The sequence below is a fragment of the Inquilinus ginsengisoli genome, from assembly GCF_050434925.1.
Taxonomy (GTDB): domain Bacteria; phylum Pseudomonadota; class Alphaproteobacteria; order DSM-16000; family Inquilinaceae; genus Inquilinus; species Inquilinus ginsengisoli_B.
In genome coordinates this window covers 3,080,105-3,134,569 of the sequence record NZ_JBNDJK010000001.1, presented here as the reverse complement: position 1 = coordinate 3,134,569, position 54,465 = coordinate 3,080,105, and the positions used below count along the sequence as shown (strand labels likewise).

The following is a 54,465-nucleotide window of genomic DNA, read 5'->3' as shown; positions in this document are numbered from 1 at the left end:
CGCTGGCCGCCGAACTGGGCCTTGCCGCCCAGCGGCTGCTGGGTGACCAGGCTGTACGGGCCGATTGACCGGGCGTGGATCTTGTCGTCCACCAGGTGATGCAGCTTCAGCATGTAGATGTAGCCGACGGTCACCTTGCGGGCGAACTGCTCGCCGGTGCGGCCGTCCTGCAGCGTCACCTGGCCCGAGGAGGCCAGGCCGGCCTTCTCCAGCATGTGGACGATGTCGTCCTCGCGGGCGCCGTCGAACACCGGCGTCGCCATCGGCACGCCCTTGCGGAGATTGCCGGCCATCTCGACCATCTCGTCCGTGGACATATCCTTGATGTCCTCGTCGTACTGGCCGCTGCCGTAGACGTCCTGCAGCTTGTCCTGCAGCACCTTCACCGTCTTGCCGGTGTCCTCGCCGCGCCTGGCCTGGGCCTGGTACTGGTCGACGACCTCGCCGATCTGGCGGCCGATGCCGGCCGCAGCCCAACCGAGATGGGTCTCCAGGATCTGGCCGACATTCATGCGGCTGGGCACGCCGAGCGGGTTGAGCACCAGGTCGACATGGGTGCCGTCCTCAAGATACGGCATGTCCTCGATCGGCATGATCTTGGACACGACGCCCTTGTTGCCGTGGCGGCCGGCCATCTTGTCGCCGGGCTGCAGCTTGCGCTTCACCGCGACGAAGATCTTGACCATCTTCATCACGCCGGGCGGCAGCTCGTCGCCGCGCTGCAGCTTCTCGACCTTGTTGTCGAACCGGGCCTCCAGCGCCTTCACCTGGTCGTCGAAGTGACGACCCATGGCCTCGATATCGGCCATGCGCGCCTCGTCGGCGATGGTGATCTGGCGCCACTGGCCGCGGCTGAAGTCCTTCAGATGCGCCTCGCCGATCTCGCCGCCGGTGGCGAAGCCCTTCGGACCGGAGACCGAGGTCTGCCCCAGCAGCAGCTCCTTCAGGCGGGCGAAGAAGCTGCGCTCCAGGATCGCGCGCTCGCTGTCGCGGTCCTTGGCCAGCCGCTCGATCTCGGCCCGCTCGATCGCCAACGCGCGCTCGTCCTTGTCAACGCCGCGGCGCGAGAACACCCGCACCTCGACGATCGTGCCGGTGACGCCCGGCGGCAGGCGCAGCGAGGTGTCGCGGACGTCGGACGCCTTCTCGCCGAAGATGGCGCGAAGCAGCTTCTCCTCCGGCGTCATCGGGCTCTCGCCCTTCGGCGTGACCTTGCCGACCAGGATGTCGCCCGGCTTCACCTCGGCGCCGATGTAGACGATGCCCGCCTCGTCGAGATGGCGCAGCGCCTCTTCACCGACATTCGGGATGTCGCGGGTGATCTCCTCCTGGCCGAGCTTGGTGTCGCGCGCCATCACCTCGAATTCCTCGATGTGGATCGAGGTGAAGACGTCGTCCTTGACGATGCGCTCGGAGATGAGGATCGAGTCCTCGAAGTTGTAGCCGTTCCAGGGCATGAAGGCGACGAGCACGTTGCGGCCGAGCGCGAGCTCGCCGAGCTCGGTCGACGGGCCGTCGGCGATGATGTCGCCCTTGGCCACGCGGTCGCCGACCTTCACCAGCGGCCGCTGGGTGATGCAGGTGCTCTGGTTCGAGCGCTGGAACTTCAGCAGGTTGTAGATGTCGACGGTCGAGACCGCGCCCTCGGTGTCGGTCACCCGCACCACGACGCGGGTGGCGTCGACCGTGTCGATCACGCCGGCGCGGCGGGCGACGATGGTGACGCCCGAGTCACGGGCGACCGTGCCCTCCATGCCGGTGCCGACCAAAGGCGCGTCGGCACGCACCAGCGGCACCGCCTGGCGCTGCATGTTCGAGCCCATCAGCGCGCGGTTGGCGTCGTCGTTCTCGAGGAACGGGATCAGCGCCGCGGCCACCGAGACGATCTGCTTCGGCGAGACGTCGACCAGGTCGATCGATTCCGGCTTCGACATGATGTAGTCGCCGCCCTGGCGGCACGACACGAGGTCGCCGACGAAGCGGCCTTCCGCGTCCAGCTCGGCATTCGCCTGAGCAATGGTGTAGCGGCTCTCCTCCATCGCCGAGAGGTAGATGACCTCGTTGGTGACGCGGCCGTCCGCCATCTTGCGGTAGGGGCTCTCGATGAAGCCGTACTTGTTCACCCGGGCATAGGTGGCGAGCGAGTTGATCAGGCCGATGTTCGGGCCTTCCGGCGTCTCGATCGGGCAGATCCGGCCGTAATGGGTCGGATGCACGTCGCGCACCTCGAAGCCCGCGCGCTCACGGGTCAGACCGCCCGGCCCGAGGGCCGAGAGGCGCCGCTTGTGCGTGATCTCGGACAGCGGGTTGGTCTGGTCCATGAACTGGCTGAGCTGCGAGGAGCCGAAGAACTCCCGCACCGCCGCCGCCGCCGGCTTCGCGTTGATCAGGTCGTGCGGCATGATCGTGTCGATGTCGACCGACGACATGCGCTCGCGGATCGCGCGCTCCATGCGCAGCAGACCGACGCGGTACTGGTTCTCCATCAGCTCGCCGACCGAGCGGACGCGGCGGTTGCCGAGGTTGTCGATGTCGTCGATCTCGCCGCGGCCGTCCTTCAGCCCGACCAGGATCTTGAGGATCTCGAGGACGTCGGTCTTGCGCAGGACGCGGAGCTGGTCGTCGGTCTCGAAGCCCAGGCGCGCGTTCATCTTCACCCGGCCGACGGCCGAGAGGTCGTAGCGCTCCTGGTCGAAGAACAGGCCGTTGAACAGCGCCTCGGCGCTCTCCAGCGTCGGCGGCTCGCCCGGGCGCATGACCCGGTAGATGTCGATCAGCGCATCCTCGCGGGAAGCATTGCGGTCGATCGCCAGGGTGCTGCGGACATACGGGCCGACATTGACGTGGTCGATGGCGAGCACGGTCAGGGTGTCGAAGCCCTTCTCCTCGAACAGGTCGAGAACGGCCTGGGTGACCTCGTCGCCGGCCTCGAAGAAGACCTCGCCGGTCTTCTCGTCGATCACGTCGCCGGCCAGGTAGCGGCCGGCCACGTCCTCGGCCGGAACCAGGATCTCGGTGACGCCCTGCTCAACCAGCTTCTTGATGACGCGCGGCGTCATCTTGGTGTCGACCGGGGCCACCACCTCGCCCGAGGCGGCGTCGACCAGGTCGGCCGTCAGCTTGACGCCCTTCAGCCGCTCCGCGTCGAAGGCGGTCTTCCAGCCGTCCTTGGCACGCGTGTAGGCGACGTCGTCGTAGAAGAAGCCGAGGATCTCCTCCCGGCTCATGCCCTGCGCCTCGTATGGCTGCAGGCCGCGGCCTTCCTTCGCCCGCGCCTGGCGCAGCGCGGCGGTCTCGGCCGAATCCAGCGCCATCAGCAGCGTCGTGGTCGGCAGCTTGCGACGGCGGTCGATGCGGACATACATGTGGTCCTTGGCATCGAACTCGAAGTCGAGCCAGGAGCCGCGATAGGGGATGACGCGGGCGGCGAACAGGTACTTGCCCGAGGAATGGGTCTTGCCGCGGTCATGGTCGAAGAACACGCCCGGGCTGCGGTGCATCTGGCTGACGATGACGCGCTCGGTGCCGTTGATGATGAAGGTGCCGTTCGCCGTCATGAGCGGCATGTCGCCCATGTAGACGTCCTGCTCCTTGATGTCGCGGATCGAGCGCAGGCCCGTATCCTCCTCGACATCGAACACGGTCAGGCGCAGCGTCACCTTGAGCGGCGCGGCGAAGGTCATGCCCCGCTGCTGGCACTCCTCGACGTCGTATTTCGGCTCTTCCAGCTCATACGAAACAAAATCGAGCTCGGCGCGTTCAGAGAAGTCCTTGATCGGGAACACCGACCGGAACACCTCCTGCAGGCCGACCACGGCCCGGGCCGCCGGCTTGATATTCATCTGCAGGAACTGATCGTAGGAGCTGCGCTGCACCTCGATCAGGTTTGGCATTTGGGCGACCTCGGGAATCCGCCCGAAACTCTTGCGGACGCGCTTACGGCCGGTGAAGGTCTGAGCCATGTGAGCCCCTCGTTTCCAACAAATGCCGAACAGGTACGGAACACAAACGCCCGTTCGCGGCCGACCCCGAGGGATCGGCCGCGCCCGGACTACAACGACAAAACAGCCTGAAGTGCCACGCGGGTCTTACTTGACGTCGACCTTGGCGCCGGCTTCTTCGAGCTGCTTCCTGATCTTGGCGGCCTCGTCCTTCGACACGCCTTCCTTGACAGGCTTGGGCGCGCCCTCGACGAGGTCCTTGGCCTCCTTGAGGCCGAGGCCGGTGATCGCACGGACCTCCTTGATCACATTGATCTTCTTTTCGCCGGCTTCCGTCAGGATGACGTTGAACTCGGTCTGCTCTTCCGCCGGAGCGGCAGCAGCAGCGGCCGGAGCAGCCGCAGCCGCAACGGGAGCAGCGGCGGACACGCCCCACTTCTCCTCGAGCAGCTTCGACAGCTCGGCGGCCTCGAGGACCGTCAGGCTCGACAGATCGTCGACCAGCTTTGCAAGATCAGCCATTTCGTTCTCCTAAAACTTGGGTCTTCTGGGTACGGATTCAACAGGTGCGGCTCTATGCCGCCTCGTCCTTCTTGGCATAGGCCCCGAAGACGCGGGCGAGCTGCCCGGCCGGAGCCTGCAGAACACCGGCGATACGGGTCGCCGGAGTCTGGATCATGCCCACCAGCTTCGCGCGCAGCTCGTCGAGCGACGGCAGCGCAGCGAGAGCCTCGACACCCTTCTGATCGAGCAGCTGAGGACCGAGACCGCCGCCGATGATCTGCAGCTTCTCGTTCTTCTTGGCGTATTCGACCGCCACCTTCGCCGCCGCGACCGCGTCCTGGGAGAACGCGATGGCGGTCGGGCCGGTGAACAGATCGGCCAGATGCTCGAACTGGGTGCCCTGAAGGGCGATGCGGGCGAGCCGGTTCTTGGTCACGCGGAACGAGGCCCCCGCCGCGAGCATCTGCCGCCGGAGATCGGTCGACTCGGCCACCGTCATCCCGCCTTGGCGGGTGACGACGACCGTGTACGCCGTCCGGAACGACTCCTGCAGCGCGGCGATCTTCTCGGTCTTTTGTGTTCGGTTCACGGATCGCCTCCGTTGTCGGGATCCCGCCCCAGCCATTGCCGGAAGGGGACCCCAGTCCACACTGGACCGGTCCTTGGGCCCGCCCTCGAGATGAGGTTGGGTCCGGTGCCGATCCGCTCTCCTGTCCCAGAAGTCCAAGCCCCGCGCGGCGCCCGGGCCGAAGCCCGGCCGCCGCCGTTGATTGGGTTCGACTCCCGTCTATGCAGGTGGGTTTTAAGCGCCTCGCGACGCCCCTGCAGTCTCGGACAGGTTCGGGCAGGGCCGAGGCCCCACCCTGGCGTCGCCCGTCACCGGGCGACGTATCCCTAAAGCAGCGCCCTTCGGGCGCGCCGCCACCCTTACGGGCAGCGTATTCCTCAGGCGCCGGCGCCCTCGTGCAGCTTCGGCAGGTCCAGCTTGTAGCCCGGGCCCATGGTCGAGGTGACGGTCACCTTCTTCAGGTAGGTGCCCTTCGCCCCGCTGGGCTTGGCGCGCTGGATCGCCTCGACGAAGGCGCGGATGTTGCCGACCAGCGCCTCTTCCGTGAAGCTGGCCTTGCCGACGCCGGCATGGATGATGCCCGCCTTCTCGGCCCGGAACTCCACGGCGCCGCCCTTGGCGGCCTTGACCGCGCCGGCGACGTCCGGGGTGACTGTGCCGAGCTTGGGGTTCGGCATCAGGCCGCGCGGGCCCAGCACCTTACCGAGGCGACCGACCACACCCATCATGTCCGGGGTGGCGATGCAGCGGTCGAAATCCATCCGGCCTTCGAGGATCTCCTTGGCGAGATCGTCGGCGCCGACGATGTCGGCCCCGGCGGCCAGGGCCTGCTCGGCCTTGTCGGCGCGGGCGAACACCAGGACGCGGACGGTCTTGCCGGTGCCGTTCGGCAGCTGGACGACGCCGCGGACCATCTGGTCGGCGTGGCGCGGATCGACGCCGAGGTTCATCGCGATCTCGACGGTCTCGTCGAACTTCGCCGTGGCCGACGCCTTCAGCATCTTGACCGCCTGGGCCAGCTCGTAGGTCGCCTCGGGGTTCAGGCCCTTGGTGACGGCGCGCATGCGCTTGGAAATCTTGGCCATGCCGATTACTCCACCACCTCGATGCCCATCGATCGGGCGGAGCCCTTGATCATCTGGGCAGCCGCGTCGACGTCGTTCGCGTTGAGATCCTTCATCTTGATCTCGGCGATGTCGCGGATCTGCTTCATCGTGATCTTGCCGACCGTGGCGCCCTTGCCGGGCGTCTGGCTGCCCTTGTCGAGCCCCGCGGCCTTCTTGATGAAATAGGTGTTCGGCGGCGTCTTGGTGACGAAGGTGAACGTCCGATCGCCATAGGCCGTGATCACGACCGGGATCGGCATCCCCTTCTCGAGATTCTGGGTCAGCGCGTTGAACGCCTTGCAGAACTCCATGATGTTCAGACCGCGCTGGCCCAGCGCCGGACCGATCGGCGGCGATGGGTTGGCGGCGCCCGCGGGCACCTGCAGCTTGATCTGTCCTACGACCTTCTTTGCCATCTCATATCCCTCAACAACTGATCCCTCCGGCGGAACCGGAGGGATTGGGAAGCGCGGTCACGACCCCCGGAGGACTTCCCGGGAGGGTCTCCCGCACCGTTTCCCCGCGCCCTGGAGCGCGGGGTATCCGACGACGATCAGCGGACCGTCACGAAACTTTCTCGACCTGCGTGTACTCTAGCTCCACCGGAGTCGCACGGCCGAAGATCGAGACCGCGACCTTGAGCCGCGACCGCTCCTCGTCCACCTCTTCCACCACGCCGTTGAAGCTGGTGAAGGGACCGTCGGCCACGCGCACCGTCTCGCCGATCTCGAAGGTGATGGACGGCTTCGGCCGCTCCACGCCTTCCTGGACCTGCTGCATGATCCGCATCGCCTCGGTCTCGCTGATCGGGATCGGCTTGTTGCCGGACCCGAGGAAGCCGGTGACCTTCGGCGTGTTCTTGACCAGATGCCAGGCCCGGTCGGACAGCTCCATCTTGAGCAGCACATAGCCCGGGAAGAACTTGCGCTCGGTGTTGACCTTCTGGCCGCGGCGGATCTCGACGACCTCCTCGGTCGGCACCACGATCTGCTCGAAATGGTCGGACAGGCCCTTCTGGTCGGCCTGCTCGCGGATCGACTCCGCGACCTTCTTCTCGAAATTCGAATAGACGTGCAGCACGTACCAGCGCATCGCCATGGGTCAGCTCCCCATGCCGATGACGGAGGTCACCGCCCAGCCGGCGACCCAGTCGACCAGCAGGAAGAAGATCGACATGAGGGTGACGAACACGAACACCATGCCGGTGGTGATCGCGGTCTCCTTCCGTGTCGGCCAGGTGACCTTCGCGGTCTCCTGCCGGACCTGCCTGAAGAACTGGACGGGGCTGGTCTTGGCCATGTCTACCAATCAAATCGCCGGTCAGGCGGGCGTGGCAGGAGTGGAGGGTCTCGAACCCCCAGCCTTCGGTTTTGGAGACCGACGCTCTACCAATTGAGCTACACTCCTCCGGGGACCGCCCTGCCTTCAGGAACACGACGAGGCACGCTCGCCGCCCTGACCGCGGAGCGAACGGCCTTGTAGCGGAAGCGCCCGGCAGAATCAACACCCTGTTCGGAGGCGCCGTCGGATTTCTCGCAGGCCGCCCGCTCCGCCCCGCTTCCGGCGCCGGCCACGATGTCCAGGAACAGCCGGTGCACCCGCCGGTCGGCGGAGAGCTCGGGGTGGAAGGTCGCAGCCAAGAGCCGGCCCTGGCGCACCAGCACCGGGTCGCCGCCCCGCTCCGCCAGCACCTCGACGCCGGGGCCGATCGCGGCGATGCGCGGCGCCCGGATATAGACCGTCTCCAGCGGCCCGCCGGGCAGCGTGGTCGGGCTCTCCAGGATCGCCGAGTCGATCTGCCTTCCATAGGCGTTGCGCTCGACCGTGGCGTCGAGCGCGCCGAGGCTCGCCTGCTCCGGCCGCAGCACCCGGCGGGCCAGCAGGATGCAGCCGGCGCAGGTGCCGAACACCGGCATCGTCCGGGCGAAGCGGCCGAGCGCCTCGAACATCCCGTCGCGCGCCGCCAGCTTGAGCAGCGTGCTCGACTCGCCGCCCGGGATCACCAGCCCGGCGAGGGCGGCGAGATGGGCCGGCAGGCGCACCGGGACGGCCTCCGCCCCGGCCTCGCGCAGCGCCCTGGCATGGGCCTCGAAGTCGCCCTGCAGCGCCAGCACGCCGATGCGTGGCGTGCCGGCAGCGTCCGTCCACGCCATGGCCTCCCCGCTCACCATCCGCGGGTCTGCAGCATCTGGGCGGGGTCGAGCGCCGCCGCCGCCAGGCCCTTCATGGCGCCCTGGCACTCGGCGCTGGCCTCGGCCAGGATCGCCGCATCCTCGTAGTGGGTGGTGGCACGGACGATGGCGCGGGCGCGGCGTTCGGCCTCCTGCGGCTCGGCGAAGGACCGCGAATCCTGCATGAAGATGCCGGAGCCGACGAACACCGCCTCCGCCCCCAGCTGCCGCACCAGCGCGGCGTCGGCCGGGGTGGCGATGCCGCCGGCCGAGAAGTTCGGCACCGGCAGCCGGCCGGTCTCGGCCACCAGCCGCACCAGCTCGTACGGCGCGCCCAGCTCCTTGGCGGTGGCGTACAGCTCCTCCGGCCGCAGCACGGTCAGGCCGCGGATGTCCCGGCTGATCTGGCGCAGATGCTGCACCGCATGGACCACGTCGCCGGTGCCGGCCTCGCCCTTGGTGCGGATCATCGCCGCGCCCTCGGCGATCCGGCGCAGCGCCTCGCCCAGGTTGCGGGCGCCGCAGACGAAGGGGGTGGCGAAAGCCTGCTTGTCGACGTGGTGCGCCTCATCCGCCGGGGTCAGCACCTCGGATTCATCAATGAAGTCGACGCCGAGCGACTGCAGCACCTGGGCCTCGGCAAAGTGGCCGATGCGGCACTTGGCCATCACCGGGATCGACACCGTGCCCATGATCTCGCGGATCTTGACCGGCGAGGCCATGCGGGCGACGCCGCCCTCGGCCCGGATCTGCGCCGGCACCCGCTCCAGCGCCATCACCGCGACGGCACCGGCGCGCTCGGCGATCTCGGCCTGGCGCGCATCGGTGACATCCATGATGACGCCGCCCTTGAGCATCTCGGCCAGGCCGGTCTTCAGGCGCAGGGCCTGCGGGGAATGGGTTCCGTTGGTACCGTTGGCGGTCATGGGCTGTCTCCGAAGGAAGTGGCCTGAACGCTAGGCCGCCGGCACTGGTCGGAGAAGATCCACCAAACCGGCAATTTCATGGGGCCAGTTCGTCCACGGCTAGAACCAGCCTCCCGGTCGGTGGATTCAGATTTCTCCGGAAACAATGGGTCCAGTCAGGCTGCGCCGCCGCGGCGGAAGGACTGCACCACCTCGTGCAGCAGGGCGACGCCCCGGCGGATGTCCGGCTCCTCCAGCGCGGCGTAGCCCATCAGGAAGCCGGCGCCCGCATCCCGTTTCCCGGCGCCGGTCTCCGTCGGGACGATGCCGACCGAGCGCAGTGCCGCCGCCTCGGCGACGCTGCCGGCGAGGGCGGCCGGGATGTCGCGGAAGCGGACCACCAGATGCAGCCCGACCCTCGCCCCCTCGATCAGCACCGCGGCGCCGAAAGCCGACTGCAGCGCCGCCACCAGCGCATCGCGGCGGCGCTGGTTGCGGCGGCGGGTGCGGCGGATGTGGCGTTCGAAATGGCCGTCGCGGATGAGATGGGCGAACACCGCCTGGTCGAGCGAAGCGGTGTGCCGGTCGGTCAGCTGCTTGGCCCGCAGGAACGGCTCCACCAGCTCCGGCGGCAGCACCATGTAGCCGAGGCGCAGCCCGGGCGAGAGCACCTTGGACACGGTGCCGGAATAGATCACCAGCCCGGCACGGTCGAGCGCCTGCAGCGATTCGACCGGCCGGCCCTCGTAGCGGTACTCGCTGTCGTAATCGTCCTCGAACACATAGGTGCCGCCACGCTCGGCCCAGTCCAGGAGGGCCAGGCGGCGCGCCGCCGGCATCACCCCGCCGGTCGGGAACTGGTGGCCGGGGGTGACGTGGGCCAGCCGGGCCCCGGCCTCGGGCGGCGGCAGTTGGACGGTGTCGAGCCCGTCGGCATCGACCGGCACCGGTAGCAGCCGGGCGCCGATCGCCTCCACCGCCAGCCGGGCGCCGCTGTAGCCGGGATCCTCGACCACCACGGTGTCGCCGGGGTCGACCAGCACCCGCAGGGCCAGGTCCACCGCCTGCTGCGAGCCGTTGACGACCAGGATCTGCTCCGGCAGCGCCCGCACCGCCCGGGCCCGGGCGAGATAGTCGGACAGCGCGGCCCGCAGCTCCGGCAGGCCTTGCGGGTTCTCGTAGAGATAGGGCTTGCCGGCGCGGCGGCGGATCTCGCGCAGCAGCAGCCGGCGCCAGATGTCGGCCGGGAAGTCGGCGGCGCTGACGGTGCCGTAGTGGAAGCTGTAGCGCAGGCCGCCGCGGCGGGTCAGGCTGTCGATGTCGAGGCCACGCAGCCGCTCGCTGTAGCGCGACAGCCGGGGTGCGCGATGCGCCTCGGCCGGAATCGCGGCGGCCATGGGGCGTGGCGCGGGCCCGGCCGGCAGCGCCGCGCCGACGAAGGTGCCGGCGCCCGGCCGGCTTTCGAGATAGCCCTCGGCCAGCAGCTGCTCATAGGCCTGCAGCACGGTGTTTCGCGCGATCGCGAACTGATCGGCCAGAGCGCGGGAGGACGGCAGCCGGGTGCCCGGCGCCGCGTCGCCGCTCAGAATCGACGCCTTGAGCTGGTCGTAGAGCTGGGTCTGCAGCGGCGCGTCGCGGTCGAGACGGATCACCATGGGCCCATCTTAGACGACGAAAGGGCGGGGAGATCCCCGCCCTTCCGCATTGTCGCAATCGGATGCCGCATGCGCGACACCCGACTTACTTGATGCCGACTTACTTGATGATGGAGGCGACGACGCCGGCGCCGACGGTGCGGCCGCCTTCGCGGATGGCGAAGCGCAGGCCCTCATCCATGGCGATCGGCGCGATCAGCGTGACCTTCATCGAGATGTTGTCGCCCGGCATCACCATCTCGGTGCCTTCCGGCAGCTCCACCACTCCGGTCACATCCGTCGTCCGGAAGTAGAACTGCGGACGGTAGTTGGTGAAGAACGGCGTGTGACGGCCGCCCTCTTCCTTCGTCAGGATGTACGCCTCGGCCTTGAACTCGGTGTGCGGCGTGATCGAGCCCGGCTTGGCCAGAACCTGGCCGCGCTCGACCTCCTCGCGCTTGGTGCCGCGCAGCAGCGCGCCGACATTGTCGCCCGCCTCGCCCTGGTCCAAGAGCTTGCGGAACATCTCGACGCCGGTGCAGGTCGTCTTCACCGTCGGCTTCAGACCGACGATCTCGATTTCCTCACCCACCTTCACGATGCCGCGCTCGATCCGCCCCGTCACCACCGTGCCGCGGCCCGAGATCGAGAACACGTCCTCGATCGGCATCAGGAACGGCTTGTCCTTCGGACGCTCCGGCTGCGGGATGTACGCGTCCACCCGGGCCATCAGCTCCAGGATCGCGTCGTGGCCCAGCTTCTTGTCGCCGTCCTCCAGCGCCACCAGCGCCGAGCCCGGCACGATCGGAATGTCGTCGCCAGGGAAGTCGTACGAGCTCAGCAGCTCGCGCACCTCGAGCTCGACCAGCTCCAAGAGCTCCGGATCGTCGACCATGTCGACCTTGTTCAGGAACACCACCAGCGCCGGCACGCCGACCTGGCGGGCCAAGAGGATGTGCTCGCGGGTCTGCGGCATCGGGCCGTCGGCCGCCGACACCACCAGGATCGCGCCGTCCATCTGCGCCGCGCCCGTGATCATGTTCTTCACGTAGTCGGCGTGGCCCGGGCAGTCCACATGCGCGTAGTGACGGTTCGCCGTCTCGTACTCCACATGCGCCGTCGAGATCGTGATCCCGCGCGCCTTCTCTTCCGGCGCCTTGTCGATCTGGTCGTACGCCGTGAACGTCGCCCCGCCCGTCTCCGCAAGCACCTTCGTGATCGCCGCCGTCAGCGACGTCTTGCCATGGTCCACGTGACCGATCGTGCCGATGTTGCAGTGCGGCTTCGTCCGCTCAAACTTCGCCTTCGCCATTCTCTGGAAACCCTAATTCGTTCGCGGTTGGGACCTGTGGATCCTCGGACTGGAGCGGGTGAAGGGAATCGAACCCTCGTATTCAGCTTGGAAGGCTGCTGCTCTACCATTGAGCTACACCCGCCCGGTGGTCCGGGACGCGCCATGTCCTCGACCGTGACATCGAAGCCAAGCGGGCTTTGGTGGAGGGGGCTGGATTCGAACCAGCGTACGCTATGCGGGCAGATTTACAGTCTGCTGCCTTTAACCACTCGGCCACCCCTCCAAAGGGCTTCGCCGCACGGCTCGGCGAATGGCGGGGCGGAATATCGACATCCCTGCGCGGAAGTCAAGCATGCGTGATGCGAAAATCGTAAACTTGACCCCGCCCGCCTCACAGCGCACAGGACGGCGATGACCCGCACACCCCAGAACCGCCCGCCCCACCCCGCCGCGTCCCACGCCCCGCGGCCCAGCCCACACCAGGGCCAGCGCCCGGATCAGCGCGGCCCCGGCGGCCGCGCCCCCGACGGACGGCCGCCGGCGCGCGAGCCCGACCGCTACCTCTATGGCGTCCACGCCGCCGTCGCCGCGATCCTGAATCCGGAGCGGGAGATCACCCGGGTGCAATGCACCGAGGCCGGGTTGGCGAATCTGTCCGACGCGCTGGCACAGGCGGCCGAGGCCGGCATCGACCGCCCGGCGCCGGAGATCGTCGATCGCGCCCTGATGGACCGCTTCCTCAAAGGCGCCGTGCACCAGGGCATCGCGATCGAGGTCAAGCCGCTGGACGCGCCGGACATCGACGATCTCGGCCGCGAGGCGGAGCTGCGCGACGCGACGCAGGGGCGCAGCGTGGTGGTGGTGCTGGACCAGGTGACCGACCCGCACAACATCGGCGCCATCCTGCGCTCCGCCGCGGCGTTCGGCGCGCTGGCGGTGATCGTCACCGACCGCAACACGCCCGAGGTCACCGGGGTGATGGCCAAGGCGGCGTCGGGCGCGGTCGAGCACGTGGCCCTGACCCGGGTGAAGAACCTGGCCCGGGCCCTCGAATCGCTCGGCGAATGGGGCTTCCGCCGGATCGGCCTGGCCGAGGAGGGCGAGACGACCCTGGCCGAGGCGATGCAGGGCGACCGGGTGGCGCTGGTGCTGGGTGCCGAGGGCGAGGGTCTGCGCCACCTGACGCGCGAGACCTGCGACGTGCTGGCCAAATTGTCGACCCAGGGCCCGATCGGCAGCCTGAACGTCTCTAACGCCGCCGCCATCGCACTGTATGAGGCGGCACGGGGGAGTTGAGCGCAATGGAAGCGCAGAGGACGCCACACGCTGTCCGTCTTCGCTTTCGCCTCGCTGCCGCTACGCCGGACACTGCTTCGCTCTAACGGCCTCCGCGTGGCTGCGCCACGCGAAGCCCGAAGGGCGAAGCGTGGTGGGCCCGGCAGGATTCGAACCTGCGACAACACCGTTATGAGCGGCGGGTTCTAACCGCTGAACTACAGGCCCGTCCGGCGCCCTTCTAGCAAGCGGCGCCGGCGCGGGGAAGCCGATTGCGACGCCCGGCCGGGTGGGGATGGGCCGGGCGCCGCAGACCGGGCTACTGCGCCTTCTGCCCGCCGGCCATCATCTGCTTGATGATGCCGACGATCACCATCAGGACGCCGCCACCGACACCGCCGCCGACGATCTGGCCGATGATCGCGCCGATATCGAGACTGCCACCGGCCGCCGCAGCGCCGAGGCTGGGGACGATCGCCGTCAGGATCTGGCCGCCGATGCCGCCGCCGACGATGCCGGCAATGGAGTTGCCGACCGTGCCGAGGCTGTATTGCTTGACCGCGGCGCCGGCCACGTTGCCGCCGACCGCACCTGCTACGAGCTGGATGATCAACGTCACGATGTCCATCGGATCTCCTTCCGATCGATGGAGCGCCGTCGGGCGGTGCGGCGCAGAGGCAACCGACTGCCGAATCATCGGCACCGCACAAATAACGATGCGCCTCGACCCGCCTCGCCTCAAGAGATATTTGGGAATGGACAGAGACATCTTCCCCGCATTTGAAGAAGCCACCACATTACCGGCGAGCGATTTCGGCGATTCTATTGCCGGATATAAGCTTCGTTACAGAGTCGAACGGGATCGGTTCAGGATCGAGACGGGAGTCGAGGGCTGAGCCGGACGAGAATATTAACATTAATATAATGTTATATAACATATAACACAATCGAATTGGATTGATATTTTTGGCTTTCACCCAAATCTTCGTTCTATTGCCGCCCAGCCAGAGATCGCCGCCATGCGCCCCAGCCTGTCCCTCCTCGTCGTAGCCGCGACGCTGCTCGCCTTGGCCGCCCCGGCGCAGGCCGAGACCGAGACGCTGCGGATCGCGCAGCAATTCGGCATCTCCTACCTGCCGATGATCGTGGCCAAGCAGCAGAAGCTGATCGAGGCGGCGGTCACCGAGGCCGGGCTGCCGGCGCCGGAGATCGAGTGGATCCAGGTCAGCGGCGGCGCGGCGATGAACGAGGCGCTGCTGTCCGGCAGCCTGGACGTTGCCGCGGCCGGGGCGCCGCCGGCGATCACGCTGTGGGCCAAGACCCGCGGCTCGATCGACGTCAAGGGCATCGCCGCGCTGGGGTCGATGCCGATCTACCTGACCACCAGCAACCCGCAGGTGAAGACGCTGGCCGACTTCACCGACCAGGACCGGATCGCGTTGCCGGCGGTGAAGGTCGGGTTCCAGGCGGTGCTGCTGCAGATGGCGGCGGCCCAGGCCTTCGGCGAGGACCAGGCGACCAGGCTGGACGACCTGACCGTCAGCATGGCGCATCCGGACGCGACCGCGGCACTGTTGTCCGGCAGCTCGGAGGTCACCGCGAATTTCGGCGCGCCGCCGTTCCAGAACCAGCAGCTGCAGGATTCGAAGATCCATCGGGTGCTGAGCAGCTTCGACGTGCTGGGCGGGCCGCACACCTTCAACGTGATCTACGCGACCGGCGCATTCTATGCCGAGAACCCGAAGACGGTGGCGGCGATCGTCACCGCGCTGGACCGCGCCGACCAGTTCATCCAGGCCCATCCGGCCGAGGCCGCCAAGCTGTACATCGCGGCGGAATCCTCGAAGCTGCCGGAGCCCTTCGTCGAGGCGCTGATCACCGCCGCCGACACGCGCTACACCGTGGCGCCCGAGAACATCCTGAAGTTCGTCGAGTTCCAGCACCGCATCGGCCAGATCAAGACCACCACGACCGACTGGCGCGACCTGTTCTTCCCGCCGCTGCACGACCGCCAGGGCAGCTGAGATGGCGGCCCCTGCCCTCGCCCAGAACATCGATACCGCGACTGAGGCCCCTGCCCTGCAGGTGGAGGGCGTCACCCTGTCCTATGCCGTCGAGGGCCGCACGGTGACGGCGGTCGAGGATGTCAGCCTGGAGATCCGCCGCGGCGAGCGGCTGGTGCTGCTGGGCCCGTCCGGCTGCGGCAAGTCGAGCTTGCTGAAGAGCATCGGCGGCTTCCTGCCGCCCGCATCCGGCCGGGTGCTGCTGGACGGGCGGCCGGTGTCGCGCCCCGGGCCCGACCGGATGATGGTGCTGCAGGATTTCGAGCAGTTGCTGCCCTGGCTGACGGTGCGGCGCAACCTGGTCGCGGCCCTGTCCTGGGCGAAGCGCACCCGCCGGGCCGAGGCCGAGGCGATCGCCGACGACATGCTGCAGCGCGTCGGCCTGGCGCGGGTTGCCGACCAATATCCGAGCACCCTGTCGGGCGGCATGAAGCAGCGCGTGGCCATCGCCCGCGCATTAGCGCTGCGGCCCGAAGTGCTGCTGATGGACGAGCCCTTCGCCGCGCTGGACGCCATGACCCGGCGCCGGATGCAGGAAGAGCTGCTGGCGCTGTGCGACGACACCGGCGTCACCACCATCTTCGTCACCCATGCGATCGACGAGGCGATCGTGGTCGGCAGCCGGATCGTGGTGATGACCGCGCATCCCGGCCGGATCCGCGCCGTCATCGACCTGCCGGGCGGCCGCGGCCCGGACCGGGGCGACCCGGCCTTCGCGGCGCTGGAGGCCCGGATCGGCGGGCTGATCGCCGACCAGATCGGCCACTCGGAGACGGCCGATGGTTGACTATCAGGGCCTGCTGCAGGCCGGATCGCCGCTGCGCCAGGCCAAGGCCGAGGCGGCGCCCGTGCGGCGTTGGATCGGCACCGGTGCCTGGCGCCGCCTGCTGATCCTGGCGGCGCTGGCGGCGCTGTGGGAGGCCACGGCGCGGATCGTCGGCAGCCCGCTGCTGCTGCCCGGCTTCCTGACCACCCTGGCGGCCTTCGGCGAGGGCGTGGCCAGCGGCGAGCTGCCGCTGCGCACCCTGGCCTCGCTGCAGGTGCTGGTGGCGGGCTATGCCATCGGCGTGGCCGCGGCGGCGATCCTGGCCGGGCTGGCCACCGCCAGCCGCCTGGGCGCCGAGCTGCTGTCGACGCTGACCGCGATGTTCAACCCGCTGCCGGCCATCGCCCTGCTGCCGATCGCGCTGCTGTGGTTCGGCCTGGGCACGCCCAGCCTGCTGTTCGTGATCGTCCATTCGGTGCTGTGGCCACTGGCGCTGGCCGCCCATTCCGGCTTCCGCGCCGTGCCGCGGCCGCTGGCCATGGTCGGGCAGAATCTCGGCCTCGGCGGCACCGCCTATGTCGCCCGGATCCTGGTGCCGGCCGCCTTCCCGGCGATCCTGGCCGGGCTGAAGATCGGCTGGGCCTTCGCCTGGCGCACCCTGATCGCCGCCGAGCTGGTCTTCGGCGTCTCCTCCCGCTCCGGCGGGCTGGGCTGGTTCATCTACGTCAACCGCAACCAGCTGGAGACGGCCAACGTCTTCGCCGGCCTCCTGGCCATCATCCTGATCGGCCTGCTGGTCGAAAGCCTCTTGTTCCGCACCCTGTCCCGGCTCACCGTCGAGCGCTGGGGCACGCAGAACCCCTGAGTTCGACGGAAACGGAAACGCCGCCATGTCCTTCACCACCCGTCCCCTGTCCGGGCTGCTGGGCCTCGAGATCTCCGGGCTCGACCTCGCCACCCCGCCGGACGACACCACCTTCACCCAGGTCAAGTCGCTGTTCGAGGCGAACTCGGTCGTGGTGTTCCGCGACCAGCGGATCACGCCGGAGCAGCACATCGCTTTCAGCCGCCGCTTCGGCGAGCTGGAGATCCATGTGCAGCACCATTTCCACTTGGCCGGGCATCCGGAGATCCTGATCGTCTCGAACGAGACGCGGGAGGACGGTAAGCCGCTGGGCCTGGCCGATGCCGGGCGCTACTGGCATTCCGACCTGTCTTACAAGGCCGAGCCGAGCCTGGGATCGCTGCTGCACGCCCAGACGCTGCCGCCGGTCGAGGGCGACACGCTGTTCGTCAGCATGGCCGCGGCCTATGACGCGCTGGACGACGCCACCAAGGCGCAGATCGAAGGCCTCACGGCCGTGCACGACTACAGCGCCCGCAACGTGGCGCAGCAGGCCAAGAGCTCGCTGCGGCCCGGCCTGACCGCGGACCAGGCCAAGACGGTGCCGCCGGTGACCCATCCGGTGGTGCGGGTCCACCCCGCCACCGGCCGCAAGGCGCTGTTCGTCAATGAGGGCTTCACCACCCACATCACCGAGCTGGAGCGGCCGCAGAGCGACGCGCTGCTGCGCCGGCTGTTCGCACACATGATCCAGCCGCAATTCCAGTACCGGCACCGCTGGCAGGCGCATGACCTGGTGTTCTGGGACAACCGCGCCACCATCCACCTGGCCACCGGCTGCCCGCCGCATCTGGCCCGCACCCTGTACCGCACCACGGTGAAGGGCGACCGCCCGATCGGCCCGCGCGACCGGGCGGCGGCCTGAAGATGGCTGCGCCGTCCCCATGCAGGATGGGGACGGCGCGTCCGACGCTTACGCCGGCTGGAGCTGCCGGCTTTGCCGCGACGGCAGGGGCGGGAAGGCCAGCGCGATGACGACGGCCGCGAGCCCGATGCCGAACGATCCGATGAACAGCCAGTTGTAGACGCTGAAGGTGTCGAACACCCAGCCACCGGCCAGGGGCCCCAGCGCCATGCCGATGCTGGAGGCCATGGTCACCGCGCCGAACACGGTGCCCATCGCGGCCTGGCCGAAATACTCGCGTGCCAGCACGGCGTAGAGTGGCATCACGCCGCCATAGGCGGTGCCGAAGATCGCGGCCAGAAGGTAGAACTCGCCGAGATTGGCGACGAACAGATAGGCGCCGATGACGACAGCCTGCACCAGCAGCCCGGCCACCAGCACGCGCTTGACGCCGAGGCGGTCGGCGAGGATGCCGAGCAGCAGTCGCCCGCCGAGGCCGGCCAGCCCTTCGACGCTGTAGATGGTGACGGCGGCCAGCGGCGCGACGCCGCAGGTGATGGCGTAGCTGACCATGTGGAAGATCGGCCCGGAATGGGCGGCGCAGCACAGGAAGAAGGTCGCCGCCAGGACCGCGAATTGCGGCGTGCGGAAGGCGCTGCCCGCCGACATGTTGCCGATCTCGCCGGACGGCGCCGGGGCCACGGCACCGCCAGCCGCGACCGGTGGCCGGCGCACCAGCAGCCCGGCCGGCAGCAGCAGGACCCAGGCGGCGATGCCGATGACCATCATCGCCGTGCGCCAGTCATAGGCCGCCACCAGCCAGGCGGCGAAAGGCGAGACCGTCATCGGCGCCACGCCGATGCCCGCCGAGACCAGCGATACCGCCAGGGCGCGATGGGTGTGGAACCAGCCGGTGGCGGCGGCCACCATCGGCGCGAAGAAGGCCCCGGCCGCGAGCCCGACCAGCGTGCCGTAGGTCAACTGGAACGCGGCGAGCGTGGTGGCCTGGCTGGCCAGGACCAGGGCCAGCCCCAGCAGCGCCGCGCCGCTGAGCACCACGATCCGGGGGCCGATGCGGTCGCTGATCGCGCCCCAGGCGAAGCCGGCCGCGCCCATGACCAGGAAGTTGAGGGTCATGGCGCTGGAGATGCCGGCGCGGCTCCAGCCGGTGTCGGCCGCCATCGGCTGCAGAAAGATCGCCAGTGAGAACATCGCGCCGATGCCGACGCAGGTCATGAGCGCGCCGACACCGATGATGACCCAGCGATAGGGATTGTCCGTCCGCGGTTGCGACATAGGGGCCTCTTCCGCATGGCGCCGGATCGCTTCCGGAGGGGCCCATCCCGCTCCGGAACGCCGGCTCTCATGCTGAAGACGAACGGGCCGACCGGGAATCGACATCCCGGCCAAAAATATTTTACCTCCCGGTAAGGTATTCGACGCGAGAGACCTCCCCAGGCCGGTTGTCAGCCCTCCAGCAGGGCATAGGAAGCGGCCGTCGCCTTGGCGCCCTGATGATACAGAGCGTCGAGGGCACGGGTCACCGCGGCGCGGAACTGCGGCTGGCCCGGCAGGTCGTCGCCGAACACGGCGCGGACGCCGAGCAGCGCCGGCGCCAAGCGCTCCGCCACCGGCCCGGCCTGGCGCGCGATCGCGGCGAGATCGGCGGCCAGCGGGTCGCGGACGTCGATCGGCTTGCCCGCCTCGTCGATGCCGGCGACATAGCGCATCCAGGCGGCGACGCCGAGGGCGTGGCGGTCGACCGGCAGTCCCCGCGCCAGCCGGTCGCGGACGGTGCCGAGCAGCCGCTGCGGCAGCTTCTGCGTCCCGTCCATGGCGATCTGCCAGGTGCGGTGCTTCAGCGCCGTGTTGCGGAAGCGGTCGATCAGCGAGCGCTTGTAGCCCGCCACATCGGCGCCGGGCGGCAGGGTCAGCGTCGGGGTGGAATCTTCCATCAGCGCCGCGACGAAGGCGGCGATCCCCGGCTCCGCCATCGCCGCCGCCACCGTCTCGCAGCCGGAGAGGTAGCCGAGATAGGCCAGCGAGGAGTGGCTGCCGTTGAGCAGCCGCAGCTTCATCGTCTCATAAGGCGCGACCTCGGACACCAGCGTCGCCCCAGCCGCCTCCCAGGCCGGGCGGCCGGACAGGAAGCGGTCCTCGATCACCCATTGCAGGAAGGGCTCGGTGACGATCGGCCAGGCATCCTCGACCCCGAGGGCCGCGGCGATCCGGCCGCGATCCTCGTCGGTGGTGGCCGGCACGATGCGGTCGACCATGGTCTCGGGGCAGGCGATCTCGCCCTCGACATAGGCGCCAAGATCGGGCGAGACCAGCGCGGCGAAGCGCGACAGGATGCGGTGCAGGGTGCGGCCATTGGCCGGCAGGTTGTCGCAGCACAGCGGGGTGAAGGGCGCCAGCCCCTCCGCCCGGCGGCGGGCGATCGCCCGCGCCAGGATGCCGATGGCCGAGCGCGGCGCCCCGGGATGGGCCAGGTCGTGGACGATGTCGGGGTGGCTCTCGTCCAGCCGGCCGGTGGCCGGGTCGTGGCAGTAGCCCTTCTCGGTCACGGTCAGGCTGGCAATGGCCACCGAAGGCCGGCACAGCGCGTCGATCAGCGCGGCCGGATTCTCCGGCGCCACCAGCACGTCGCGGACCGCGCCGATCACGCGCAGCGCCTCGCCGTCGCTGTCGCGCACCGACAGGGTGTAGAGCCCGTCCTGGGGCACCAGCGCGTCGCGCGTGTCGGGGCTGCGCAGGCTGGCGCCGAGGATGCCCCAGCGCCGGTCGCCCGCCGCCAGCACGTCGTCGGTGCAGACCGCCTGGTGGGCGCGGTGGAAGGCGCCGATGCCGAGATGGACGATGCCGGTGGCGACCGCGTCGCGGTCATAGCCCGGCCGCGCCACCGATGCCGGCAACCCGGCCAGGGAGGCTGTGCCCAACCGCCGCGAGGATCGGGTCATGCGCCGAGTTCCTGACGGCCGGAGTGATCACGAAGCAGCATCGACGGCGCCCTTCCCTTGTCTCATCTTCCCTGCGGTAGCGCCGATCGATGCCGGACACAACCTCTCGAATCCCGCTGCGATCCTAGTATGGCAGTTTCGGATGCGGCAACATCGGCTCAAGCTCTGATCCCAGTGACCTTTGAGATCAACTCTTCGGTTCCTTACCCGTCATGGCGAGGCGCGGAGCGCCGTGGCCATCCAGGCCGGTGCCACTGGATGGCCACGCTCCTTCGGGGCTCGCTATGACAGATCTATGTATCGGGCCGCTGGTATGAGTTATGTCGACCTTCTCGGCTGCCTCGCGCTCACTCGAGCACGCTCTTCTCGGCAAGCACCTTCTTGAGACGCGGCTTGGCTGTCATCGGGCGGTCGAGCGCTTTCTGAAAGGCGGCCCAGCACTCATCGTCGAGCCGGAAGACGCGCCGGTCGGCCAGTGTCGTTTCGGCAGCAGCAAGGCCAGCCTCCAGCAGAAACTCGGCGACATTCTTGTGTGACGAAGCCGCGGCGCTCTGCAGCAACCCGTTCATGGCCGGCGTCGCCCGAACCTCGATCCGCTCCGACTTGGCTTCCGGCAAGGACATCGTAGAGTCTCCTTAAAGTTGGAGCGCGGCCAGGATAATAAGGAACCAGAAACGAAACGGGCAGCCCAAAGGCTGCCCGTCCGTAGCCAAAATCCAACGTCTGCTCAGGTATCGAGGAAGCTGCGCAGCTTGCGGCTGCGGCTCGGGTGCTTCAGCTTGCGCAGCGCCTTCGCCTCGATCTGGCGGATGCGCTCGCGCGTCACCGAGAACTGCTGGCCGACCTCCTCCAGCGTGTGGTCGGTGTTCATGCCGATGCCGAAGCGCATGCGCAGCACCCGCTCCTCGCGCGGCGTCAGCGAGGCCAGGACGCGCGTGGTGGTCTCGCGCAGATTGGCCTGGATCGCGGCGTCGAGCGGCTGGACCGCGTTCTTGTCCTCGATGAAGTCGCCGAGATGGCTGTCCTCCTCGTCGCCGATCGGCGTCTCGAGGCTGATCGGCTCCTTGGCGATCTTGAGGACCTTGCGCACCTTCTCGAGCGGCATCAGCAGGCGCTCGGCCAGTTCTTCCGGGGTCGGCTCGCGGCCGATCTCGTGCAGCATCTGCCGGCTGGTGCGGACCAGCTTGTTGATCGTCTCGATCATGTGGACCGGGATGCGGATGGTCCGCGCCTGGTCGGCGATCGAGCGGGTGATCGCCTGCCGGATCCACCAGGTGGCATAGGTCGAGAACTTGTAGCCGCGGCGGTACTCGAACTTGTCGACCGCCTTCATCAGCCCGATGTTGCCCTCCTGGATCAGGTCCAGGAACTGCAGCCCGCGGTTGGTGTACTTCTTGGCGATCGAGATCACCAGCCGGAGATTGGCCTCGACCATCTCCTTCTTGGCACGCCCGGCCTCCTTCTCGCCCTTCTGCACGGTCGAGACGATGCGGCGGTACTCCGAGATCGGCAGGCCGACCTCGTCCGAGATCTGGCTGATCTGGCCACGCACCCGCTGGGCCGCGGTGCCGTTCTTCTCGGCGAATTTGGCCCACTTCTTGTCGAGGCCACGCACCCGCTCGATCCAGCTCGGTTCGAGCTCGTGGCCGAAATAGTTCTGCAGGAAGGATTCGCGGCTGACCCCGCCCTCGACGACCAGGCGCATGAGCTGGCCTTCCAGCCCCATCAGCTTGCGGTTCTGGGCGTAGAGCTGTTCGACCAGCTGCTCGATCCGGACATTGTTGAGGTGCACGCCGTCCATCAGGCGGACCATGTCCTCCTTCAGCTTGTCGTACTTGGCATCGGCCTGCTTGGAGATCGCCTCACCCTTCTGGATATGGGTCAGGCGCTGCTCCTGCAGCTTGTGCATCTTCTGGTAGGTCTGCTCGATCGCCTCGAAGGTCTCGAGCACCTGCGGCTTCAGCGCCTCCTCCATGGCGGAGAGGGAGATGCCGCCGTCGTCGTCCTCGCCTGCATCGCCAGCCCCGCCGGCGGCGGCCTCGCCCTCGGCTTCCGGCTCGGCCTCTTCCTCGGCGTCAGCCTCGCTCGCGCTCATGGCCAGCGCCTCGCCCTCCGGGCTGGCGCCATAGGTGGCGTCGAGGTCGATCACGTCGCGCAGCAGCATCTTCCCGTCCTTCAGGGAGGAATGCCACTCGATCATCGCGCGGATGGTCAGCGGGCTCTCGCAGATACCGCCGATCATCATCTCCCGGCCGGCCTCGATGCGCTTGGCGATGGCGATCTCGCCCTCGCGCGACAGCAGCTCGACCGAGCCCATCTCGCGCAGATACATGCGCACGGGGTCGTCGGTGCGGCCGACATCGTCGTCGTCGAGGTTGCCGGCATTGCGGCCCTCGCCATCGGCATCGCCGCCGGTGGCGGCCGCGGTGTCCTCGGACTCCTCGTTCTCGACGACGTTGATGCCCATCTCGGACAGGTTCGAGGTCACGTCCTCGATCTGCTCGGACGAGGTCAGGTCCGGCGGCAAGGCGGCGTTCAGCTCGTCGATCGTGACGTAGCCGCGCTCCTTGCCCTTGGCGATCAGCTTCTTCACCGCCTGGACGGTCACGTCCATCGAGGCGCCGTCCGCGCCATCCTCGCGCGTCTCGGCCGAATCCGCTGCCGCAGCTGTCTTGGTTGCCATCTGCACCCGTGCCCCTTCGCCCGCCGCCGTCAGGCCCCATTGTCAAGAGGGGCCCGAAGCTGGCTCTCATACCTAAGCTTCCGCGCGCAAGGAAGGGCCACGACTCGGATAGCGGTCATGTCCCATCGCGCCGCGGCGCTATTGTCCCGGCCTACCTGCCGTTCTGTACCCTGTCCAACGAAGCCTGTCGGCGCTCAACCTCCGACCACATCACACGCCACCGCTGGTGCGCCTCAGTGGTGCCGTCACCCGCAAGAAGGCGCCTCGCTTCAACGAGTTCGCGCTCCAGCGCACGCAGTTCAATGTGCCCCATGACAACGTCCCAACCAGCACGCGCCTGCTCGAGAGAAGCCTGCGGAAGAGTGAAGGGCCATTTCCTGCGGATGCGGTTCACGAGCGCCGGCGGCAGCCCATCGGCTTCGGGAACAATCAGGTAGGACCGAGTCGACCCCGAATCAACCCCGTCCGAGTCGCCGAGGTGCGAATCACCGAGTCGCATCAATAGCTTCCGACGTAGCGAATCGAGGGCGAGATCATTGATCTCAAGCCTGGCAAAGTTCTCGCCAACTTCTTCGATCAGACCCGGATGCTCCGTCAGAATTAGGAGAAGGATACAAACGGCAAGCCGATCATCCAGCTCATCCCTGATGGGAGACGGCTTGGGGCCGGCCGGCGCCGGCGGTTTGCCGCCCGGCCGCCACTCCTGCCGCTTCGGCCGCCAGGGATAGGCCTCCTCGAACCGCGCCCGCAGCTCGGCCAGATACTGGCCCTGCACCGCCGGGTCGGCGATCCGCCGGGCCTGGGCCTCGACCCCTGCGCGCAGGCCCGCCCTTCCTTCCGGCGTGTCAAGCCGGTGCATCGTGGTCTGGCGGTCGAACAGCACCCGGACCAGCGGCAGCGCGCTCTCCAGCACCGCCTGCATGGCGGCGCCGCCGCCGGAGCCGCGGATCAGGCTGTCCGGGTCCTCGCCCTGCGGCAGGAAGGCGATGCGGGCGGAATGGTCCGGCTTCAGCTGCGGCACGATCCGGTCCATCGCCCGCCAGGCGGCGCGGCGCCCGGCTTCGTCGCCGTCGAAGCACAGCACCGGCACCGGCGCCATCTTCCACAGCTCGACGATCTGCTCCTCGGTCAGGGCGGTGCCGAGCGGCGCCACCGCCGCCTCGAAGCCGGCCCGGACCAGGGCGATCACGTCCATATAGCCTTCGGCCACGATCACGGTCTGGCCCTGCGACGCCGCCTGCCGGGCCCGGGACATGCCGTAGAGAAGGTTTCCCTTGTGGAACAGAGGGTTGTCCGGGCTGTTGATGTATTTCGGCCCGTCGCCTTCCATGATCCGGCCACCGAAGGCGACGGTGCGGCCGCGCCGGTCGGCGACCGGGAAGATCACCCGGTTGCGGAAGAAGGAATAGAGGTCGCGCCCGTCATCGGGCCGCCGGGCCAGCCCGACCTCCTCGATCATCGCATCCTGGAAGCCCTGGCCGCGCAGATGCTTGATCAGCTTGCCGCCGTCAGTGGGGGCGAAGCCGAGGCGGAAGCGCGAGATGGTGTCGCCGTCCAGACCGCGGCCCTTGAGGTAGTCACGCGCCGCCCGGCCGCCAGGACCGCGCAGGTCGGCCTCAAAGAAGGCGCAGGCGGATTCGACCACATCGTACAGCGTCTTCTGCCGTTCGAACCGGGCCCGGTCCTCCGGCTCGGCCTTCGGCACCTCCAGCCCGGCCTGGGAGGCCAGCATCTCGATCGCCTCCATGAAGGACAGGCGGTCGTGCTGCATGACGAAGCTGATGACGTCGCCGGTGGCGCCGCAGCCGAAGCAATAGAAGAAGCCCTTCTGGTCGTTGACCGTGAAGCTCGGCGTCTTCTCCTTGTGGAACGGGCAGCAGGCCTTGAACTCGCCCTTGGTGCTGCGCTGCAGCGGGACCCGCTTGCCGACCACGTCGGACACCTGGAGGCGGGTGCGCAGCTCTTCGAGGAAGCCGGGGGGAAGGGACATGCAGGGGTTCTATCCGGCGAGGGCGCGTCAGCGTAACGCGATTCCCGCCTCACAGGTCAGCGGTTATCGAGATCCGACCGATTGCACTCAGGCTTGGGCAGCCGCTTGCCGGTTCCCCACGAAGGCAGCCAACGTCGGACCTCCTCGTGAGGCACCCATCGGCCCGCCTCGATCGACGCGATCCCTTCCCGGATCGCGGCGCGCTTGGCCGCAGTTTGCGGGTCATCTGGCGAGGGCGACACGGGGGTCTTCATGTTTCCTAGTATGAACATCCCGGGGCGCCGACGCCATCCGTCCCTCAGCCCAGCTGCGCCTTGACCGCGGCCGAGACCTTGGAGAAGTCCATGCGGCCGGCATAGCGCGACTTCAGCTCGGCCATCACCTTGCCCATGTCCTTCATGCCGGCGGCGCCGAGGTCCTGGATCACCGTGCCGATCGCTGCCGCCGTCTCGGCCTCGTCCATCGCCTGCGGCAGCCAGCGCTCGATCACCCCGATCTCCGCCTGCTCCTTGTCGACCAGGTCCTGCCGGTTGCCCTGCTGGTAGAGGGCGATGCTCTCGCGCCGCTGCTTCACCATGGTCTGCAGCAGCGACAGGATCTCGTCGTCCGGGATGCCGTCGGTGTTGCCCTTGGCGCGGGCGTCGATGTCCTTGGTCTTGAGCGCGGCGATGATCATCCGCACGGTCGAGAGCGTGCGCTCGTCCCGAGCCTTCATCGCCTCTTTGAGCGTGTCGGTGAACTGGGTGCGCAGCATGATCGATCCTCCAGGCAAAAGCGGCGCGAATGTCGGCCATTCGGCCGAGATAGGCAAGAGATGGGGGCGGCCATTCCGCCAGCGCGGGCAAGAGGGGCTGGAATCTTGCACCCACCCGTGCTTTATGCCTGGAAATTCAGACCCCGAGGTTGCCATGTCCCACACCGCTCCGCCCCCCGGCGCCACTGCGGCGCTCGTGCTCGCCGACGGCACGGTGCTTTGGGGCCGAGGCATCGGCGCGACCGGCCGGGCGATCGGCGAGGTCTGCTTCAACACCTCGATGACCGGTTACCAGGAGATCATGACCGATCCGTCCTATGCCGGGCAGATCGTCACCTTCACCTTCCCGCATATCGGCAATGTCGGCGCCAACCCCGAGGATATCGAGACCGGGACCACGGCGGCGCGCGGCCTGGTGCTGCGCGACGACATCACCGAGCCGTCGAACTGGCGCGCCACCCGCGACTTCGACGACTGGCTGCAATCCTTCGGCCTGATCGGCATTGCCGGGGTCGACACCCGCGCCCTGACCCGCCGCATCCGCGACGCCGGCGCCCCGACCGGGGTGGTGATCCACGCCCCCGACGGCGAATTCGACATCGCCGCGGCGCTGGCCGAGGCCGAGGCCTGGCCCGGCCTCGAGGGCATGGACCTGGCCAAGGAGGTGTCCTGCACCCAGACCTATCGCTGGGATCAGACGCGCTGGGCGCTCGGCACCGGCTACGGCACGCTGCAGAATCCGAAGCGCAAGGTCGTGGCGATCGATTTCGGCGCCAAGCGCAACATCCTGCGCTGCCTGGCCTCGACCGGCTGCGAGGTCACCGTGGTGCCGGCGACGGCGACCGCCGAGGACGTGCTGAGCCACAATCCGGACGGGGTGTTCCTGGCCAACGGCCCGGGCGACCCGGCGGCGACCGGCGCCTACGCCGTGCCGACGATCAAGGCGCTGCTCGACACCGGGCTGCCGATGTTCGGCATCTGCCTCGGCCACCAGATGCTGGCCCTGGCGCTGGGCGCGAGCACCGGCAAGATGGCGCGCGGCCACCGCGGCGCCAACCACCCGGTCAAGGACCTGACCACCGGCAAGGTCGAGATCACCAGCCAGAACCACGGCTTCCAGGTGCTGGCCGAAAGCCTGCCGGACACGGTCGAGGTCACCCATGTCAGCCTGTTCGACGGCTCGAACGAAGGGCTGCGGCTGAAGGACAGGCCGGTGTTCTCGGTGCAGTACCACCCCGAGGCCAGCCCGGGGCCGCAGGACAGCCACTACCTGTTCCAGCGCTTCGTCGAGCTGATCGACGCGCACAAGCGCTGATGCCGCAGCGCACGCCGCCGCGCCTGCTCGGCCCCAGGGTCTTCCTGACCCTGGCCGGGCCGGCCGACGGCGCGGCGCTGGCCGCCTTCCACGACCGGGAATGGGATTATCTCGGCCCCTGGCTGCCGCCGCGCAGCGCCGCCTGGCGCACCGAGATCCATTGGCGCCGCTGGGGCGCCGAGGCGGCCGACCTGTTCCTCGACGACCGGGCGGTGCGGCTGGTGCTGCGCCGGATCGACCGGCCGGAAGACGGCATCGTCGGGCAGCTGAATTTGAACATGCTGGCGCGCGGCGCCTTCCAGGCGGCGACGCTGGGCTATCACCTCGGCGCGGCGCAGCAGGGCCAGGGGCTGATGCGCGAGGCGCTGGAGATGGCGATCCCCTTCGCCTTCGGCCCCTTGAGCCTGCACCGGCTGATGGCCAACCACCTGCCGGAGAACGACCGCAGCGCCGCGCTGCTGCAGCGCCTGGGCTTCGTCCGCGAAGGCTACGCCAAGGACTATCTGTTCATTGGCGGCGCCTGGCGCGACCACGTGCTGACGGCACTGACCAACCCCGATCCGGTTGACCCGCCCGAGGCCTGACCCGGGGAACCCGCCTCTCCTCCCTGCCGTTGCCTTTTCATCAGGTCATCGCAGCGAGGAGGCGACATGCCGGAGGACCAGGGCCCCGCGCCCACGCTCAACAAGACCGAGGCCCGCCAGGGCGAGACCAGCGGCCATATGCGCTGGGTGCTCCACGCCTCCATGGCGCTCGCGGTCATCATCCTCGGCGCCGTGCTGCTCTGGTGGGTCTTCTGACCGGACAAAGAAGGGGCGGCCGAGGGGCCGCCCAAGTCTTCCCAGCCTGATCCGTCGCTACATCCAGTAGGGCGGCACGCGGTAGTAGTCGTGCACCTGCCGCGCCCAATCCCGGTCGTCCCAGTCGAAGCGGTCACCCCGATCATGCGCGGGGGCGCCGCGCAACTGATCCTCGGTGATGTCCAGTTCATAGGCGTCGAGCGCCTCGTTGTAGGTCAGCATCGACCATGGCAGGGCGTAGTAGTCCTCGCCCATGCCGAGGAAGCCGCCGAAGGTCATGACGGCATAGCCGACGCGGCCGGTGCGCTTGTCGATCATCACCCGCTGGATGGTGCCGATCCGGTCGCCGTTCGGCCGCCGCACCGGGGTGCTCTCGACCTTGTCGCTGGCGATCAGCCGCTCGGTCTCGCGCGCGCTGAGATCACGGGCTGTCTGGGTCTGCATGTCGCTCTCCCACAGTGGTGGTCTCATTCCAGCAATGAGTAGGGCAGCCCGACGGTTCCCTCCGGAACCGGGGAGGACGGCGGGCGATTGATCAGGGAGAGCCCTCTCCGGAGATGCGAGGCCACGATGATGAGCGATCCGAAGCCGCCCCCCGACGATCCGACCCGCCCACCGATGCCCAATCCGCGGCCGGACACACCGCCGGACGGGCCGGGCCAGCCGCCGCCGGAGGTGCCGCCCGACGGCCCGGCCGAGCCGCCTCTGCCCGATCCGGTCCGGTTCTAGAATGTGAAGAGGCCGGCACCTGCGGGTGCCGGCCTCCATCGTCTTCAGATCGTCCGTCTTCAGATCGTCGCGCGGTCAGTAGCGCCAGCCGTACCGATAGGGGCGGTACCAGCCGTCGCGATGCCCGTATCGGTGGTCACGACGCCAGCTGTCGCGGCGCCAGTCCCGGCGATCGTGGCGCCAGTCCCGACGATCATGGCTCCAATCGCGGCGGTCGTGCCGCCAGTCACGGCGGTCGCGCCAGCTGCGGTTGTCACGCCAGTCCACCTTGGTGGCGAGGTTCGCGTCGCCCTGGCCGTTCCACACCGCCGGCGCGGCCACGGGCGCGGGCGCCCGGTCCTGGGCGATGGCGGCGCCGGAGGCGCCGGCGAGGAGCAGAGCCGCCGAGGCGGCCACGAGAAGACGCTTCATACCAGACAACATAGGGGGGATCCCTCTTCCATCAACCGGCGCTGTTCCCTGGGAAACAACCGGCTCCCCCATTCCACGCCCTATCGTGAAGATTCCGTCGTCGATAGAAGCTACAGCGGCAAGCATACGGTTACAAACCAAGCGAGAATGCCGCCAAATTCCTTTTAGAACACGAAGAGATCACAAAGAGGACACAATCTGAATTCCAAATTGATTGCAGAACCTTACAAAAACTCAATTATCAATACACGGCCGACGGTGATGGCCATTGGTCCCGGACCAAATCCGGGTCGGCGGTCAGAGGATGGCGAGCGGCAGCTTCCGCCGCGGCGGCGGGAAGGCCTGATCCAGCGCCGCCAGATCGGCCTCGTCAAGAAAGAGGTCGAGCGCCTTGCGATGGTCGCGCAGTCGCTCGATCCGGCTCGATTTCGGGATGGCGACCACGCCCTGCCGGGTCAGCAGCCAGGCCAGCGCCACCGTGGCCGGCGCCACGCCGTGCCGGCGGGCGACGCCGCCAAGGCCCGGGTTGCCGAGCAGCCGGCCCTGGCCGAGCGGCGAATAGGCCATCACCGGCAGGCCACGGTCCTGGCACCAGAGCAGCAGGTCCCATTCGATGCCGCGGGCCGACAGGCTGTAGCAGACCTGGTTCGTCGCCGTGCGGCCGCCGCTCTTCTCGGCGACCCAAGCCTCCATGTCATCGAGGTCGAAATTGCTGACGCCCCAATCGACCACCTTGCCGTCCTGCCGCAGGCGCTCGAACGCCTCGATGGTCTCGGCATAAGGCGTCCCGCCCTGCCAATGCAGCAGGTACAGGTCGACGCGGTCGGTGCCGAGCCGGCGCAAGCTGCGCTCGCAGGCCTCGATCGCGCCCCTCCGGCCGGCATTGTGCGGATACACCTTGCTGACCAGGAACACGCCGTCGCGGCGGCCGCGGATGGCTTGGCCCACCACCTCCTCGGCCCCGCCCTCGCCATACATCTCGGCGGTGTCGATCAGGGTCAGGCCGAGGTCGAGCCCGGCGGCCAGCGCCGCCACCTCCTCGTCGGCCTCGCGCCGGTCCTCGCCCATGCCCCAGGTGCCCTGTCCCAGGATCGGCATGGCGGCGCCGGATGGCAGCGCCACCGTGGTCTCACCCGCCGATCGGCGGCGCAGCCCGTCAGTGCCGGTCATTCCATGCCTCCTATTCAGCGATCGCCATGCGATCCTGGGGCATCGCACCGGCGGCGGCCAGGGTCCAGATCGTCAGCGCCCCCTGCCGGCCGCGGATCTCCGCCTCGCCGGCGGGGCCGAAGGCGCCCAGCACCTCCTGCGGGCAGCCCTCGCGGCCGGCCTGGACCACGGCCGCGTCGCTGGCCACCACCCGGGCGGCGAGGCGGCGGCTCAGCCGCTCCAGCCGGCTGGCGACGTTGACGGTGTCGCCGACGACGCCGAATTCGAGGCGCCGCTCGTCGCCGATATTGCCCATCACCACCAGGCCGTAATGCAGGCCGATGCCGACCTCGACCGGCACCGCCCCGCGCGTCCGACGCTTGGCGTTCCAGCGCTCGACCTCGCTGCACATCGCCCGGGCGCAGCTGAGCGCGTTGCTGGCGTCGCGCGGGCCGGGCTGCGGCGTGCCGAAGGTCGCCATCACGCAGTCGCCGATATATTTGTCGATCGTGCCCTCATGGGCGAAGACCTGCTGTGCCATGCGGCGGTGGAAGCTGCGCAGCAGCGCCACCACCCGCTCCGGCGCCAGCCCCTCGGCCTGGCCGGAGAAGCCGACGATGTCGACGAACAGGATCACCGCCGGCTGGCGCTGGATCTCGCCGAGCGGCGTGGCCGAGGCGGCGAGCCGGCTGACCAGGTTGGGCGAGAAATAGCGCGACAGCGCCGCCTTGGCCGCCTCCATCCGCGCCGCCCGCCCGACCAACCGCCGCGAGCGCCACACCGCCAGCGCCAGCACCACCGTCATCAGCACCAGGACGACGGTCTGGATCATCCACAGCGTGCTGCTGACGGCATGCGGGTCGAGCGACATCGCGATGCGCGCGGCGTCGGGGTTCGGACCGTCGACCACGTCGTTGGCGCTGGTGACGATGCTGTCCGGCCGCGTCGCCAGCCAGGCGAAGCCGAGCGACCAGGACACGGTCAGCGCCCCGCCGACCAGCAGCACCAGCTTGGGCGAGTAGCTGAGCGCCACGCCGCACAGGAACAGCAGCAGGAACAGGAAGTTGGGGATCCGCTGGGTGAACTGGACCGGCAGGTCGGAGCTGAACAGCGGGTTCGGCGCGACCATGACGAAGGTCAGCACCACCGCGTCCAGAACCAGGAAGGCACCGACGCCCCAGACGCCGATGCTGCCGCGGCGCTGCAGCAGATACGGGATCAGGCCAAGCACGAGGAAGACCGCCATCACGCCGAGATAGGCCAATGACCGCTCGACCGGGATCGACAGGACGACGTAGAGGGCCAGCAGCCCCAGCACCAGGGCCCGGCCATAGAAGACGTAGGAGAGGCCGTCCCGCTCCTCCCGCTCCACGGCGCCCTGGATGCCAAGGGGCGTCGCCTGCGCCGGTTTCGCCATGCCGCCCTCCCGCCCGATGATGCGGTGCAAATGGGGCGCCGGGGCCGGTTTCGCCAGAGCCGGATGATTTGAAATGGGTTCGCGTGACGAACCCATTTCAAATCTGAATCCGGCTCTGCACTTTAGAGTCAGAGTGCGATTCACGCCTCAGATCGAAGCGAAACGCTTCGATCTGAGGCGACCGCACTCTGGGGCCCGGATGACGACAGGTCGTCCCTGCCCTGCGCCATGCGGTCGCCCCGGGGCTTTCCCCGCGCGCGTTACTTCCTTATAAGAGCGCGCTCCTTCGGGAGCGTGCCCCCCGTACCCAGCAGGCCGCCCCCATGCCCAAGCGCACCGACATCCGCTCGATCTGCATCATCGGCGCCGGACCGATCGTCATCGGCCAGGCCTGCGAGTTCGACTATTCCGGCGCCCAGGCCTGCAAGGCGCTGAAGCAGGAGGGCTACCGCGTCATCCTGATCAACTCCAACCCGGCGACGATCATGACCGATCCGGAGCTGGCGGACGCGACCTATATCGAGCCGATCACGCCGGAATTCGTCACCCGTATCCTCGAGGCCGAGCGACCGGATGCGCTGCTGCCGACCATGGGCGGGCAGACGGCGCTGAACACCGCCATGGCACTGGCCGAGAACGGCACGCTGGAGCGGCTGGGGATCGAGCTGATCGGGGCCAAGCGGGACAGCATCGAGAAGGCCGAGGATCGCGCCAAGTTCCGCGAGACCATGGACGAGATCGGCCTGGAATCGCCGAAGAGCGCGGTGGTGCACAGCCTGTCCGAGGCGATCGACGCGCTGCCGGCCGTCGGCCTGCCGGCGATCATCCGCCCGTCCTTCACCCTGGGCGGCACCGGCGGCGGCATCGCATACAACCGGGTCGAGTTCGAGGAGATCGTGCGCTCCGGCCTGGCCGCCAGCCCGACCCGCGAGGTGCTGATCGAGGAATCCGTCCTCGGCTGGAAGGAGTACGAGATGGAGGTGGTCCGCGACCGCGCGGACAACTGCATCATCATCTGCTCGATCGAGAACATCGATCCGATGGGCATCCACACCGGCGACAGCGTCACCGTGGCCCCGGCCCTGACGCTGACCGACAAGGAATACCAGCGGATGCGCGACGCCTCGATCGCGGTGCTGCGCGCGATCGGCGTCGACACCGGCGGGTCGAATGTCCAGTTCGCGGTCGACCCCGAGACCGGCCGCATGGTCGTGATCGAGATGAACCCGCGGGTCAGCCGGTCCTCCGCCCTGGCGTCGAAGGCGACCGGCTTCCCGATCGCCAAGGTCGCGGCCAAGCTGGCAGTAGGCTACACCCTCGACGAGCTGACCAACGACATCACCCAGGTCACCCCGGCCAGCTTCGAGCCGACGATCGACTATGTCGTCGTCAAGATGCCGCGCTTCACCTTCGAGAAGTTCCCGGGTGCCGAGCCGACCTTGACCACCAGCATGAAGTCGGTCGGCGAGGCGATGTCGATCGGCCGCAACTTCGCCGAGGCGCTGCAGAAGGCGCTGCGGTCGATGGAGACCGGGCTGACCGGGCTGGACGAGGTCGAGATCCCGGGCGTCGCCATGGACGCGCCGGACCCGCAGGTGATCCGCGCCGCTTTGGCCCGCCCGACCCATGACCGGCTGCTGGTGATCGCCCAGGCGATGCGCCTCGGCCTCGGGGTCGAGGAGATCCGTGCCGCCTGCAAGTTCGACCCCTGGTTCCTGCGCGAGATCGAAAAGATCGTCGCCGCCGAGGAGGAGGTGCGGCGCTACGGCCTGCCCGAGGACGCCCAGGGCTTCGCCCGGCTGAAGCGGATGGGCTTCTCCGACGCCCGGCTGGCGAAGCTGGCCGACGTGTCCGAGGCCGAGGCCACCTCGGCCCGCCGCGGCCTCGGCGTAACCCCGGTCTACAAGCGGATCGACACCTGTGCCGGCGAGTTCGCCTCGGCCACGCCCTACATGTACTCGACCCACGAGGCCGGCTTCGACGAGGGCGAGTGCGAATCCGACCCGACCGACCGCGAGAAGATCATCATCCTCGGCGGCGGCCCGAACCGGATCGGCCAGGGCATCGAGTTCGACTATTGCTGCGTCCACGCCGCCTATGCGCTGAAGGAGGCCGGCTACGAGACCATCATGGTCAACTGCAATCCGGAGACGGTGTCGACCGACTACGACACCTCGGACCGGCTCTATTTTGAGCCGCTGACCGCCGAGGACGTGATCGAGCTGATCCGGGTCGAGCAGGAGCGCGGCACGGTCAAGGGCGTGATCGTCCAGTTCGGCGGCCAGACGCCCCTGAAGCTGGCGCATGACCTGGAGGCGGCCGGCATCCCGATCCTGGGCACGCCGAAGGACGCGATCGACCTGGCCGAAGACCGCGAGCGCTTCCGCGACCTCTTGGACAAGCTGGGCCTGTGCCAGCCGAAGAGCGGCATCGCCCATTCGGTCGAGGAGGCGGAGGCGATCGTGCAGGAGGTCGGCTTTCCCTGCCTGATGCGCCCCTCCTACGTGCTGGGCGGCCGCGGCATGGAGATCGTGCACGACCTGCAGGGCTTCCGCCGCTACATCACCACGGCCGTGAAGGTCTCCGGCCGAAACCCGGTGCTGATCGACCGCTACCTCCAGGACGCGATCGAGGTCGATGTCGACGCAGTGCGCGACAGCGAGCAGGTCTATGTCGCCGGCATCATGGAGCATATCGAGGAAGCCGGGATCCATTCCGGCGACAGCGCCTGCGCCCTGCCGCCCTACTCCTTGTCCGCCACTGTGGTCCAGGAGATCGAGCGCCAGACCCGAATGCTGGCCGACGGCCTCGGCGTCATCGGCCTGATGAACGCCCAGTTCGCGGTCAAGGACAACGAGGTCTACGTCATCGAGGTCAATCCGCGCGCCAGCCGCACCGTGCCCTTCGTGGCCAAGGCGACCGGTACGCCCATCGCCAAGATCGCGGCCCGGGTGATGGCCGGCGAGAAGCTGGCCGACTTCACCCTGCACGGCCCGAACCCGCCCTACACGGCGGTGAAGGAGGCGGTGTTCCCGTTCAACCGCTTCCCCGGCGTCGACGTCATCCTGGGGCCGGAGATGAAGTCGACCGGCGAGGTGATGGGCCTGGACCGAGACTTCGGCCGCGCCTTCGCCAAAAGCCAGCTGGGCGCCAACCAGAAGGTGCCGCTGTCCGGCACCGTCTTCGTCTCGGTCAAGGACCGCGACAAGCCGGCGATCCTGGAAGTCGCCCGCCGCATCGCCGAGCTGGGCTTCGAGATCCTGGCCTCGAGCGGCACCGCCAAGGCGCTGGAGGACGGCGGGCTGAAGGTCCGGCGCATCAACAAGGTGATGGAAGGCCAGCCGCACATCGTCGACGCCATCCTGAACGGCGAGGTCCAGCTGGTGTTCAACACCACCGACGGCGCCCAGACGGTGCGCGACAGCTTCGGCTTGCGCCGCGCCGCGCTGGTCAATAACATTCCCTACTCGACGACCGTGGCCGGGGCGCGTGCGACTGTGGAGGCGATCGCCGCGCTTAAGGCCGGGGCGCTTGAAGTCGCCCCGCTGCAATCCTACCTAGGTTCGGCGCGGTAGCACCGGGGGCAGGGATACGAGCAGGTCTGGAGGCCGGCGTCCTGGACGCCGGGTGCAACGCTTTTTGGCTTTTTGGGACTGGAGCGCGATGGAAAAGGTGCCGATGACCGCGGGGGGATACAACCGCCTGCAGGAAGAGTTGAAGCATCTGAAGAGCGTGGCGCGACCCGAGGTGATCAAGGCGATCGCAGAGGCACGCGAGCATGGTGACCTGTCCGAAAACGCGGAATACCACGCGGCGCGCGAGCGCCAGAGCTTCATCGAGGGCCGGGTGATGGAACTCGAGGACCGGATCAGCCGGGCCGAGATCATCGACACCTCCAAGCTGTCGGGCGACACCGTCAAGTTCGGCGCCACCGTGACGCTGGCGGACGAGGACACCGACGAGGAGATCACCTACCAGATCGTCGGCCAGGACGAGTCCGACATCAAGGAAGGCCGCCTGTCGATCACCGCGCCGCTGGCGCGCTCGCTGATCGGCAAGGCCGAGGGCGACCAGGTCGAGGTCACCACCCCCGGCGGCTCCAAGAGCTACGAGATCGTCACGGTCCAGTTCGTCTGACCGCCGACCCTCTCCGAATTCCGCAACGGCCCCGCTTCGGCGGGGCCGTTTGCGTTCGGCTCAGCCCAATCCGAGCGGACCGGCCATTCCCACCGCACGGATCCTGTGCTATACGCCCGCCCATCATGACCCACGCTCTGCGATACCCAGGCGAAAAACCCTCCTTCTGATCGGAAGGGTGGCAGAGCGTCGCGCGTCGGTTTCCAAGCTTCAGGTAAAGTCAGCCCCAGCGGGAGTTCGCTGCTCGTCCCTTGTTCCGGACGGGCGTTGCCGCCGGCCCGACTCCCCGGCTCTCCGCCAGCCTTCCTCGGCCCACGGGCTCGCCTATCGGTGAAGGCAAGGCGCTGTAAACGCCCCGCTCGCGCTGTGGTGGTTCAACTCCGCCCCCGTGGACCAGACCTCCCGGACCCGTCTAACGGGTCCGCCGGACAGGACCGATGGCGAATTCGATGCGGGGCCCGTCATGGATCCTCGCATCATCCCTTGTCGTCATCGGCGGTGCAGGCAGGCCGTAAGGGCGGCGCGCCGAAACCTTGACGCGCCGTTCGACCCGGCCGTCTGCACCGCATCACCTGTCGTAGTTGGAGGCAAGCGGCTGCTCCGCCGCCTGATCTCCACGAACACGAGTGCGGCAAGGACGCCAAGGCCGGCCGTCAGCCAGAGGGCCGACGCGGCCCCCAGCCGCTCGAGCATGGCCGCGAACAGGAAGGGCGCCAGGGCGGAGGCGATGTGGACGACGCTGGAGATCCAGCCGAGCCGCTCGGCGTAGCCCGCCCGCCCGAACAACGTGAGCGGCACCGTGCCGCGGACGATGCTGTTCAGCCCGGATCCGAGGCCGAACAGGACCGCGAAACCGAGCGCCGCGGCCAATTCAGGCGCGCCGAGCAGCAGCAGGCCGAGCGCCAGCGGCGGCAGGCTGGAGGCGATGATCGCGAGGCCGACCGGGCTGGCGCGGCGGCCGGCGGTCATGGTCAGGAACCGGCTCAGCACCTGGGCCGGACCGAACAGGCTGCCGACCAGCAGGCTGCCAGCGCCGAGACCGATCGCCCCGAGCAGCGGAACCATGTGCACCAGCACGGCCGAGGAGACGAAGCCGGCGAGCGAGAAGCCGGTGGCGGTCAATATCAGCAGGGCACGGCGATCCTGGCGCCGGTTTCGGGCGTCCTCAGGGACCACACCAGCCGAAGGCGCCGCCGGACCGACCGCCCGGACCAGGCTTCGCAGCCAGAGATGGATCGGCAGGCACAGCAGCAGGTGCAGCGCGGCGAAGACGAGATAGACCTCGCGCCAGGTGAGGTGGTCCTGCAGCGCCGCGGTGGCCGGCCAGAACAGGGTCGAGGCGAAGCCGGCGATCAGGGTCAGGTGGGTGATGCTGCGCTGGGCGCCGAAGCCGACGACCTGGACCAGCGCCGGGAAGGCCACCTCGTAAAGGACGAAGGACGCCGCCAGCTGGATCGCGACCAGCCCTAAGGCGAAAGCCAGCGGCCCGGGCGCGACGGCGCAGGCGACGAGCGCGGCAGCCGCGGCGACCGAGCCCAGCGCCATGACCCGGCCGGCGCCGTGCCGGTCGACCCAGCGGCCGCAGCGCGGGCCGATCAGCGCCCCGGCCAGCAGCGCCGCCGAGAAGGCGCCGTAGACGGCATCCTGCGACCAGCCGATATCGGCGGCCATCCCGGCGGCGAGGATGCTGAAGCTGTAATACAGTGTGCCGTAGCCGATGATCTGGGTCAGCCCGAGCCCGGCGACGACCCCGAGCAGCCGCCGCCCGGAGACCGGGCCGGCCGCGCCGATCGCTTCAGCCATGATGAAGTCTTTCCCGTCGCTCAGCAGCAGGCCGATGCTTTGGCGGGAGCGGCCGATGCCGCCGGGCCGCAGCATGGCGCTGCCTCCGCATCCCGCCGGCCGGGGCCGTTGCAGACGCCGGTCTCGGGCAGGTCGAGCTCGACGCGGGCCGCGGCCTCCAGGTCGCCGGCGAGGTAAGCCGCGACCGACCGGGCCTGTTCGTATCCGGTGGCCAGCAGGAAGGTCGGGGCGCGGCCATAGGCCTTCATGCCGATGATGAACAGGCCCGGCTCCGGCTGCACCAGCTCGGCCGCGCCATGCGGGCGGACCGTGCCGCAGCTGTGCTCGTTGGGATCGATCAGCGGTGCCAACGCCCGCGGGCAGTCGAGCGCGGGATCGAGATCGACCCGCAGCTCGCCGAGGATCGACAGGTCGGGGCGCAGGCCGGTCGCCACCACCACCTCGTCGGTTTCGACGGCGTGCATGGCGCCGTCCCGGTCGCCGATGACACGCAGCCCGCCATCGGACATGGTCTCGATCGCGTCCACCGCAAAGGGCGTGACGATCTCGTAGGCGCCCGCCTCCGCCAGAGCCCGCAGCCGTAGGCCGAGGGCGCCGCGTCGCGGCAGCTGGTCGGCCTCGCCGCCGCCGAACAGCTTCTCCCGATCAGTGCCGCGGAAGGCCCAGACGATCCGGGTGCCCGGCGCCTCCTTGGCCAGCTCGGCCAGGTCGAGCAGCGTGCCGGTGGCGGAATGACCGCTGCCGACGACCACGACCCGGCGGCCGGCATAGCGGTCGCGCTCGCGGCCGAGCACGTCGGGCATGCCGTAGCGGATGCGCGCGGCGGCAGCGCGCTCGCCGATCGCCGGCAGGCCGCCGGCCCCGGCCGGGTTCGGCGAGGACCAGGTGCCGGAGGCGTCGATCACCGCCCGCGCGAACAGCCGGCCTTCGCGCCCGGCGCCGTCGATGTATCGGATTTCGAAGGGCCGCTCCTCTCGCCCAACGGTCCGGACCTTGCCATGGCCGGCGCGGGCAATACCGGTGACGCGGGTGCCGAGGCGCAGGCGGCCGGCGATCTCCGGCGTCGCCGCCAGGGGGTCGAGATAGCGTTCGGCCAGGTCGAGGCCGGTCGGATAGCCGGCCTCGTCCGGATGCGACCAGCCCTGCCGCCGCAGCAGCGCGACCGTGGCCTTGTCCGTGCTGTAGCCCCAGGGCGAGAACATCGGCACATGGCCCCAGTCGCGCACCGCGGCGCCGACCCGGTCACCGGCCTCCAGGATCACGGGCTCGATGCCATGGCCGAGCAGATGGATCGCGGCGGCCAGGCCGACCGGGCCGGCACCGATGATCGCGACCGGCAGCTCCGAGGGCGAGGTGGCCGCGAGCAGTGCACGGTCGGACGAGGCAAGCGGGCGGTTCATCTAGCATCTCCTCACTGTCTATGATCTAGGCATCGAAGATCGATGTATTGAGGTAAAAAAGAGAGGCTAGCCGCAGCAGCCTCCGTTGCCCTCGCGGGCGATCACGCTCTCGGTCTCGGTCAGCGCCCGGGTGACCTCCAGCCACGCCTCGACGCCGACCTTGAAGGCCTCGCGGCCCTTGCCGGTCAGGGTGTAGGTCTTGCGCGGGCGGCCGGAGACGACGCTGCTCTCGACCGTGACGTAGCCCCCTTCCTCGAACTCGCGCAGCACCGGATAGATCGTGCCTTCGGTGGGGGAGCAGCAGCCATTGGTCGTCAGCTCGACGGCGCGGGCGATGTCGTAGCCGTGCATCGGCCGATCGTGCAGCACGCGCAGGATGAAGAACTTGGACAGGCTCATCTTGATCGTGCCGGCCCAGTAAGAGCGGCTGGTGTAGTCGACCGCGGGACGGGCGACGGCGGCGAGTTTGCGGGCTTCGGTCATGGCTTGATCCTGATACCTTGATGATCAATGAGTCAAGGGATAATGTATCGGCAACTCAGCCGGCCGGGACACCCGATGATCCGCCTCGCCACGCCGGGGGACGCCCCTGCCCTCCACGCCATCTACGCCCCGATCGTCGCCGGCACCGTGATCTCCTTCGAGCTGGCGCCGCCCACGGTGGCGGAGATGGCCGACCGCATCCGCGGCACGATCCCGACCTATCCCTGGCTGGTGCTGGAGCGGGACGGCCGGGTCCTGGGCTACGCCTATGCCGGCACACACCGGGCCCGGCCGGCCTATCGCTGGTCGGTCGACGTCAGCGCCTATGTCGCCGAGGCCGGACGGCGCCAGGGTATCGGCCGCGCGCTGTACGAGCGGCTGTTCGAGCTGCTGCGGCGGCAGGGCTACCAGTCCGCCTTCGCCGGTATCGCCCTGCCGAACCCGGCCAGCGTCGCCTTGCATGAGGCGGTCGGGTTCGTGCCGCTCGGCGTGTATCGCGACGTCGGCTTCAAGCACGGCGCCTGGCACGATGTCGGGTGGTGGCAGCGCCCGATCGGCGACCACCCCAGCCAACCGGCCCAGCCGCGCCCGGTGACCGAGATCCTTTGATCAAGCCGGGCGGCGCTCGTACCAGCCGCGCGAGGCCTTCACCAGGCGGACGACCGACAGCATGACAGGTACCTCGACCAGCACGCCGACCACGGTGGCCAGCGCCGCGCCGGAGCCGAGGCCGAACAGGCTGATCGCCGCCGCCACCGCCAGCTCGAAGAAGTTCGAGGCGCCGATCAGCGCCGCCGGCGCGGCGACGCACCAGGCGACTCCGAGGCGTCGGGACAGCCAATAGGCGATTCCGGCGTTGAGATAGACCTGGATCAGGATCGGCACGGCCAGCAGCAGGATCACCAGCGGCTGGGCCAGGATGCGCTCGCCCTGAAAGCCGAACAGCAGCACCAGCGTCGCCAGCAGGGCGGTCAGCGACAGCGGCTGCAGCACGGCCAGGGTCCGCCGCAGCGCCGGCTCGCCGCCTACGGCCAGCAGCGACCGGCGCCAAAGCTGCGCCACGGCCACCGGCACGACGATGTACAGCATCACCGACAGCAGCAGCGTGTCCCAGGGCACGGTGATCGAGGCGACGCCGAGCAGCAGGCCGACCAGGGGCGCGAAGGCGAAGACCATGATCAGGTCGTTCAACGCGACCTGGCTCAGGGTGAAATGCGGCTCGCCCTCGCAAAGGTTGGACCAGACGAAGACCATGGCCGTGCAGGGCGCCGCGGCCAGCAGGATCAGCCCGGCGATGTAGGACGGGATCTGGTCCGCCGCCAGCCAGGGCGCGAACAGGTGGCCGATGAACAGGCTGCCCAGCAGCGCCATCGAGAACGGCTTGACGCCCCAGTTGACGAACAGAGTGACGCCGACGCCGCGCCAATGCGCCTTCACCTCGCCCAGCGCGGCGAAGTCGATCTTCAACAGCATCGGCACGATCATCGCCCAGATCAGCACCGCCACAGGAAGGTTGACCTTGGCGATCTCGGCCGAGGCGACGAGCGCGAAGAAGCCCGGCACCAGCGCTCCGAGGCCGATGCCGGCGACGATGCAGAGGATGACCCAGAGGCTGAGATAGCGCTCGAACAGCCCCATGGCGGGGGCAGCCGGCGCAGGCCCGGCCGCGGTGGTCTCGGCGGTCATCATGGATCCGATCGGTCGGAGGAAAGGGTCAGGCGCGGTGGCCGTCGGGGCGGATGACGAGCCCGCCATCCTCCTTGCGGAACTCGCCCTGCTGCGGCGCCGGCAGGATGTCGAGCACCGCCTCGGACGGACGGGCGAGCGTCACGCCCAATTCGGTGACGACGATCGGCCGGTTGATCAGGATCGGGTGCGCGATCATCGCATCGAGCAGCTGGTCGTCGGTCAGGGCCGGATCGTCGAGGCCGAGCTCGTGATAGGGCGTGCCCTTCTCGCGCAGCACCGCCCGCACCGGGACGCCCATGCGCCGGATCAGGTCGGCCAGCTCGGCCCGGCTCGGCGGCGTCTTCAGGTACTCGACAACCGTCGGCTCGATGCCCGCGTTGCGGATCAGGCCGAGGACGTTGCGCGACGTGCCGCAGGCCGGGTTGTGATAGATCGTGACCGCGCTCATGGCGACGCCGGTTCCTTCCTGGTCTGGCCAATCTCGCGCAGGCGATGTCCGAGCGAGATGCGGTCGAGCGACCGCAGCGGCAGGCTGGTGAAGATCGAGATGCGGTTGAACAGCAGGCGGTAGGTCTCGGCGAAGGCCAGCGCGATCTCGGACTCCTTGCCCTCGACTGCGGCCGGATCGGGGATGCCCCAATGGGCGGTCATCGGCTGGCCGGGCCAGATCGGGCAGACCTCGTTCGCGGCGTTGTCGCAGACGGTGAACACGAAATCGAGCCGCGGAGCGTTCCGCCCGCTGAACTCCTCCCAACCCTTCGAGCGCAGGCCCCTGATGTCGTGGTGGCTGTGCTCGAGCACCTCGAAGGCCCGCGGATGGACCCGGCCCTTGGGATGGCTGCCGGCGGAGAAGGCCCGGAACCGGCCCTGCCCGACACGGTTCAGGATCGCCTCGGCGATGATCGATCGGGCCGAGTTGCCGGTGCAGAGGAACAGCACGTTGAAGACCGGATCGGTCATGCCAGCCTCCTTAGACAGAAGGCGCCGGGGCGCAGCCGCAGCTCGCCTGCTCGATGACGCCCATCAGCGGCGTGCAGATCTCCGGCCGGCCGTTGCAGCAATCCTGGACCAGGAAGGACAGCAGGGCCTGCACGCCGTCGAGATCGGCGGAATAGAGGATCGACCGGCCGTCCCGCCGCGACCGGATCAGCCCGGCCCGGCTGAGGATGCCGAGATGGGTCGACAGGGTGGTGGCGGGCACGCCGACCCGTTCCGCCACGGTTCCGGCCGGCACGCCGTCGGGTCCGGCCTGCACCAGCAGGCGGAAGACGGCCAGCCGGGTCGACTGGGCCAGGGCGCCGAGCCCTTCGATCGCTGCAATCTCATCCATATTTCGAGAATTGCAGAAATATAGAACGGATGCAAGCGCCTGATAGGCATGGACCTATCGCATTTTCGTCTAACCCGTTGAAGTTGTCGCCGAAATCCACAGGCTGGAGGAGCAAATGTCATCCGGGCGATACGGTTGTTAAACCGAACCGTCATCATCCCCTTGTAGGGAACGATCCCGTCGCCGCCGTCGCGGACGTGCAGGGCGGCCAAGGGGAGACACACATGACCGTCGTGACCAAGCTGTCGGCGGCCGCCTTCGCGCTGGCTGCCGCCGCGGTGTTTGCGCAGCCGGCCCAGGCGGCCGAGCGCGCCAAGTTCGAGTTCTGGTACGGGCTGACCGGGGACCTGGAGCAGCGGGTGCAGGACACCTGCAAGCGCTTCAACGACAGCCAGGCCGACTACGAGATCACCTGCGTCGGCCAGGGCGGCTATCCGAATGCGGTGCAGAACGCCATCGCCGCCTACCGCGCCCAGAAGCAGCCGACCGTGGTGCAGGTGTTCGACGCCGGCACGCTGGACCTCATGCTGTCCGGCGCCTATGTCCCGGCCCGCAAGCTGATGGCTGACAACGGCTACGACATCAAATGGGACGACTATTTCCCCGGCATCGCCAACTACTACGCGACGTCGAAGGGCGAGCTGATGTCGTTCCCCTACAATTCCTCGACGGCGCTGTTCTACTGGAACAAGGACGCCTTCGCCAAGATCGGTCGCGACAAGGGTCCGGAGACCTGGGAAGACGTCGAGCAGATCTCCCGCCAGTTGAAGGCGGCCGGCTACGACTGCCCGCTGGCCTTCAACTTCGATCCCTGGCCGACGCTGGAGCAGTTCTCGGCGATCCACGACCAGCCGATCGCCAGCAAGAATAACGGCTATGACGGGCTCGACGCCGAGCTGGTGTTCAACAAGACCAAGTTCGTCGACCATGTCGCCTTCATCAAGAAGATGTACGACGAAGGCCTGTTCGTGCTGAAGACCAAGGAGGGCGGGCAGGACGTCGTCCCGGCCTTCGCCTCCGGCACCTGCCAGATGACGCAGTCCTCGGTCGCCGACCACGGCACCATCGGCAAGCTGGCCGCCCCGGACATGCATTGGGATGTGGTCAAGCTGCCGGTCTGGGCCGGCACCGAGCGCAAGAACTCGCTGGTCGGCGGCGCCTCGCTGTGGGTCCTCGCCGGCAAGTCCGACACCGAATACAAGGGCGCGGCCGCGTTCCTGAACTTCCTGGCCCAGCCGTCCTCGGCCGAATGGTGGTCGACCGTCACCGGCTACATCCCCGTGACCAATTCCGGGTTCCAGGCGATGAAGGCCGCCGGTTTCTACGACAAGGCCCCCTACAAGGGCCGCGAGCTGGCGATCGAGAGCCTGACCTACACGCCGACCACCCCGATCTCCCGCGGCATCCGCCTCGGCGGCTACATCCAGATCCGCAAGGAGGTCCAGGACGCGCTGCAGGCGATCATCGCCGGCAAGGTGTCGGTGCAGGATGGCCTCGACCAAGCGGTGGAGCGCGGCAACGTGATCCTGCGCCGCTTCGAGAAGACCTACGCCGGCAAGCAGCTGCTGTAACCGGCGCAGCCCCCTCACCCTCCCGGCCCACGGGAGGGTGAGGGGTGCAGGTCCCCGCCCCTTCCCTACCAGCCGCCTCGGACCCGATGGAAAAACGCGCCCATTTCAAGAACCGGACGCTGGCCTGGCTCCTGATCACGCCGCAGCTGCTGCTGGTGTTCCTGTTCTTCTACTGGCCGGCCGGCGAGGCGCTGTACTGGGCCTTCACGCTGGAGCAGCCCTGGGGCGGCGGCAATGAATGGGTCGGGCTGGAGAATTTCCGGGCGCTGCTGAGCGACAGCGCCTATTGGGGCTCGATCGGCGTCAGCTTCGCCTATGCCCTGCTGGCCACCGGCATCGCCATGGGCGGTGCCCTGGTCCTGGCCCTGTTCGTCGACCGCCAGTTGCGCGGCTTCCAGGCCTACCGCTCGATCTTCGTCTGGCCCTATGCCATCGCGGCGCCCGCCGCGGCCGTCGCCTTCCGCTTCATCTTCGCGCCCGAGAGCGGGATGATCGGCGCGATCAACGCGCTGTGGCCGGGGCTGTGGAACCCGGTGCTGAACGGCACCCAGGCCCTGATCATGGTGGTGCTGTGCCACGCCTGGATCTGGATCGGCTACAACTTCATCTTCTTCCTGGCGGCGCTGCAGTCGATCCCACGCAGCCTGATCGAGGCCAGCGCCATGGACGGGTCGGGCGCGCTGCGCCGGATGCGCGACATCCAGCTGCCGCTGATCGCGCCGACCCTGTTCTTCCTGATGGTGATCAACCTCACCGGCAGCTTCACCGACAGCTTCGGCATCGTCGACATCATGACCGAGGGCGGCCCCGCCCGCGGCACCGAGGTCATGGTCTACAAGATCTATTTCGACGGCTTCAAAGGCCTCGACTACTCCGGCGCCGCCGCCCAGAGCATCGTTCTGATGCTGCTGGTCATGGTCCTCACCTTCGTCCAGTTCCGCTGGGTCGAACGCCGCATTCACTACAGCTGAGGGAGGACGGCGATGATCGAACGCACCCCGGTCCTGAACGCCCTGACGCATCTGATCCTGATCGTCGGACTGGTGCTGGTGCTGCTGCCCTTCGCCATCGTGCTGGCGGCCGCGACCAAGGACATCCAGGGCGTCAACCAGGTGCCGATGAGCCTGATCCCCGGCGGCCATCTGATCGACAACCTTGCCGCCGCCTGGGACCAGGCGGGGTTCGGCCCGAAGCTGCTGAACAGCCTGATCGTCGCGGTCGGCGTCACCGCCGGCAAGATCGTGCTGGCGGCGCTGACCGCCTTCTCGATCGTGTTCTTCCGCTACCGCGCCCGGATGCTGGTGTTCTGGCTGATCTTCACCACGCTGATGCTGCCGCTCGAGGTCCGCATCGTACCGACCTACTCGATCGCGGCGAATGCGCTGTCGCCATTCCAGAGCATGCTCGCGCTCATCGGGCTGCAGGTCGACCTGCAGTGGAACCTGCTGAACTCCTACACCGGCCTGATCCTGCCGCTGATCGCCACCGCCACCGGCACCTTCCTGTACCGCCAGTTCTTCCTGACCGTGCCGGACGAGCTCCTGGAGGCGTCGAAGATGGACGGCGCCGGGGCGATGCGCTTCTTCGCCGAGATCCTGATGCCGCTGTCGCGCACCAACATGCTGGCGCTGGCCGCGATCCTCTTCGTCTACAGCTGGAACCAGTATCTGTGGCCGCTGCTGGTCACCACCGACCAGTCCTTCAGCACCGCGGTGGTCGAGCTGAAGCGCCTGATCCCGACCAACCAGGGCGGCCTGCCGGAATGGAACATCGCCATGGCCGGCACCCTGATCGTGATGATCCCGCCGCTGCTGGTCGTCGCGCTGATGCAGCGCTGGTTCGTGCGCGGCCTGATCGCCACCGACAAGTGAAGGAGAAAGCCATGGCCCACATCGCCATCCGCGGCGTGCGCAAGAGCTACGGCAAGACGCCGGTGGTGCACGGCGTCGACCTGGACCTGCCGTCGGGCACCTTCGCCGTGATCCTCGGCCCGTCGGGCTGCGGCAAGTCGACCCTGCTGCGCATGATCGCCGGGCTGGAGGAGATCACCGCCGGCGAGATCGCGATCGGCAGCCGGGTGGTGAACCAGCTGGAGCCGCGGGAGCGCGGCTGCGCCATGGTGTTCCAGAACTATGCCCTGTACCCGCACATGACCGTGGCCCAGAACATGGGCTATGCGCTGAAGGTGGCGGGCATGCCGAAGGCCGAGCGCATGGCCAAGGTGCGCGAGGTGGCGAAGCTGGTCGGGCTGGAGGATTTCCTCGACCGCAAGCCGGCCGCCCTGTCCGGTGGCCAGCGCCAGCGCGTCGCCATGGGCCGCGCCATCATCCGCGAGCCGGAGGTGTTCCTGTTCGACGAGCCGCTGTCCAACCTGGACGCCAAGCTGCGGGTGCAGATGCGGGTCGAGATCCGCCGCCTGCACCGGCGCCTGGGCGCCACCTCGGTCTTCGTCACCCATGACCAGGTCGAGGCCATGACGCTGGCCGACGTGCTGATCGTGATGAACAAGGGCGTGGTCGAGCAGATCGGCCGGCCGGCCGAGATCTACAACCGCCCGCGCACCCGCTATGTCGCCAGCTTCATCGGCTCGCCGGCGATGAACTTCATCGAGGGCCGCATCTTCGCCCCCGGCCAGTTCGGCTTCGACGAGACCAAGACGATCGCGATCGACCCCGCCGATGGCGGCCACTTCGTCGAGCGCTCCACCACGCTGGGCATCCGGCCGGAGCTGGTGGAGATCGTGCCGGTCGACCATCCAGGGGCGCTGGTCGCCACGGTCGACTTCATCGAGGAGCTGGGCGCCGGCCGGGTGGTCCACACCGACATCGACGGCCTGTCCTTCGCCGTCACCACCGGGGCCGAGGCCGACTACACCCCCGGCCAGCCGCTGGGCCTTTACCTGCCGCCGTCGCAGCTGCATTTCTTCGACCCGCACACCGGGCTGCGGCTCGATGCCGACCTGCCGGCCGAGCATCGCTTCGCCGTCGCCACCGCCGCCTGAGATCGAGAGACCATCATGACCGAGATCATCACCGCCATCGGCTTCTCCACCGGCGTCAGCGGCAAGGGCGACCTGTCGCGCCTGGACGCCAGCCTCGGCCGCATCGCCGCGCTGGGCGCCGACGCGGCCGAGCTGTCGCTGTACGGCGAGGACCTGATCGCCGGCGGCCGCGTGCTGCCCGACCGGGTGCACAAGCTGGAGCAGATCGTGCGCCGCCACGACCTGCGCTACACGGTGCACGGCCAGATCGTCTCCAACTTCATGGACGAGCAGAACCTGCCGCTGCAGAAGGCGGTGGTACGGGCGATGCTGGAGCTGTGCGACCAGGTCGGCGCCGGCGTGCTGGTGCATCATTGCGGCAAGGCGGCGATGACCGACCAGGCCGGCCGCGACCGGCTGGACGCGATCGAGCGCGAAGCCCTGGCCGAACTGGCCGATGTGGCCCGCGGCTACGGCGTCAAGCTGGCCTTCGAGAACATCTTCGCCATGGACGATAGCGAGTACCGCCAGACCCCGGCCGAGGTCGCCGACACGGTGCGGGCGCTGAACCACCCGAACCTGTGCACGCTGATCGACTTCAGCCACGCCTATATCGAGAGCACCCGCCGCGGCCTGGACTGGCGTGCCCAGATCCGCAGCATGGCCTCGGCCACCGGCCATCTGCACGTGCATGACAGCTTCGGCCGCCCTTACACGATGACGAAGTTCTACGAGCCGTCCGAGGCGGTGGCCCTGGGCATCGGCGACCTGCATCTGCCGCTGGGCTGGGGCGACATCGCCTGGGAGGAGATCTTCACCGAGCTGCGCTTCCAGCCCGACACGGTGATGATCCTGGAGCTGAACGCCGACCGCTATGATGCCGAGCTGGCCGGCAGCCTGGCCCGCGCCCGGCGCCTGGCCGATCTGGTCAACCAGCGCGCGCTCGCAGCCTGATGCGGGAGATCATCACCCGGCGGGCCGCCGTGCTGCCGGCCCCAGACCCGATCCTGCTGGCCGACGCCGCTTTGGCGCCGGACGATGCGCATGACCACCTCGCTGCCCAGGTCCCGGCGCTCGCCGCGGTCGAGCACCGGCCGGCGCCGGTGGAGCGGCCGGTGCCGCCGCGGCTGCGCGTCGCCGCCTGGAACGCCGAGCGGCTGAAGTACCACGCCCCCTCCGCCGCCCTGCTGCGCGGTGCCGATGTGGTGCTGCTGACCGAGGCTGATATCGGCATGGCCCGGTCCGGCAACCGGCACACGGTGCGCGACCTGGCCGAGGCGCTGGGCATGGGCTGGGCCTATGGCGTGGAGTTCGTCGAGCTCGGCCTCGGCGATGCCCGCGAATGCGAGTGGCATGCCGACGAGGACAACCGGGTCGGGCTGCACGGCAACGCCATCCTCAGCCGCCACAAGCTGCTGGACCCGGTGATCATCCCGCTCGACGCCGGCGGCACCTGGTTCGCCGGCCGCAGCGGCAACCAGCGCCGGCTGGGCGGCCGCATGGCGATCGCCGCCCGGTTCGACACGCCGCGGCCGCTCTGGCTGGTCGCGGCCCATCTCGAGAGCCACAGCGACGCCACCGACCGCGGCCGCCAGGGCGAGCGGCTGGTGGCGGCGATCGACCGGCTGGTGCCGACCGGCGCCGGGGTGGTGCTGGGCGGCGACTTCAACACCGCCGAGGTTGCCGGCGCACTGGACGCGCCCGAGGCGGTGGAGCCGCTGTTCGCCGTGCTGCGCGATGCCGGCTTCGACTGGCGCCGCTGCAACGCGCCCGGCCCGACCCAGCGCACCCGCCCCGACGGCACGCCGGTGCCGCCCTTCGCCAAGCTGGACTGGCTGTTCACCCGCCATGCCGAGGCCGAGGGGCCGGCGACCATCCCGGCGATCGACGCCGCCGGCGCCGCGATCTCCGACCACGACGTGGTGGCGGCAACGGTGCTGACGGGCGTGGCTGCGGAGCGGAAGGCCGAGGCGGGGGCTGAGGCCTGAGCTCCCGGTTTCCCATTTTTGTCATTGCCGGGCTTGACCCGGCAATCCAGCGAGCGTCGACATCCTCTGGATGCCCGGGTCAAGCCCGGGCATGACAGCAAGGGAGGGCGTCCCCCTCCTCCCAAATGACTCCGATGTCATGAAACGTCCCGGCCTCTCTCTCCGTATAGAGGGGTGGCCGCGCTATTCTGTCTTCGTGGCCGCAACCAGACGGCGTCCACCGAGGATCTGATGCGTTCGCCTTTCACCGACCGTGCCGGCCGCTTCTCCTGGCTGAAGACCGTGGTCTTCGTGCTGCTGCTCATGCCCGGCCTCTGGTATGGCGGGCGGCTGCTGGCCGGCGACCTGGGCGCCGATCCTGTGCAGACCTTCCAGCGCAACATCGGGCTGTGGGTGCTGTATCTGCTGGTCATCGGGCTGGCGGTCACGCCGCTGCGGCGGGCGCTGCGCTGGCCACAGCTGATCCAGGTGCGGCGCATGATCGGCGTTGCGGCCGCCGTCTATGTCCTGATCCACCTGACCGGCTATACCGCCACCCAGCATTTCGACCTGGGCTTCGTGGCGTCGGAGATCGTCAAGCGCCTCTACCTCACCATCGGCTTCCTGGCGCTGCTGGCGCTGATGCCGCTGCTGGCCACGTCGACCGACGGCATGATCAAGCGCCTGGGCGGCAAGCGATGGCAGCGGCTGCACCAGTTGATCTATCCGGTCGTCGTGCTGGGGCTGGTGCACGGGGTGATGCAGTCGAAGGTCGACGTCGCCATCCCGACCGTGCTGGCCGGCTTCACCATCTGGCTGCTGGCTTGGCGCGTGCTGGACAGCCGCTTCGGCCGCGGCGACGGGCTGCCCCTGTGGTCGCTGGCCGTGCTGTCGGTGGCCGCCGCCCTGGTCACCGCCGCCGGCGAGGCGGCGATGTACGGGCTGTTCACCGGCGTCGACCCGATGCGGGTGCTGCGCGCCAACCTGATCTTCGCCTTCGGCCCGCGCCCGGCCTGGATCGTGCTGGGCGCCGGCCTGGCCGTCACCGTGGCGGCGGCGCTGCGCCGGCTGCAGAAGAGCCGCGCCCGCCGGCCGGCCTTAGCCTGACGGTTTCCGCACCCAGACCACCGCGGCCAGCAGGGCGAAGACCAGCACGCCGCCGCTGAGCCCCATCGCCAGCCGCATGCCCTCGACCGACATGCCGCCGCCGCCGATCGCGCCGAGCACGGCGACCCCGAGGGCGCCGCCGGTCTGGCGCAGCGAGTTGAGCACGCCCGAGGCGATGCCGGAGCGGGCGCGGTCGACCGTCGCCAGCAGCGCCGCGGTCATCGGCGGCACGGTCAGCGCCGTGCCGCAGCCGATCAGCAGCAGCGTCCACCAGAGGCCGCCGTAATCCGTCGCCGGGTTGAGCGCCAGCGCCAGGGCGGCGAAGCCGGCAACGGCGACGCACAACCCCGACACCATCGGCAGCCGCGCCCCGTGCCGCGCCGCGAGCCGGCCGGCGAAGACGTTGATGACGGCGATCAGCCCGGTCATCGGCACGAAGGCGAGGCCGGTGAGCAGCGGCGACAGGCCGAGCGGCCCCTGGAAATACAGGCTGAGCAGGAAGGTCGAGCCGTAATAGCCGGCATTGAGCAGGAAGCCGATCAGCGACACCGCCGAGAACACCGGGTGGCGGAACAGGCCGAGCGGCATCATCGGTGCCGCGCTGCGGGATTCGACCAGCAGGAAGCCGATGCCGGCCAGCACGAACAGCGCCATCCCGCCCAGCACCAAGGGACTGGTCCAGCCCAGCGGCTCGCCCTCGATGATCGAGCCGGTCAGCGCCACCAGCGCGACGATGGCCAGGACCTGGCCCGGCAGGTCGAGCGCGCGGTTGTGCCGGCCCTCGGTCTCGGTGACGCAGCGCAGCGTCAGCCACAGGCCGATCGCGCCGATCGGCAGGTTGATCAGGAAGATGCTGCGCCAGCCGAACAGCGCGACCAGCACGCCGCCGACCACCGGCCCGGCCACCATCGCCATGCCGCCGGCCCCGGCCCAGATGCCGATCGCGCGCATCCGTTCGCCCGGATCGTGATAGGCATGGGCCACCAGGGCCAGGGAGCAGGGCATCAGCAGCGCCCCGCCCAGCCCCTGCGCGACGCGGGCGGCGATCAGCACCATGCCGGTCGGCGCCAGGCCGCAGGCCAGCGAGGCCAAAGTGAACAGGGCGAAGCCGGCCAGGTACAGGCGCCGCGCCCCGAAGCGGTCGCCCAGCGCGCCGCCGGTCAGCAGCAGGCTGGCGAAGGCCAGGGTGTAGCCGTTGACCACCCATTGCAGCCCGGCGACGCCGCCCTGCATCAGGCCCTGGATCTCGTCGAGCGCGACGTTGACGACGGTGACGTCGACCTGGACCACCACGACGCCGAGGCTGAGCGCGGCGAGGCGGGCGGCGCGCTGCAGAGGGGCGGCACGGTCGAGAGTTGCGTCGAAAGGCATGAGGCCTCGCCGGGCGGCGGGAAGCGTTCGATGTCTGTTCCCTACCACGAGTCGTCCGGGCCCGAGGCCGCCATCGGCGCATCGCTGTCCCGCAAGCCGGTCAATCCGGCGGCGGGCTAGACTGGAGGAACACAGCGGAGGGATGATCGTGACAGCAGAGCTCTATCTGATCCGGCACTGCCGGGCGGCCGACCAGGAACCGGAGGCGCCGTTGACCGCGGAAGGCCGCGACCAGGCGCTGCGGCTGCGCGACCGGCTGTCGGACCTGCCGATCGCGCGCATCGTCTCCAGCCCGTTCCTGCGGGCGCGGGACAGCGCCGCCCCGCTGGCCGAATGGCTGCGGCTGCCGGTCCGGATCGACGGCCGGCTGGCGGAGCGGGTGCTGGCGGCGGAGCCGGCCGAGGACTGGCGGGATCGGCTGCGCCGATCCTTCGCCGACCCGGTCCTGGCCTGGCCCGGCGGCGAATCCGGCGCCGCGGCGACCCGGCGCGGCCTGGCGGCGCTGGCCGACGCCGCGGCCGGCGCCGAGGGGCCGGTGGCGATCGTCAGCCACGGCAATCTGCTGGCCCTGCTGCTGCACAGCTTCGACAGCCGCGACGGCTTCGCCGCCTGGGCGGCGCTGAGCAACCCGGACGTGTTCCACATCGACCCCGCCGGCACGGTCCGGCGCTGCTGGAAGGACGACGAATGACCCTGACCATCGCCCCGGAGACGCCGGACCAGGCCGAGGTGCGTGCACTGCTGGAGCAGGCCGACCGCCGCTCGGCCGGGCTGTACCCGGCGGAGAGCCGGCATGGGCTGAGCGTCGCCGCGCTGCTGGCCCCGCGGGTGCGCTTCCTGGTCGCCCGGCAGGACGGGTGGGCGGTCGGCTGCGGCGGCTATGCGCCCCAGGGCGAAGGCACGGCCGAGCTGAAGCGGATCTTCGTCGCCGCCGAGGCGCGCGGCCTGGGCATCGGCCGCGCCCTGCTGCAGGCGCTCGAGACGGATGCGGCCCGCGCCGGCATCCGGCTGCTGCGGCTGGAGACGGGGGTGAAGTCGGCCGAGGCGCTCAGCCTGTACCGCCGCTTCGGCTATCGCGAGACCGGCCCCTTCGGTGCCTACGGCCCCGACCCGTTGAGCGTGTTCATGGAGAGGGAGTTGCCGGGCAAGTAGCCTGGACCGAGCCGGCCCGGCAGGATCTTGAGCGCATCCGCGCCTATGTCGCGGAGTTCAACCCATAGGCGGCGAACCGGCTCGCGGTGCAGTTGCCTGCGGCCGACAGTCTCGAGCATTTCCCGCGTCGAGGCCGTCTCGGCATCGAGGCCGGCACTCGGGAACCCCACCTTACGTCATCGTCTATCGAATCGTGCTGAGGATCGAGATCGTCCGCGTCTGGCACAGCGCCCAGAGCCGGCTTTGACCTCGGGTGAATGACTCACCGCAACGCGCGGACGCGCAGACCCCTCCCCCAATCCCGTCCCGCAAGGGGAGTGTGGAAGGCTGCGCAAATCGGTGTCGTCGGTTAGGTTCGCGGCAGCGAATCCAACAGGATCGGAGGCCGCGAGAGGCGGCGGCATGTTGGATTCGCGATGCGAACCCAACCGCGGTCACCCCGTGTCCGGCGGCTTGGGTTTGCGGCGACCGGCCGGGCGGGGCTCGGGCGGATCGTCCTCGTCATCCTCGCCGTCCTCCGGCGGAATGAAGCCCAGCTCCTCCAGGGCCTCGTCGGCCATCTCCAGCCACTGCTTCACCTGCACCGGATAGCCCCAGCGCCGGCACAAGGCCGCCACCGCGACCTCCGCCCGGCTGGCTTCCACCAGCTCCGCCACCTCCCGCCGCTCCAGCCGCTCGCACACCTCGTCGGCGCGGCGGTCGGCCTCCTCCTCGTCCTCGGACACCTCATAGGCGGCCGCCATCATCGCCAGCTTCACCCGAAGGTCGTGCCAATCCTCCTGGGCCGATTCGCGCTTCGCCGCGGCCTTGCGCCGCTCGTCGCGATGATTGGCGAACTTGTCCTCCAGCAGCAGGGTCTGCCGCAGCGACTTGGCGACCACGGCGATCCGCTTGCAATAATCGGCGCCGGGCTGCGGCGCCTCCACCGCCTCGGTGCGGGTGGCCTCCATGATCTCCATCTGGATCTCGGCCGCCCGGGCGAGCATGCGCAGATGCCGCGCCGCCCGCTCCTCCTGCGGAGTGGCCGGGGCCTCCGATGTCTGATGGGTCTGCGCCTTGTCCATGGAACATAGCATGAACACACTCGATCGCTAATACTACTGCGATCGTGTCCGCCCGCCCGTTGCCGGATCCGGCTCAAGAAAAGACCCGCCACCCCGGGGGATGGCGGGCCAGTCCGGCCGGCAGCCCCACAGAGCCATGGCCGCCGACCGTTCGGGAAGATCAGGCCGCGACGTCGACCCCGGCCGTGAGGCCCAGCCGCTCGGCCACACCGGCGCCATAGGCCGGGT

The 54,465-nt window shown here is 69.0% G+C and carries 55 protein-coding genes and 5 tRNA genes (2 of these 60 only partly in view); 23 read left to right on the top strand and 37 right to left on the bottom strand.

The features are described 5' to 3' along the window. From rpoB to QFZ27_RS14800, 14 genes are all read right to left on the bottom strand, one after another. A protein-coding gene (gene rpoB, locus QFZ27_RS14865) for a DNA-directed RNA polymerase subunit beta (RefSeq protein ID WP_429227166.1) crosses the window boundary here: on the bottom strand, positions 1–3,962 show its 5' portion. It extends 229 nt beyond the left edge of the window; the window shows 3,962 of its 4,191 coding nt (coding positions 1–3,962); the start codon lies at positions 3,960–3,962; its stop codon lies beyond the left edge, outside the window. 126 nt (positions 3,963–4,088) lie between these two features. Next, a complete protein-coding gene (gene rplL, locus QFZ27_RS14860) occupies positions 4,089–4,463 on the bottom strand; it encodes a 50S ribosomal protein L7/L12 (protein WP_429227165.1) in 375 nt (124 codons plus the stop codon). A 52-nt stretch (positions 4,464–4,515) separates the two neighbouring features. Next, the gene (gene rplJ / locus QFZ27_RS14855; RefSeq protein ID WP_429227164.1) at positions 4,516–5,034 is read right to left on the bottom strand and encodes a 50S ribosomal protein L10; all 519 of its coding nucleotides are present in this window, start codon (positions 5,032–5,034) and stop codon (positions 4,516–4,518) included. 356 nt (positions 5,035–5,390) lie between these two features. Next, positions 5,391–6,098, bottom strand: a complete 708-nt coding sequence (rplA, locus tag QFZ27_RS14850) for a 50S ribosomal protein L1 (RefSeq protein WP_429227163.1) — start codon at positions 6,096–6,098, stop codon at positions 5,391–5,393. Between the two features lie 5 nt (positions 6,099–6,103). Further along, positions 6,104–6,535, bottom strand: a complete 432-nt coding sequence (gene rplK / locus QFZ27_RS14845; protein ID WP_429227162.1) for a 50S ribosomal protein L11 — start codon at positions 6,533–6,535, stop codon at positions 6,104–6,106. Between the two features lie 148 nt (positions 6,536–6,683). Continuing rightward, on the bottom strand, positions 6,684–7,217 hold the full coding sequence (gene nusG / locus QFZ27_RS14840; protein ID WP_429227161.1) for a transcription termination/antitermination protein NusG: 534 nt from the start codon (positions 7,215–7,217) through the stop codon (positions 6,684–6,686). 3 nt (positions 7,218–7,220) lie between these two features. Further along, on the bottom strand, positions 7,221–7,418 hold the full coding sequence (gene secE / locus QFZ27_RS14835) for a preprotein translocase subunit SecE (RefSeq protein WP_429227160.1): 198 nt from the start codon (positions 7,416–7,418) through the stop codon (positions 7,221–7,223). A gap of 32 nt (positions 7,419–7,450) precedes the next feature. Then, a tRNA-Trp gene (locus QFZ27_RS14830) sits at positions 7,451–7,526 on the bottom strand. Next, the gene (pdxT, locus tag QFZ27_RS14825) at positions 7,517–8,272 is read right to left on the bottom strand and encodes a pyridoxal 5'-phosphate synthase glutaminase subunit PdxT (protein ID WP_429227159.1); all 756 of its coding nucleotides are present in this window, start codon (positions 8,270–8,272) and stop codon (positions 7,517–7,519) included. Before pdxT ends, QFZ27_RS14830 begins: the two co-directional genes overlap by 10 nt. An 11-nt stretch (positions 8,273–8,283) precedes the next feature. Beyond that, on the bottom strand, positions 8,284–9,216 hold the full coding sequence (pdxS, locus tag QFZ27_RS14820) for a pyridoxal 5'-phosphate synthase lyase subunit PdxS (protein WP_429227158.1): 933 nt from the start codon (positions 9,214–9,216) through the stop codon (positions 8,284–8,286). 155 nt (positions 9,217–9,371) lie between these two features. Continuing rightward, on the bottom strand, positions 9,372–10,850 hold the full coding sequence (gene pdxR, locus QFZ27_RS14815) for a MocR-like pyridoxine biosynthesis transcription factor PdxR (RefSeq protein ID WP_429227157.1): 1,479 nt from the start codon (positions 10,848–10,850) through the stop codon (positions 9,372–9,374). A gap of 100 nt (positions 10,851–10,950) precedes the next feature. Continuing rightward, entirely contained in the window at positions 10,951–12,141 is a 1,191-nt protein-coding gene (tuf, locus tag QFZ27_RS14810; protein ID WP_429227156.1) for an elongation factor Tu, read from the bottom strand. A 50-nt stretch (positions 12,142–12,191) separates the two neighbouring features. Next, positions 12,192–12,265: transfer RNA gene (locus QFZ27_RS14805), tRNA-Gly, on the bottom strand. A gap of 56 nt (positions 12,266–12,321) precedes the next feature. Beyond that, positions 12,322–12,406: transfer RNA gene (locus QFZ27_RS14800), tRNA-Tyr, on the bottom strand. 128 nt (positions 12,407–12,534) lie between these two features. Between QFZ27_RS14800 and rlmB the strand changes: the two genes are divergently transcribed. Further along, positions 12,535–13,419: a 23S rRNA (guanosine(2251)-2'-O)-methyltransferase RlmB gene (rlmB, locus tag QFZ27_RS14795; RefSeq protein ID WP_429227155.1), complete on the top strand. Its 885-nt coding sequence runs from the start codon at positions 12,535–12,537 to the stop codon at positions 13,417–13,419. 131 nt (positions 13,420–13,550) lie between these two features. Here the strand turns inward: rlmB and QFZ27_RS14790 are convergent. Together QFZ27_RS14790 and QFZ27_RS14785 are read right to left on the bottom strand one after the other, a co-directional pair. Beyond that, positions 13,551–13,626, bottom strand: a tRNA-Ile gene (locus tag QFZ27_RS14790). A gap of 91 nt (positions 13,627–13,717) precedes the next feature. Next, positions 13,718–14,026, bottom strand: a complete 309-nt coding sequence (locus tag QFZ27_RS14785; protein ID WP_429227154.1) for a hypothetical protein — start codon at positions 14,024–14,026, stop codon at positions 13,718–13,720. Positions 14,027–14,417: 391 nt separating this feature from the next. Between QFZ27_RS14785 and QFZ27_RS14780 the strand changes: the two genes are divergently transcribed. Genes QFZ27_RS14780 through QFZ27_RS14765 form a run of 4 tightly spaced genes read left to right on the top strand, consistent with a single transcriptional unit; the run spans position 14,418 to position 17,996 of the window. Next, a complete protein-coding gene (locus QFZ27_RS14780) occupies positions 14,418–15,422 on the top strand; it encodes an ABC transporter substrate-binding protein (RefSeq protein WP_429227153.1) in 1,005 nt (334 codons plus the stop codon). 1 nt (position 15,423) lies between these two features. Next, a complete protein-coding gene (locus QFZ27_RS14775) occupies positions 15,424–16,248 on the top strand; it encodes an ABC transporter ATP-binding protein (protein ID WP_429227152.1) in 825 nt (274 codons plus the stop codon). Continuing rightward, entirely contained in the window at positions 16,241–17,092 is an 852-nt protein-coding gene (locus QFZ27_RS14770; protein ID WP_429227151.1) for an ABC transporter permease, read from the top strand. Before QFZ27_RS14775 ends, QFZ27_RS14770 begins: the two co-directional genes overlap by 8 nt. Before the next feature lie 25 nt (positions 17,093–17,117). Further along, the gene (locus tag QFZ27_RS14765) at positions 17,118–17,996 is read left to right on the top strand and encodes a TauD/TfdA dioxygenase family protein (RefSeq protein WP_429227150.1); all 879 of its coding nucleotides are present in this window, start codon (positions 17,118–17,120) and stop codon (positions 17,994–17,996) included. A 48-nt stretch (positions 17,997–18,044) separates the two neighbouring features. Here the strand turns inward: QFZ27_RS14765 and QFZ27_RS14760 are convergent, their stop codons facing one another. The 7 genes from QFZ27_RS14760 to QFZ27_RS14735 all read right to left on the bottom strand — a co-directional run bounded on the left by QFZ27_RS14760 (position 18,045) and on the right by QFZ27_RS14735 (position 26,362). Continuing rightward, complete coding sequence (locus QFZ27_RS14760; RefSeq protein ID WP_429227149.1) at positions 18,045–19,271, bottom strand: MFS transporter; 1,227 nt, start codon at positions 19,269–19,271, stop codon at positions 18,045–18,047. 170 nt (positions 19,272–19,441) lie between these two features. Then, positions 19,442–20,935, bottom strand: coding sequence for a mannitol dehydrogenase family protein (locus QFZ27_RS14755; RefSeq protein ID WP_429227148.1), 1,494 nt, complete (start codon positions 20,933–20,935; stop codon positions 19,442–19,444). A gap of 347 nt (positions 20,936–21,282) precedes the next feature. Next, positions 21,283–21,558: a type II toxin-antitoxin system TacA family antitoxin gene (locus QFZ27_RS14750; RefSeq protein ID WP_429227147.1), complete on the bottom strand. Its 276-nt coding sequence runs from the start codon at positions 21,556–21,558 to the stop codon at positions 21,283–21,285. A 104-nt stretch (positions 21,559–21,662) separates the two neighbouring features. Further along, positions 21,663–23,618: an RNA polymerase sigma factor RpoD gene (rpoD, locus tag QFZ27_RS14745; protein WP_429227146.1), complete on the bottom strand. Its 1,956-nt coding sequence runs from the start codon at positions 23,616–23,618 to the stop codon at positions 21,663–21,665. 151 nt (positions 23,619–23,769) lie between these two features. Next, positions 23,770–25,608, bottom strand: a complete 1,839-nt coding sequence (gene dnaG / locus QFZ27_RS14740; RefSeq protein ID WP_429227145.1) for a DNA primase — start codon at positions 25,606–25,608, stop codon at positions 23,770–23,772. Between the two features lie 56 nt (positions 25,609–25,664). Beyond that, complete coding sequence (locus QFZ27_RS39500; RefSeq protein ID WP_488168127.1) at positions 25,665–25,862, bottom strand: hypothetical protein; 198 nt, start codon at positions 25,860–25,862, stop codon at positions 25,665–25,667. Between the two features lie 44 nt (positions 25,863–25,906). Then, on the bottom strand, positions 25,907–26,362 hold the full coding sequence (locus QFZ27_RS14735; RefSeq protein WP_429227144.1) for a GatB/YqeY domain-containing protein: 456 nt from the start codon (positions 26,360–26,362) through the stop codon (positions 25,907–25,909). 154 nt (positions 26,363–26,516) lie between these two features. Here QFZ27_RS14735 and carA point away from each other — a divergent pair, with 154 nt between their 5' ends. From carA to QFZ27_RS14720, 3 genes are all read left to right on the top strand, one after another. Continuing rightward, positions 26,517–27,677, top strand: a complete 1,161-nt coding sequence (gene carA, locus QFZ27_RS14730) for a glutamine-hydrolyzing carbamoyl-phosphate synthase small subunit (RefSeq protein WP_429227143.1) — start codon at positions 26,517–26,519, stop codon at positions 27,675–27,677. Continuing rightward, entirely contained in the window at positions 27,677–28,261 is a 585-nt protein-coding gene (locus QFZ27_RS14725) for a GNAT family N-acetyltransferase (protein WP_429227142.1), read from the top strand. The genes carA and QFZ27_RS14725 overlap by 1 nt, the downstream gene beginning before the upstream one ends. Positions 28,262–28,327: 66 nt before the next feature. Beyond that, on the top strand, positions 28,328–28,477 hold the full coding sequence (locus tag QFZ27_RS14720; RefSeq protein ID WP_429227141.1) for a hypothetical protein: 150 nt from the start codon (positions 28,328–28,330) through the stop codon (positions 28,475–28,477). A 57-nt stretch (positions 28,478–28,534) separates the two neighbouring features. On the opposite strand, the gene QFZ27_RS14715 is transcribed toward QFZ27_RS14720, so the two are convergent. Further along, positions 28,535–28,921: a PRC-barrel domain-containing protein gene (locus QFZ27_RS14715; protein WP_429227140.1), complete on the bottom strand. Its 387-nt coding sequence runs from the start codon at positions 28,919–28,921 to the stop codon at positions 28,535–28,537. A 126-nt stretch (positions 28,922–29,047) separates the two neighbouring features. Here QFZ27_RS14715 and QFZ27_RS14710 point away from each other — a divergent pair, with 126 nt between their 5' ends. After that, entirely contained in the window at positions 29,048–29,206 is a 159-nt protein-coding gene (locus QFZ27_RS14710) for a hypothetical protein (RefSeq protein WP_429227139.1), read from the top strand. A gap of 75 nt (positions 29,207–29,281) precedes the next feature. Here QFZ27_RS14710 and QFZ27_RS14705 read toward each other — a convergent pair whose 3' ends face one another. The 3 genes from QFZ27_RS14705 to QFZ27_RS14695 all read right to left on the bottom strand — a co-directional run bounded on the left by QFZ27_RS14705 (position 29,282) and on the right by QFZ27_RS14695 (position 32,183). Continuing rightward, a complete protein-coding gene (locus QFZ27_RS14705; protein ID WP_429227138.1) occupies positions 29,282–29,617 on the bottom strand; it encodes a hypothetical protein in 336 nt (111 codons plus the stop codon). Positions 29,618–29,914: 297 nt separating this feature from the next. Further along, the gene (locus QFZ27_RS14700) at positions 29,915–30,787 is read right to left on the bottom strand and encodes an aldo/keto reductase (protein WP_429227137.1); all 873 of its coding nucleotides are present in this window, start codon (positions 30,785–30,787) and stop codon (positions 29,915–29,917) included. A 10-nt stretch (positions 30,788–30,797) separates the two neighbouring features. After that, positions 30,798–32,183, bottom strand: coding sequence for an adenylate/guanylate cyclase domain-containing protein (locus QFZ27_RS14695; protein WP_429227136.1), 1,386 nt, complete (start codon positions 32,181–32,183; stop codon positions 30,798–30,800). A 323-nt stretch (positions 32,184–32,506) separates the two neighbouring features. Here QFZ27_RS14695 and carB point away from each other — a divergent pair, with 323 nt between their 5' ends. From carB to QFZ27_RS14680, 3 genes are all read left to right on the top strand, one after another. Continuing rightward, the gene (gene carB, locus QFZ27_RS14690) at positions 32,507–35,758 is read left to right on the top strand and encodes a carbamoyl-phosphate synthase large subunit (RefSeq protein WP_429227135.1); all 3,252 of its coding nucleotides are present in this window, start codon (positions 32,507–32,509) and stop codon (positions 35,756–35,758) included. Positions 35,759–35,846: 88 nt separating this feature from the next. Next, a complete protein-coding gene (gene greA, locus QFZ27_RS14685) occupies positions 35,847–36,320 on the top strand; it encodes a transcription elongation factor GreA (RefSeq protein ID WP_342238834.1) in 474 nt (157 codons plus the stop codon). A 312-nt stretch (positions 36,321–36,632) separates the two neighbouring features. After that, a tRNA-Tyr gene (locus tag QFZ27_RS14680) sits at positions 36,633–36,716 on the top strand. 93 nt (positions 36,717–36,809) lie between these two features. On the opposite strand, the gene arsK is transcribed toward QFZ27_RS14680, so the two are convergent. The 3 genes from arsK to QFZ27_RS14665 all read right to left on the bottom strand — a co-directional run bounded on the left by arsK (position 36,810) and on the right by QFZ27_RS14665 (position 40,006). Further along, positions 36,810–38,198 (bottom strand): arsenite efflux MFS transporter ArsK, encoded by a 1,389-nt coding sequence (gene arsK / locus QFZ27_RS14675; RefSeq protein ID WP_429227134.1) that lies wholly within the window; start codon positions 38,196–38,198, stop codon positions 36,810–36,812. Continuing rightward, a complete protein-coding gene (locus QFZ27_RS14670; protein ID WP_429227133.1) occupies positions 38,144–39,523 on the bottom strand; it encodes an NAD(P)-binding domain-containing protein in 1,380 nt (459 codons plus the stop codon). Before QFZ27_RS14670 ends, arsK begins: the two co-directional genes overlap by 55 nt. 66 nt (positions 39,524–39,589) lie before the next feature. Beyond that, positions 39,590–40,006, bottom strand: coding sequence for a PadR family transcriptional regulator (locus QFZ27_RS14665; protein ID WP_429227132.1), 417 nt, complete (start codon positions 40,004–40,006; stop codon positions 39,590–39,592). A gap of 75 nt (positions 40,007–40,081) precedes the next feature. Here QFZ27_RS14665 and QFZ27_RS14660 point away from each other — a divergent pair, with 75 nt between their 5' ends. Next, positions 40,082–40,615: an arsinothricin resistance N-acetyltransferase ArsN1 family B gene (locus QFZ27_RS14660; RefSeq protein ID WP_429227131.1), complete on the top strand. Its 534-nt coding sequence runs from the start codon at positions 40,082–40,084 to the stop codon at positions 40,613–40,615. Here the strand turns inward: QFZ27_RS14660 and arsB are convergent, their stop codons facing one another. The 4 genes from arsB to QFZ27_RS14640 all read right to left on the bottom strand — a co-directional run bounded on the left by arsB (position 40,616) and on the right by QFZ27_RS14640 (position 43,025). After that, positions 40,616–41,644: an ACR3 family arsenite efflux transporter gene (arsB, locus tag QFZ27_RS14655; protein WP_429232457.1), complete on the bottom strand. Its 1,029-nt coding sequence runs from the start codon at positions 41,642–41,644 to the stop codon at positions 40,616–40,618. A gap of 76 nt (positions 41,645–41,720) precedes the next feature. After that, complete coding sequence (arsC, locus tag QFZ27_RS14650) at positions 41,721–42,143, bottom strand: arsenate reductase (glutaredoxin) (RefSeq protein WP_429227130.1); 423 nt, start codon at positions 42,141–42,143, stop codon at positions 41,721–41,723. Next, positions 42,140–42,655: an arsenate reductase ArsC gene (locus QFZ27_RS14645; protein ID WP_429227129.1), complete on the bottom strand. Its 516-nt coding sequence runs from the start codon at positions 42,653–42,655 to the stop codon at positions 42,140–42,142. The genes arsC and QFZ27_RS14645 overlap by 4 nt, the downstream gene beginning before the upstream one ends. Before the next feature lie 10 nt (positions 42,656–42,665). Then, the gene (locus QFZ27_RS14640) at positions 42,666–43,025 is read right to left on the bottom strand and encodes an ArsR/SmtB family transcription factor (protein WP_429227128.1); all 360 of its coding nucleotides are present in this window, start codon (positions 43,023–43,025) and stop codon (positions 42,666–42,668) included. 224 nt (positions 43,026–43,249) lie between these two features. On the opposite strand from QFZ27_RS14640, the gene QFZ27_RS14635 reads away from it, so the two are divergent. From QFZ27_RS14635 to QFZ27_RS14605, 7 genes are all read left to right on the top strand, one after another. After that, complete coding sequence (locus QFZ27_RS14635; RefSeq protein ID WP_429227127.1) at positions 43,250–44,596, top strand: extracellular solute-binding protein; 1,347 nt, start codon at positions 43,250–43,252, stop codon at positions 44,594–44,596. Between the two features lie 86 nt (positions 44,597–44,682). After that, on the top strand, positions 44,683–45,567 hold the full coding sequence (locus QFZ27_RS14630; RefSeq protein WP_429227126.1) for an ABC transporter permease subunit: 885 nt from the start codon (positions 44,683–44,685) through the stop codon (positions 45,565–45,567). 12 nt (positions 45,568–45,579) lie between these two features. After that, entirely contained in the window at positions 45,580–46,467 is an 888-nt protein-coding gene (locus QFZ27_RS14625; RefSeq protein WP_429227125.1) for an ABC transporter permease subunit, read from the top strand. 11 nt (positions 46,468–46,478) lie between these two features. Then, entirely contained in the window at positions 46,479–47,597 is a 1,119-nt protein-coding gene (ugpC, locus tag QFZ27_RS14620; RefSeq protein ID WP_429227124.1) for a sn-glycerol-3-phosphate ABC transporter ATP-binding protein UgpC, read from the top strand. 15 nt (positions 47,598–47,612) lie between these two features. After that, positions 47,613–48,530 (top strand): sugar phosphate isomerase/epimerase family protein, encoded by a 918-nt coding sequence (locus QFZ27_RS14615; RefSeq protein ID WP_429227123.1) that lies wholly within the window; start codon positions 47,613–47,615, stop codon positions 48,528–48,530. Continuing rightward, positions 48,530–49,564, top strand: a complete 1,035-nt coding sequence (locus tag QFZ27_RS14610; RefSeq protein WP_429227122.1) for an endonuclease/exonuclease/phosphatase family protein — start codon at positions 48,530–48,532, stop codon at positions 49,562–49,564. Before QFZ27_RS14615 ends, QFZ27_RS14610 begins: the two co-directional genes overlap by 1 nt. A gap of 231 nt (positions 49,565–49,795) precedes the next feature. Then, positions 49,796–50,650, top strand: coding sequence for a protein-methionine-sulfoxide reductase heme-binding subunit MsrQ (locus tag QFZ27_RS14605; RefSeq protein WP_429227121.1), 855 nt, complete (start codon positions 49,796–49,798; stop codon positions 50,648–50,650). Here QFZ27_RS14605 and QFZ27_RS14600 read toward each other — a convergent pair. After that, the gene (locus QFZ27_RS14600; RefSeq protein ID WP_429227120.1) at positions 50,642–52,021 is read right to left on the bottom strand and encodes an MFS transporter; all 1,380 of its coding nucleotides are present in this window, start codon (positions 52,019–52,021) and stop codon (positions 50,642–50,644) included. The genes QFZ27_RS14605 and QFZ27_RS14600 overlap by 9 nt on opposite strands. A gap of 148 nt (positions 52,022–52,169) precedes the next feature. Between QFZ27_RS14600 and QFZ27_RS14595 the strand changes: the two genes are divergently transcribed. The 3 genes from QFZ27_RS14595 (at position 52,170) to QFZ27_RS14585 (ending at position 53,420) form a co-directional block, all read left to right on the top strand. Further along, positions 52,170–52,712: a histidine phosphatase family protein gene (locus QFZ27_RS14595; protein ID WP_429227119.1), complete on the top strand. Its 543-nt coding sequence runs from the start codon at positions 52,170–52,172 to the stop codon at positions 52,710–52,712. Further along, positions 52,709–53,173 (top strand): GNAT family N-acetyltransferase, encoded by a 465-nt coding sequence (locus QFZ27_RS14590; protein ID WP_429227118.1) that lies wholly within the window; start codon positions 52,709–52,711, stop codon positions 53,171–53,173. Before QFZ27_RS14595 ends, QFZ27_RS14590 begins: the two co-directional genes overlap by 4 nt. A gap of 64 nt (positions 53,174–53,237) precedes the next feature. After that, a complete protein-coding gene (locus QFZ27_RS14585; protein WP_429232456.1) occupies positions 53,238–53,420 on the top strand; it encodes a type II toxin-antitoxin system RelE/ParE family toxin in 183 nt (60 codons plus the stop codon). A gap of 187 nt (positions 53,421–53,607) precedes the next feature. On the opposite strand, the gene QFZ27_RS14580 is transcribed toward QFZ27_RS14585, so the two are convergent. Continuing rightward, on the bottom strand, positions 53,608–54,237 hold the full coding sequence (locus QFZ27_RS14580; RefSeq protein ID WP_429227117.1) for a hypothetical protein: 630 nt from the start codon (positions 54,235–54,237) through the stop codon (positions 53,608–53,610). A gap of 160 nt (positions 54,238–54,397) precedes the next feature. Beyond that, positions 54,398–54,465 carry the 3' portion of a catalase gene (locus QFZ27_RS14575; RefSeq protein ID WP_429227116.1) on the bottom strand. It continues 1,387 nt past the right edge of the window, so 68 of the gene's 1,455 nt are visible here — the last part of the coding sequence; its start codon lies beyond the right edge, outside the window; the stop codon is at positions 54,398–54,400.

Excerpts from the sequence above, each read along its gene's own strand:
- secE (WP_429227160.1), bottom strand. The coding sequence starts at position 7,418 with ATGGCCAAGACCAGCCCCGTCCAGTTCTTCAGGCAGGTCCGGCAGGAG.
- QFZ27_RS14625 (WP_429227125.1), top strand. The coding sequence starts at position 45,580 with ATGATCGAACGCACCCCGGTCCTGAACGCCCTGACGCATCTGATCCTG.
- QFZ27_RS14720 (WP_429227141.1), top strand. The coding sequence starts at position 28,328 with ATGCCGGAGGACCAGGGCCCCGCGCCCACGCTCAACAAGACCGAGGCC.
- QFZ27_RS14605 (WP_429227121.1), top strand. The coding sequence starts at position 49,796 with ATGCGTTCGCCTTTCACCGACCGTGCCGGCCGCTTCTCCTGGCTGAAG.
- rplA (WP_429227163.1), bottom strand. The coding sequence starts at position 6,098 with ATGGCCAAGATTTCCAAGCGCATGCGCGCCGTCACCAAGGGCCTGAAC.
- QFZ27_RS14610 (WP_429227122.1), top strand. The coding sequence starts at position 48,530 with ATGCGGGAGATCATCACCCGGCGGGCCGCCGTGCTGCCGGCCCCAGAC.
- rplL (WP_429227165.1), bottom strand. The coding sequence starts at position 4,463 with ATGGCTGATCTTGCAAAGCTGGTCGACGATCTGTCGAGCCTGACGGTC.
- QFZ27_RS14760 (WP_429227149.1), bottom strand. The coding sequence starts at position 19,271 with ATGTCGCAACCGCGGACGGACAATCCCTATCGCTGGGTCATCATCGGT.
- QFZ27_RS14750 (WP_429227147.1), bottom strand. The coding sequence starts at position 21,558 with ATGTCCTTGCCGGAAGCCAAGTCGGAGCGGATCGAGGTTCGGGCGACG.
- QFZ27_RS14755 (WP_429227148.1), bottom strand. The coding sequence starts at position 20,935 with ATGACCCGATCCTCGCGGCGGTTGGGCACAGCCTCCCTGGCCGGGTTG.
- QFZ27_RS39500 (WP_488168127.1), bottom strand. The coding sequence starts at position 25,862 with ATGAAGACCCCCGTGTCGCCCTCGCCAGATGACCCGCAAACTGCGGCC.
- dnaG (WP_429227145.1), bottom strand. The coding sequence starts at position 25,608 with ATGTCCCTTCCCCCCGGCTTCCTCGAAGAGCTGCGCACCCGCCTCCAG.
- QFZ27_RS14600 (WP_429227120.1), bottom strand. The coding sequence starts at position 52,021 with ATGCCTTTCGACGCAACTCTCGACCGTGCCGCCCCTCTGCAGCGCGCC.
- QFZ27_RS14640 (WP_429227128.1), bottom strand. The coding sequence starts at position 43,025 with ATGGATGAGATTGCAGCGATCGAAGGGCTCGGCGCCCTGGCCCAGTCG.
- QFZ27_RS14635 (WP_429227127.1), top strand. The coding sequence starts at position 43,250 with ATGACCGTCGTGACCAAGCTGTCGGCGGCCGCCTTCGCGCTGGCTGCC.
- QFZ27_RS14765 (WP_429227150.1), top strand. The coding sequence starts at position 17,118 with ATGTCCTTCACCACCCGTCCCCTGTCCGGGCTGCTGGGCCTCGAGATC.
- QFZ27_RS14770 (WP_429227151.1), top strand. The coding sequence starts at position 16,241 with ATGGTTGACTATCAGGGCCTGCTGCAGGCCGGATCGCCGCTGCGCCAG.
- arsC (WP_429227130.1), bottom strand. The coding sequence starts at position 42,143 with ATGAGCGCGGTCACGATCTATCACAACCCGGCCTGCGGCACGTCGCGC.
- QFZ27_RS14590 (WP_429227118.1), top strand. The coding sequence starts at position 52,709 with ATGACCCTGACCATCGCCCCGGAGACGCCGGACCAGGCCGAGGTGCGT.
- QFZ27_RS14665 (WP_429227132.1), bottom strand. The coding sequence starts at position 40,006 with ATGACCGAAGCCCGCAAACTCGCCGCCGTCGCCCGTCCCGCGGTCGAC.
- ugpC (WP_429227124.1), top strand. The coding sequence starts at position 46,479 with ATGGCCCACATCGCCATCCGCGGCGTGCGCAAGAGCTACGGCAAGACG.
- carA (WP_429227143.1), top strand. The coding sequence starts at position 26,517 with ATGTCCCACACCGCTCCGCCCCCCGGCGCCACTGCGGCGCTCGTGCTC.
- pdxT (WP_429227159.1), bottom strand. The coding sequence starts at position 8,272 with ATGGCGTGGACGGACGCTGCCGGCACGCCACGCATCGGCGTGCTGGCG.
- pdxR (WP_429227157.1), bottom strand. The coding sequence starts at position 10,850 with ATGGTGATCCGTCTCGACCGCGACGCGCCGCTGCAGACCCAGCTCTAC.
- QFZ27_RS14580 (WP_429227117.1), bottom strand. The coding sequence starts at position 54,237 with ATGGACAAGGCGCAGACCCATCAGACATCGGAGGCCCCGGCCACTCCG.
- tuf (WP_429227156.1), bottom strand. The coding sequence starts at position 12,141 with ATGGCGAAGGCGAAGTTTGAGCGGACGAAGCCGCACTGCAACATCGGC.
- QFZ27_RS14700 (WP_429227137.1), bottom strand. The coding sequence starts at position 30,787 with ATGACCGGCACTGACGGGCTGCGCCGCCGATCGGCGGGTGAGACCACG.
- QFZ27_RS14725 (WP_429227142.1), top strand. The coding sequence starts at position 27,677 with ATGCCGCAGCGCACGCCGCCGCGCCTGCTCGGCCCCAGGGTCTTCCTG.
- carB (WP_429227135.1), top strand. The coding sequence starts at position 32,507 with ATGCCCAAGCGCACCGACATCCGCTCGATCTGCATCATCGGCGCCGGA.
- rplK (WP_429227162.1), bottom strand. The coding sequence starts at position 6,535 with ATGGCAAAGAAGGTCGTAGGACAGATCAAGCTGCAGGTGCCCGCGGGC.
- QFZ27_RS14615 (WP_429227123.1), top strand. The coding sequence starts at position 47,613 with ATGACCGAGATCATCACCGCCATCGGCTTCTCCACCGGCGTCAGCGGC.
- arsK (WP_429227134.1), bottom strand. The coding sequence starts at position 38,198 with ATGCTGCGGCCCGGCGGCATCGGCCGCTCCCGCCAAAGCATCGGCCTG.
- QFZ27_RS14715 (WP_429227140.1), bottom strand. The coding sequence starts at position 28,921 with ATGCAGACCCAGACAGCCCGTGATCTCAGCGCGCGCGAGACCGAGCGG.
- QFZ27_RS14780 (WP_429227153.1), top strand. The coding sequence starts at position 14,418 with ATGCGCCCCAGCCTGTCCCTCCTCGTCGTAGCCGCGACGCTGCTCGCC.
- QFZ27_RS14660 (WP_429227131.1), top strand. The coding sequence starts at position 40,082 with ATGATCCGCCTCGCCACGCCGGGGGACGCCCCTGCCCTCCACGCCATC.
- QFZ27_RS14705 (WP_429227138.1), bottom strand. The coding sequence starts at position 29,617 with ATGAAGCGTCTTCTCGTGGCCGCCTCGGCGGCTCTGCTCCTCGCCGGC.
- QFZ27_RS14645 (WP_429227129.1), bottom strand. The coding sequence starts at position 42,655 with ATGACCGATCCGGTCTTCAACGTGCTGTTCCTCTGCACCGGCAACTCG.
- arsB (WP_429232457.1), bottom strand. The coding sequence starts at position 41,644 with ATGGGGCTGTTCGAGCGCTATCTCAGCCTCTGGGTCATCCTCTGCATC.
- QFZ27_RS14710 (WP_429227139.1), top strand. The coding sequence starts at position 29,048 with ATGATGAGCGATCCGAAGCCGCCCCCCGACGATCCGACCCGCCCACCG.
- QFZ27_RS14735 (WP_429227144.1), bottom strand. The coding sequence starts at position 26,362 with ATGCTGCGCACCCAGTTCACCGACACGCTCAAAGAGGCGATGAAGGCT.
- rpoD (WP_429227146.1), bottom strand. The coding sequence starts at position 23,618 with ATGGCAACCAAGACAGCTGCGGCAGCGGATTCGGCCGAGACGCGCGAG.
- greA (WP_342238834.1), top strand. The coding sequence starts at position 35,847 with ATGGAAAAGGTGCCGATGACCGCGGGGGGATACAACCGCCTGCAGGAA.
- QFZ27_RS14670 (WP_429227133.1), bottom strand. The coding sequence starts at position 39,523 with ATGAACCGCCCGCTTGCCTCGTCCGACCGTGCACTGCTCGCGGCCACC.
- QFZ27_RS14775 (WP_429227152.1), top strand. The coding sequence starts at position 15,424 with ATGGCGGCCCCTGCCCTCGCCCAGAACATCGATACCGCGACTGAGGCC.
- nusG (WP_429227161.1), bottom strand. The coding sequence starts at position 7,217 with ATGGCGATGCGCTGGTACGTGCTGCACGTCTATTCGAATTTCGAGAAG.
- QFZ27_RS14785 (WP_429227154.1), bottom strand. The coding sequence starts at position 14,026 with ATGGACATCGTGACGTTGATCATCCAGCTCGTAGCAGGTGCGGTCGGC.
- pdxS (WP_429227158.1), bottom strand. The coding sequence starts at position 9,216 with ATGACCGCCAACGGTACCAACGGAACCCATTCCCCGCAGGCCCTGCGC.
- rlmB (WP_429227155.1), top strand. The coding sequence starts at position 12,535 with ATGACCCGCACACCCCAGAACCGCCCGCCCCACCCCGCCGCGTCCCAC.
- QFZ27_RS14695 (WP_429227136.1), bottom strand. The coding sequence starts at position 32,183 with ATGGCGAAACCGGCGCAGGCGACGCCCCTTGGCATCCAGGGCGCCGTG.
- QFZ27_RS14630 (WP_429227126.1), top strand. The coding sequence starts at position 44,683 with ATGGAAAAACGCGCCCATTTCAAGAACCGGACGCTGGCCTGGCTCCTG.